We start from the raw sequence: 52935 nt of genomic DNA, 5'->3' as shown, positions 1-52935 counted from the left end.
AATGCATCAAAGAGCTTCTGCAGATCCACGTCTCTAGGTCCATAAACCCTGAGCATTATTCCCTTGGCCTTGGCGAATAACGCCAGAGTCGATAGGCCCATCACGTGATCACCATGCCTATGTGTTATGAGTATGAGGTCCAGGTTATCCACGTCGAAACCACAAGTCCTTAAGGCCCTGTAAGTACCTTCACCAGCGTCAATTAAAATCCTTGATTTACCGGTCTCCACCATCAGTGATACATTGCCGAGCAGCGGGTTTGATACCCAACCACCAATCCCCAGTGGAATTACTCTCACGGTATAGTAAAGCACCGAATATTATTTAAGGCGTTACCTTCAGGGCTAATTAAATCAGGAGTGCGAGTTCGATGACAGCAAACACGGCGCCTACTAACGTCCACCAAGTAAAGACCAGGTTCAGGGCGGCAACCACGATGCCCAGTGTCCTAGCCTCAGTGTCGCTTTGCCTAGCTATTAATAATATACCGGCGCCTATATTCATTATAGCCAGCGCAATGGTAATCAACGACAATGCCCAGAGTATGGTTACGCCTATGTTGGGTATTGGAATCACGATAATCGACATAAGGACCAGAAGCAGTGCTGGCACAAGTAAAAAAGCTCCGCTGATGAGCATCAATATACCTGCAACCCTGGGTTCACTCATCAAGATCACGCATTATTAAGCCATTAAATACTTACTATCCATAAACCCTCCTCAACCAATCAACCATCTCCCTAACACCAACACCAATGGCAGGCTCAACATCACCCAACACCCTCCTCGTACTTCCACAATCATACTGCACATTGACGTACTTAAGCAATGAACGAGCACCACTGGGTAAGAATAAACTAACGATACCAGGCGGCAGCGGTATTCTAATTCCATTAATATTCAGATACTCAGCCATTAGCCTAGCAAATTCACCCAGACTATACATGCTACATTCAGTTGCATAAAGAAACGTGTTTCTATACTCCTCACTAACTGCTAGTCTCTCAAGTTCCTTCACTAGGTAACCCACATAGATGGCATTGACAAGGCCGCTAATTTGCGGTATCAATCCAATCCTCACAAGCTTATAAAGACTGAGGAATTCATTGTGGTCGTTATAATACCCATAAACAAGTGCCGGCCTAACAATTACGTAATTAAGTCCCTCATTGCCCAACTCCTTAATGGTCCTCTCACCATCGCACTTAGACCTCTCATAATCCGTCCTCGGACTTACATACGAGAAGTCGCAATGCACAGACTCCTCACTTATGAACCTACCTATTCTCCCTGTTGCTGCTGATGCACTTATATGAACCAGCTTTATTGACCTATCAACATTGAGTATCGCCCTAGCGATATTGCGGGGAACCTCAACATGGGCGTTCCATAATTCAGTCCATGAGCCGTTCAATATACCGACCGTATTAAATACGTAATTTGGCTTAATATTGTTGATGAGCTTTACGGTATCGTCGTAATTACCGGGGTCCAATTTATACGGCTTAACATTCAATTCCAATAAGTCCTTCATCATAAGGGCCTTGCTACCGCGAACTGATCTATAGGTTATATATACATCGAAACCCCTATCAACTAGGTGCTTAGCTAAGTTCGTTGCAATGAATCCAAGCCCAATGATTAAAGCCTTCTCCACAATGTCTTATTTATGACAAAGTAATAATTAAGTCTTTCCCTAAATAGAGAAAATAGCCGATATCACTAACAAAGAAGGTTTTATAAATGCTAGGCTTCCGAATGCCATAATCGTATGCAAAGGGAACTGTGGGCTTCGATAAGTGAGGGTCAGAGAAGGGCCGTATTGATAAATGCGTTCCTTGGAGCACTGCTGGGGTCTATGAATGTATCGTCAGTCGTGATTGCGCTGCCCGCGATACTCAGGGGTATTGGGCTTAGTATTAATACGGCAATTGGCTTCATGATAATGGCGTGGATAATGTTCGCATACCCACTGGTGATGGCGATTACCGTAGCCCTCATTGGCAGGTTATCAGACATGTATGGTAGGGGTAGGGTATTTACCATTGGTGATATCGTATTCACAACGGCATCATTACTGCTAGGTTTAACGCCAGGCTACGGCGCAGTTGCCGGTATTCAAATGGTGACCTACAGATTCTTACAGGGGCTGGGGGGTGCGATGATGTTTGGCAATAGCGCCGCATTAATAACCGATGTTTATCCGCCGGAGCGTAGGGGCGTGGCGCAGGGTATCGTTGGCATATCATTTAGTGCAGGTAGTATATTGGGCCTGGTGATCGGGGGTTTATTGGCCACGATTAACTGGAGGTGGGTATTCCTGTACAACGTACCGATAGGCATTATCAGCATTGTATGGGCGTACAGGAGCGTCTATGGATTACCTGCGGGCTTTGCGAAGGCTAAGATTGATTGGATTGGTGCGTCATTACTAACCGTATCATTAGTACTACTACTCATGGGATTAATGCTGTCTATGACACCATATGGAAATTCATCACTAGGCTGGGGTAATCCAATGGTCTGGATACTGCTTGGTATTGGTGGTGCCCTATTTAGCTCATTATTCTTCATTGAGTCCAAGATCCAGAGCCGATGCTCAGGGTTAAACTGTTTAGGATTAGGCAGTTCACCTACGGTGTAGTGAGCAGTCTCTTCCTATTCCTCGCCCAGGGTGCCAATGTATTCGTCCTATCACTGCTTCTACAGGCGATTTACCTGCCACTTCATGGTGTCCCATACGCCGACACACCACTTTGGCTGGCATATACCTAATTCCAAGTAGCATAACTAATGCCATCTTCGCACCAATAGGTGGTAAGTTACTGAATAAGTTTGGTGCCAGGGTTGTATCCACATTGGGCGCAATACTCCTTGCAACTAGCTTTGAATTACTGACGCTACTGCCAATAGCGAACTTTAACTACGTATTGTTCGCAGCAATACTACTACTAATGGGTGCTGGCTCGGGCCTATTCCAATCACCGAATCTAGTATCAATACTCAGCGCCGTACCGCCGACTGAGAGGTCAGCCGCCTCTGGACTAAGGTCAGCAATGCAAAACATAGGCCTACTAATGAGCTTCGCGATATTCCTAACCTTAATCCTGACTGGGGCCTCAACGACACTATCACAATCAATATATAATGCATTATTGAACGCGGGGGTTCCTGCAAACGATGCCAACAGGCTAGTGTCAATTCCGCCAGTCTACGCATTATTCGCGGCGTTTCTCGGTTATGACCCAATAAGGACCCTAATTGAGCAGGCAGGTATATCATTACCAGCCAGTGTATTCAGTAATATCGATAAATTAACCTTCTTCCCAAGCGCAATAGCCCCTGCAATGGCCGTGGCTTCTACTACGCATACCATACGGCAGCCATACTTGCCGTGCTGGCTGCCGTATTCTCATACCTAAGGGGTAAGGAAACATTCCATCATCAACCACTTGAGACCATGCAAGTAAGCGCGAAAAATGCAGCAAAGGCGATTGAACAAGTAAACACACAGGATCCGATAAGTGGCAATAAGTCAGTTAATGTCAATAATAGCAATAGCGCTGACATTAAATCAGACCCAATACTACGAAAAACCTATGCCGCCTACCTATTAATGAACACCGAGCTAGGCGAAACCGTATTAAGCAGTATAACAAGTAGGGAGCTCATCTACGCCATAGCCACCACATCAGGGCTTCCCAATTGGTTCATTAATTTCGTAAATAGTATTAATAATTGCCAATTTAATGAATCAATGGTGGAATCATTAATGAAACACGTAAATGTGCCAGATTGGCTAGGTGAAGTCATTAATAATTGGTTAAAAACGAAGTCTCTAAATAAATGATAAAATTAATATATATACACTTTACTAATACATTATTTTCAATTTCTAAGCAATACTTCATAGATACAGTATGTACGCCTTACTACCGCTCCATAAAACCGCCCTGCCATCACTCAAATACTCAATAGCAGTGTATCCCCTATATATCCTTCTTTCCGTATTTACCTGGTTTTTACGTGATTTATCTCTATCTATGAACATTTTCTTATCACCGAACGAAGATGAAGCTTTTCCGTTAATAAATTTATATTGTGAACCGGGTTTAATCAATATATTAGCTCTTAATAACTATATAAGTTATAAATCACGCAGAATCTAGGATAAGTTTTTATTTCGTTGGCTAATCCATGCTTGAATGATTGAGAGTAGGAAGGATGACCATATTAGGATTGCTTCGGAGCGGAATGTTGAGGAAGGCAATAACCTATTTAACGAGGTGTATTTAATTCACATGGCACTGCCTGAGATTGATCTTGATGATGTAGATACAGCCATAACAATATTCAACAAGAGACTATCGTTCCCATTCATAATTGGCGCAATGACTGGCGGTACGGGGACTGCCGAGAAAATTAACACCACACTTGCTAAGTGCGCTGAGGAGTTTGGTATTGGCATGTACGTTGGCTCCCAGAGGGTTGCTATCGTTAAGCCTGAGACGCTAGGAGCTTTAGGGTCGTTGCGAGAATGCTCCGACAGCCCTCAAGATAGCCAACCTGGGTGCCCCGCAGGTCTCTAGGCTTGATGAGAAGGTGCTCAGTGATTGGGTCTCGCAGGCGATAGACATGATTAATGCCGACGCAATAGCCATACATCTAAACCCTGCCCAGGAGGTTTTCCAACCAGAGGGTGAGCCCTGGTTTAGGGGCGTCATTGATAAGCTTAGGTTCATTAAGAAGGTTGCTAATAGGCCTTTGATTGTTAAGGAGGTTGGTAATGGAATATCCATGGAGGTTGCTAGGATGCTTGCATCTAAGGTTAGTCCAGATGCGATTGATGTTGCAGGTACTGGAGGTACGTCATTCATAAGGATTGAGAGCATAAGAGCTGGTACGATGGATGAAGCCGACGTATTCAATGGCTGGGGAATACCGACGGCAATATCTATTTGCGAGGTTAGGAGTGTTTATGATGGCGTGGTAATTGCGTCGGGTGGTGTTAGGAGTGGACTTGATGGTGCCAAGGCGATAGCCATTGGGGCGAACGCCTTCTCAATGTCGAGACCGCTCCTCCTGGCTGCGCTTAAGGGGTATGATGAAACCAAGAGGTTCATTAGTAGGTTACTTAAGGAGTTTAGAATTGCTATGTTTCTTACGGGTTCAAAAAACATTAATGACCTTAGTAAGGTACCATTGTTTTTGGCCCGGCAATAATCTCCTGGCTCAGCCAAAGGGGCATACAGTGCAGGCACGTCAGGCATGGTAAGTAATATAATTGTCATAATTCCTAAGAGTTAGCATAAGCATTTTATAGATAAGACATTGACTCATAGGTAGGTTATGTCTATTCAGGGTATTTCATGCCCAAGGTGTGGCTCAAGAAGGATAGCCATCGTCGTCTCAGACGCATTAACATTTAAGTGCCTGGACTGCGGTTATACCTGGTCACCAAACCTACCTGCCCAGGGCCTTGTTCACACTAGATCCGGCGATGTTCACTGGACTGAGGTTAAGAAGATCATGGAGGATGCCATAAACTACGTCATAGGTCTGCTGAGTGGGGGCTTGATTAGCTGCAATGACGTTATTAATAAGGTTCAGGAGAAGTATGGGAATTACCTGTCATCACGTGAAATCCTTAGAGTCATAATTAATGGGACTAAGAAATATCTTGAGGAGATTAGGTATAAGGACGCTAATAAATACTCGGTATTAGCCACGGAATTAAGTAAATGCAAGGAATTAATAAGCAAGAGGGAGTAACCTTATTCTGACGGCATTGCGCTCGTCCTCTTGTTCTTAAGTCTCGTCTTCTTCGAATAACCAGACGCCCAAACCCTCTTACTCCTTGGCACAATCTGCGGACACCTCCTGCCAGTACACCTAGACGCTATGAAGCCGACCTTCTGGCCAGGCGGCGCAGTCCTAGGCACCGGAGTACCACCCTTCTGGTGACTACCGCCACCATGTGGGTGAGCATACGCATTCATTGCCTTACCCCTAACCGTTGGGTACTTCCAGGACTTAGCCAGCGACCTGTAGTACTTAGCGCCTGCCTTAAGCATTGGCTTCTCGATCCTACCGCCACCAGCCACTATACCCACCGTTGCCCTGGCCCTCGAGTCTACCTCCATAACCTTACCACTGGGTAATTGAACAACTGTAGTACTGTCCTTATGAATGAGGACGACAGCGTAGGTACCGCCTGACCTGACGAATTTGCCACCATCATTAATCCTCTTCTCGATGTTGTAAATCATGGAGCCTCGGGGATCTTGCCAAGCGGCAGTATGTTGCCTGGCATTGGCCTAGCCGCCGCGCCAATCTCAATAATCTGCCAACGTACATGCCCTCAGCCGCGTAATTAAGGAATTCCCTACCATCCTCAAGCGCTATCCTAGCCACAGGGGCATTGAGACCGGGCACGTGCATCAACTCCTTGACAACGCCCCTAATTACGCCATTAAGCTCGGCATCACTCATTGGTAAATACCTAACGGGACCCTCCCTAATCCAACTTGGGCTTCTGAATTGCGAACCGCCTCTTCCTCGTCTTTGCACCAGTATTTTCTTGCCCACGGTTAATCCCGTTAATGGTGATGGGTAGTGGGTTTTTAAATATTTACATTGATGGGTAATGCGGAATGAGGGATTCGAAGAATCAGGAGAAGGCAATAATCGTTAGGAAGACGGGTACTGATGAGTATAGCCTCATCAAGATTAATAATGGTGATGCTTACGAACTTGAGGAGAAGGGTATTGGCGATGAGAGGAGCGGGACAATGGTACTAAGGCCCATAGAGCTCGTGTACCTGTCCATAATTGGGTACAGGGTGATGATTGATGGCAATGAGGCTGGCGTGAATGAGTTGATAAGGGAGATTAAGAATCCACACGCCTTAACGGTGTACTTGGACATGAGGAAGAGGGGTTACTTCATAAAGCCCGTGGTTAATGGCCCCGTGGACTTCCTGGTGTGGGATAAGGGTAAGAGCCTGTGAATTCGAGCCCCCGGTACATGATTAAGATAGTCACTGAGGGACTTGGGATACAAGTAATGGAGTTATTAAATGTGCTGAAGTATAGCGAGAGCATGGGTGCGCAGTTGGTCCTTGCACTCGTTAGTTCTGAGGGGGTTATCACTTATTATAAGGCATTCACATTTAAACCAAGCAAAATATGAAGTAAAAACATTCATTCTTTAAGTTGAAAAATTAATTTCTTAATAATACTAATCCTCTTAATATTATTGATATGTTCCTAATGAGCTTTCCTTTATATGGATTGTTGTTACTTATTATTTCCATGGCTCTTTCCTTAACCCTCCTTGTCTGCGTACTCGTTGGTCTTATTGTTCTAAGGGTATCAATAGTGATATGCCTATCCGTATTGTCGAACTGCTCGATCAACCTATCAGCCTCGTCTGGGGGGAGTTCGTAGAACAACTCCCTAAGTGATGTACCACCCACCCTCACCTCATCTAGTCCGTAGAAGAATTTATTACCTATCAACTCCTCAATTATTGGTATCGCATTGTAGATTATTGACCTACCAAACACGTTAAGCGGCCCCAACCTACTATAGCCAGTGCTTTTTTTTGCGTTCTGAATTCAGGTATGTCGGAGACCGCCCTATAAATGACCCTGAGGCCTCAACGTATAAGTACTCGGGCCTTAGGTAAAGCCCCTGCTGAACCCTGGCCAATGTGCAATGCCAGCACCCGTACCTAGTATCCATGTTCCCATTGAATAGGTATAGGTTTATTAGGTCGGTTACGTCGAAGTCCATCTGAGCCCTTAAAAAGGCCCAAACCTCCTCGGTGCGCCAAAACCTTATTGGCGCTGCCTTCGGTATGTCGTTATTCATCGTGAAGTAGGCACCAATGCACGAGCCCGTACTCATGCAGGCACCAAACCTAGCCTCATGGACTTAACCCTGGCCGCGCTTTCCTCATCCCTAGAACCAACAATGAGTATGTAGTCCCTGTACCTAGCCAAGACCCTCCTGGTGGGGTTGAGCTTCAGCAGGTCCACGCACCACCTAAAGTTGAATGTTGGCGCAGGGTAACCCCTGACGAAGACCCTCCAATAGAAGGTGTCCGTGGGCTCTGGAGTCGCGACCTCCCTAACAACCTCAATACCAAGGCCCTCCATCCTAGCCGTGAACTCACTCATGAACTTCCTGGCCCAGGCCTCCATGGGTAGTATCTCGCTCATTGTGTCGTTGTGCAGGATCACGACCTCCAAATCCCTGGGCCTCCTCTCAAGGACCCACTTATACAGTAGTATTGCCGTTGCCGTCGAGTCCTTACCGCCTGAGTAGGCTAGTATGAACCTACGAGACCTGGTGTAGGCCTCATCAAACACCTTAAACGCATCAGCAATAATGCTGGTAAACACCATGGCAAATTCGCTTTTAATCCCAAACCTAATTAGAATTAAAAATTAATGTTTATAATTGTTGATGTAGGCATCAGTAACACTTTTATCCTGCCCTGCCCACACTAATCACACCAATAATGCCGGGCATGGAATTTAACAATGTCGTTAGTCTCACGGGGCTTGGTGACTACTTGGATTCCATGATTAGGGGCTTCTATGGGGCGTCAAGATTATTATTACTGCCCGCCATAACGGGCATTAACAAGGTAAATTGTGAGTTATTGAATAGTTTTTGTTGCAGTGATGGTTTGCTGACGGTTAATTACAGGGTTATTGGTAGGGTATCCATCGTTAGAGCTGTCCTCGGTAGTATTGTGAGGAATGAAGTGCCGTGCATGATTGACGTTAGGAGAATGCCGCCATTATCGAGGTTTGTAGAGGGCGGATTTGCGTCTATTAAGGGCAACTCACTAATCATTAATTACTGGGGCGATTACATGAAGATCCTGGAATCCTCCGAAGAGGCGTCGATAATCCTTGAATTATTAAGTGCGTTGAGGCGCTGTGGCGCCTACACAGTTAATTCACTGTCAAGGTGCATGGGGGTTGATGAGGATGACGTGCTTAGGGCTTTAATAATCCTTAGGATGCTCTACCCAGCGCTTATCGAGGTTGTTCTGCCCAATGGCTCGACTATGAACTCGAAACTCGGGGAGTTCGGTATTGGTAAACTACTGAGTGTTGATGAGTTATTCAATGCCTTGGTGGTGAATGATTCTGGTAATGCCGTGGTTGTACCAAGCCCCCTATTAAAGGTACTGAGCCACATTAGCCCTAGAACTAGGCCTAGATCGAGGATTCGCGAGCAATCCAAGTTGGTGGTTAATGGCGACATTGTGGTTGTTAGGTCTGGGTCTAGCAAGTATTCAATACCGTCAATCCTTACTTCGTTAATTTCGATAATGCCGTTGTCGCGGATATTGGCTGTGGGTTTGGCGTTAAGGGGACTTATGGGCTTAGGCGTGGTGCATCCTTCGTAATACTCATCGACGTTGATGAGCACGTCCTCCAGCTTAGGCGTAGTGGTTGGGCTGTGGATAGGGTTGTGGCTGACGCCAGGAGACTACCATTGAGGGATTCCTCAATAGACGTAGTTATTCTCTGGAACGTCATAAACTTCATCAGGGATAAGGAGGTGGCCATAAACGAGGTCAAGCGCGTGAGCAGGCGTGAGGTGGCATTCTCGGTGTATAATGCGATTAATGCCCACTGGAGTTATGACTATGAGGCCTTCATGATTGACGCCCTGAGGCTTGGCAGGCCAATCATTATTAGGAGGGTTAGTAATACGCAGTTCCAGGCGATTATGAGGGTTAACCATGATAAGGATTAGGATACTCAGGGAGGAGTACTGCAATCACTGCAACATTAGTAGGAGGAGTCCGAGGAGTACTGGGGTTAGGCTTCTCGAGACTGTGATCGATAGGGAGGGCTTTAGGCCGAGGCTCGTGATTGATTACGGCTGCAGCACCTGGAGGAACTCGAAGTACCTGGCTAATAAGTACGGTAGTTTCACCGTAAGGGTTGATGCAATAATGGACACTAGGCCTAATGTTGTTGCATACCCAACACGCCTACCCTTCAGGGATGGAGTAGCCGATGTCGTATTATTCACGCACATACTAATGTTCATGAATAGCAAGGATGAGTGGCAAGAGACAATAGGCGAATTAAAGAGGGTGAGTAAGAGGTATATAGTCCTGGAGACGTACCACGTAAAAAAACCCAAGGGCATTAAAGTACGATGCTCAGGAAATAATGAAAATAATAGAAGAAAATAAGCTAAATATAATTAAGAAAAATATAAAACAAAATATGGAAAATTTAATATTATATATCTAAATTGTTCAAACAGAGAACTGGCGTCTTGTGCTGCTTCTTTCCAGAAATAAGAATACTAATATGCTTATTACCGCATGCTTCAAAAGATAAAAGTGCTATTTTTTTTCAGACGTTACAGCGTCATAAATAGAATTATTAATATAATCATAATGAGGTATAGAATTACTAATATTATTACATTTATTATTACATTTTTCACTAAAACTTAAGAAAGAATTTAAATCTCTATTTATAAATTCCTTAACATAAATTTCAATATTACATGCACTGCATTTAGAAAGATCTTGGACACCATTAGTGTAAATAATTATATAACCAAGTTTATATATTTCATACATAGAGTTTTTACGAATACAGATCTTATTATTAATAAGTTTATTAAATATATTATCGAGATTTATTTCTAAATTATAAAATTTCTGCATATTAATAGTAGCTGTCATCAAATAAAGAGGTATAAGTCCTCCAGTCGCACAAAGATATTTTCTTAATTGTCTTTCAATGTGTTGACTCTTTTTTTAATACTGCATCATCAACCTTAACTTCAATAATTGAAAGTCCACTTATGGGAATACTATACCCTTCTTTTTTTAACCACTTTACTTAAATCTAAGCATTGACAGGTACGTGATGATATTACTATAGCGTCAGGTTTACCATTATCTTTTAAATGCTGCTCAACAAAAATAAAAGGTCTAAAATTTATAAAATTATGTAATAGTAATAAAAATACGTTCAATATGCCTGACTCTGTTGAAACATCAAATAAATAATTAATTATTCTGTTGAAATAATCTAAATTAATTATATTAAAAACATAACGAGGAAAATACTGAAATGTTAATTTGTACATAATTTGTTCAAATTTTAGCTGACCAGACATAATTATCCTGAAATAATCTGATTTAAAATAGGATCTAAAATATATTCACGTATTTTATCTAAGCTTAATTCAACATCCTCCTCTCCACGGCATTTATATATATTTTTTTGAACACTTATTATAAATAAGAAGCAGGGCTCCATAGGAGGTTTCGCTATTACGATCTATTATTAATGGTTCAAGAATATTAAAGGGGACTATAACTTCATACGTATCTAATGTTTCCTCTACAGTCTTAGGAAGTTCGGAGAAAGTAATAATTAAATAATAAAGATCTTTTACCGAGTATAGTTGTCCTTTATATTTTATTCCTTCAATTTGTTTCTCAGCAATTATTTTTAATGGTTCTTCTATTAACGGCTTTGTTGCTCGTGTCGTAACTTTTATAGCAATAAATTTTACAATATTTTCTATACGTATTATTAATAATAAATCAGCTAATTTATTAATTATATTCTTTTCATCTTCACTTAATTGAAGTTTTTCGCCAAAAAGTATTTCACTTAATTTAATTAGCAAGGCATCATTAACCATTGTAACTTTTTCATGTATAGAGAAAGAACTACCCATTAATTTAAATAATATGAAAGCAGTTTTTAACGCATCTATTAATTCCTCTTTTTCTGCCCTATATGATAAGTAATTATTCCATTCAATAATTGCCCTTAAACCTACATAATCCAATAATTCTTCATATCTAGGTTTATTAATGGTATATACCCTCTTAAGACTGCTTGCTCTAATATTTTACTCATAATATTGTACCATAGTCTTGGCTTAATACGTTCAATATTACCATAAAATGTGAAAATAGTATCAACCAATTGTTTAAGTATATCTATATTCTCAAAGGGATAATACGGATTTATATTCGTACATTCAGGCAGTTCCTCTTTTTTTAAATCTATAATGTTGCAATATTTCACGTGTAACGCCAATTATTTCGTCCTTAGTAAGTCCCTCAATTTCGTACGAAACTACATTACCTATGTATTTTTCAAAAGAACTTACTATCTCACGTGGAATGTAACCTCTAACCTGAGATAATATTAATATAAAACCTAAATTAGTACCTAGTTTGTTAAATAAGTCCCTTACTTCGCTATGTAAATTATATAACTTATCCTTTTCAATTCGTTCTAACTGATCAAGTGCTAAAGAGACTCCTTGAATTTCTTTCTCAATCAATATTTCAAATGGATCATTATTTGTGCTTTCCTTATTAATAATATTTAATTCTTCTTTTAATTCTTCTAAACAAATATTTAATAATTTTATTAAATATTCATTAAATGATGCGCTTTTTTTCGTATTCATCAGCATCTTCATCAGTAATTGCCTTATAAATTAATAAAATTTTATTTTTCGTAATACCACAATTTATATTTTCTATATTTTCCCTTTGAAGCATTTCATAAAATGCTCTTTTAATTATTGCAGTCTTTCCTGAGCCTACTTCTCCTGATAATATTATAATACTTTTTGTATACTTTGTCATATTATTTATATTATTTATAATATTATCTTTTATTGTAAAATAATGGGTACCAACTAAAATTATATCTTGTGGCGCCCTTGCATCTGCAATTGCAGGTTCAAATGGATTTCCTTTTAAACAAGCTATTTTATATTCGCTATTCATACTTATTATTATGTAATGCTTGCAAGGTATTTTTAAAATTTTACGTGTATCTCTATTTCCCAGCCCTTGTCTGGCTCGCGCAGGTATGCCGGGTGTATGTATAATCGGAATGTGTATGGATTTAACTCGCTGAGGAATCTCAGTTTCTCCGCAAATTCCGTGAGAGACATTACATTGCCGTAGAGCCTAACAAACTCATCGTACAAGTCCTTGACTGCAACCCCTATGTACCCGCCTGGCTTCAGGTATTTATCATACTTATTGCGCCTGACGTATGATGTGAATGCCTTATCACCATGTCGCGGAAATCGGAAGGCAAAACCTCCTGCCTCTCTAGTCTTTTCGAAATAATGTCCCAATGAAGCTCAACCTTTCCTTTTTGATGATTAATCCTTATCGCGCCTTCACTCAATGTCTCGAGGGGTTTCAGGAATTTTTCATGGAACCTGCGCAACTCGTTTTCGGTCAATCCCGCATTGACTCCATATCCATGCCTACTCAACGTAGCGATGAGCATGCTATAAATGTCTTTGATGTCCAGCTCCACATAATTCCTTAATGAATTAAATAATTCATTAACAATGGGATTACCATTAATGTAGGAGTAGAAGAGGAAGCCCAACGACTTCTCAAACCTTTGATGCTTATAAAACACTAAGTCCGCATTACCTAAACTTTCATATGGCCCTAGTGGTCTTGATCTTCCCTTTCTTTCTTCTTTATTTCCATCAAAAAGACCGAGCCTTCGGAGATCATTTATTGGTTTTGATAGCTCTTTTTTTCCCCTTCTGGTCATTTATATTTATATTTAGTCTATTGCTCCAAAATATTTTAAATTCCTGAATTCTTACTTGCGAATCGATTGGATAAATTTTAAAGTACTCCTCTAATATATTTAGCAACTGCTTAAATTTATTTAATGATATAAAATACTGAAGATAGATTAGGTTGTATAGATGCGCCCTTACACTGCCACGCAATATATTTTTATCGTTCATTACCATTATTGTAAAAATAGTACCTTAGTTTAAAAGGCTTTGCCGAGTTAAATTATGTATTAATGTAATAGTATAGAATAAAAGTTAGAATTTATTTCAATGTTTTGAATTTTATTTGGTATATTTCGTAGTTAATTATGACTTCAATATTATTAATGCTATTTATATCGTATACTTAATTTATCAATTCTATTTCATAACTTTCTTATGGTTATTGCTGATTATGGATGTTAGAAATTCGTTACACCAAGTTTGGTGTTATTTTATTAGGACTTAATGTAGGGCTGTATTTATAAATTGAGTGTGAGTGTATAACTAATAGGTGGTTAATGCGTGGTAACCATTAAGGACATAGAGCAGGTATTAACTATGGTTAGGAACAAGGGGCTTAAGGTCATCATTAGGCTGAGGAAGTCGAGGAACATGATCGCCCTTGAGAGGGAGATCAGGCCTTGAGTCCTGAGGGTAATTACGTGGCCTGGGCTTCGGCATTTCCAGCACCGCCTCATCAGATCATTGATGCGTATGGGATAGCCTCAATAGAGATTTACTGCAGGGGTGAATTGATTAAGCAGTTGAGTGATTGGAGGGAACTTGTTAAGGAGCTTCAGTCACTGAATGAGTGCCGTTAGCCACTCTCTACGTCGTATTCCTTACCACCAATCCTCAACTTAATGACAACGCCGCCCTCGCTCTTACTCTCCACGGTACCGTCATCAAGCACAACCTCATTCCCACCACCAATCCTCATATTAATCCTAAACAGCCTAGCGCCGATTTGGGCTAGGTCCTTATAGCGTGATGTACACACGTTAACGTTTATCCAGGACCACCTCCTCCTAATCTCACTGGCTATCTTAATGCCTGCGTCGAGACTACCAATGACACTACCATCGGGCCCCGGCTATAACCCATGCTTATCAGGTTATTTATGTTTGCAGGGCTTACATCGAGTTCGTCTAAATTCACGAAGCTTATCAACCCATTGGTGATTAGGACCTCAGCAACCTTAATGATCTCGCCCTCAAACCTGGGTAGGGCGGGAACCTCGAGACCAAGCTCAATACCCGCATCTTTAAGAACCCTAAGTAGGCTTAACTTACCGTTTAATTGGGCTGGGTTTATTGCGTGTATCCTAACCTCGTCAATACCACTGCCGGCCATTTTCTTAATGGCTTCCTCATTAATGTTTAGGGCGTGGGTATACATGTGTATGTGGAAGCCCTGCCCATAAATATCCTTAAGCAGTCTCACTAACTCGACGACCCTATCAACAACCATTATTGGATCGCCACCAGTGATGGCTAGGCCGTTGGATCCAGCCCTGTCCAGCTCATCGATTATGTCGCCTGGGAACTTATTGATTGGCCTGTCGTTGATGAACATAACGTCCCTGCCAAACCTATCCCTACTAACTGGGCAGTAGAAGCAGTTTAGTGGGCATACACCTGTTATGAATAGTACGCTCTTTATACCTAGTTGGCACTGCCTACATCCCCTTGCAAATTCGCCAAAAACTATGTTAAGCCTAATCATGTATTGAGGGATCAATTAATCCTTCCTTAATTAATCTTACATTTTTATTCTCCTAACTTAATCATATTATTAAGTTTTTGCAAATGTTTTAGTACTATGTTCTTTTATGCTTTTTAGATGCATTTGTGGGGTAATGTTTATAAAAACATTTAAAAATAAATCCCGTGAGCAAACAAGAAGAGATAAGGTCTGCTGGTACACTTGGTTTCATAGGCGGCATATTAACCTTCATACCGTATGCCAATGTTGTGGGCTTTATACTCGTGCTAATAGCTTTGTATCAATTATCAAAGGCCTACAATAACAATGAAATCTGGAGGGATGCAATAGTGGCGGTGATTATCTCAATAGTCGGCGTTGTTATTGCCATATTTTCATTCATAGGCATAATGGCTCTTTTATCGTCCATAAACGCTGGAACGTATACTAGCGTTGGAACTATAATTGCGTGGGTTCTTGGTCTATATGCAATTGCGGTGATAAGTGGGTACTTCTGGAGAAACGCCTATGCAGCTCTCGCATCCTCAAGCAATGTGAGTGAGTTCGCCAGTGCCTCTAGGTGGTACTGGTTGGGTTCGCTGTTGACCATAGTGATCGCTGGTGTTATATTATTGATAGTTGCTGATATATACGCGATACTTGGTTATTATAGGCTGTCACGATGATGTATTTAGCAAAGGTTAGGTATTTTAAATTAATCAATACGTAGGTACTGATGTATAGGTTTAAAAGTACGTTAATTGCCTTCTTATTATCAACAGCGTTCACCATACCCATATTCATAGCCATGAGTATTAACCAGGTAACCTATGAAATAATAGTAGCGCTGTTGGGTAGTACGTGGCCGCCAATAACCCCATGGGGCTTCATAACAGCCATATTCGCACACCCATCATATACCGACTACATATTTGACATGCTCACCCTATGGATGATTGGGCCATACTTCGAGACCATGTTTGGATCAAGAAACTTCTGGCTAACCTTCATGCTCAGCGGCATAGCTTCCGCGCTCTCACCAATACTTTACTACGCAATGGGGACGCCAGTCCTCGTTGGCGGTTCCTCAGGCGCGTTATTTGGGCTTATTGGCTTCATAATAGCCACGCCGCACAGGGGCGTGATACTGGCAAACCCAATAAACATAATAGCAATAATATTCCTACTATCACCACTGGCCTTCGCCTTCGGCATAGCCTACCTAGGCCACCTACTTGGCTTTATCGTGGGCATAATAATTGGTTACATATACATGAAGAGAGATAACAACGCTTTAATAATATAAAGTACTTTGGTTTTACTATTTAATGGTTATTACTTATGACAGGACAAGCCGATGTGAATAATTAATTCATACGGCGGTTCGCACGTGCTCATACTCAACAGGAATACCTAGCTACCTGGAGAAGTTCAGCGCATTGGCAATATAGCCGAACGCCACGGACTTAATCGGTTATTATCAATACGTAATACTAAGACTTATGAGAATAGGCAGTGGATAATTAGGTCAGGTAATTATACTTCAAAATTAAGATTCAAAGTTTAATATTTAAAAGGTACGGCAATACGCATTTAATGGAGAATGAGTAGGGTATTAGCAATTATGATCATGTTAATTGCGATAGCTGCATTGGTATTAATAGCGCTTATGCTTGATTATGGTATATCCACCAAGACATTACGGCTACTTCTTATTGCCTTATTACCAAAAATAGAACGAATATACGCACCTCCCACATGCCCCTATTATAATGGCTACTGGTTTACTAATAATTATGACATAGCCATGATATTGAGGACTGGGAATAACTCAATAATCGTTGATAAGAAATCAATTATATACATAAGCATGGATTACTCCTCTAAATATGTATACACATTCATAGTAAATAAACCTAAGGGAGTACTCATATTCACGCTCTTCCCTGGGATACCCTCGCCAATCATAATGCCCAACGCCAGTGGTACAATAAAAATAGTAATCAGTAACTCGACCCTATACCTAACAATAAACTCAGGTAAGACGATAAAGCTCGTCCCATATCCACCGTATAATTTGTCAAGTAATTACGTAAACATGCGCATTGACTCCTTAGCATGCGTAGCATCACGAAGTGTGTACGGCAATTATATTTACGTTTACGTAATCTTCATGATCCAACCGGCGGGTTGGAGACCAACCCTAAATATTTACCTAATGTCAAACTGTACGTTTTACGGGCTAAGTAATTGTAATTACCGTAGTGAGACCGTCTACATATACTTCAGGAAAAGCGATGGTTAGGATCATCACGCTGACCCCATCATCACCGGGTCAGTGGCGGCACAACCCAATCACTAAAGAGAAAATAAACACACTAGGTAATTAATCCTTAAGTCGTTACCCACTCATTAGTTCCCTGACTAGGTTCTCGATCTTATTAATGGCGTAGCCAACCTCGTCCGGTTCATAAACGCCCTCGTAAAATGCATCATCATGAAGAGTCCTCATTAAATCACTGTATAGGGCCCTCAAGTCCTCGCGACCAATCTCCCTGAGAATTCTCCTTCGCTCGCTGTTGTTCTTAGGGATTACCCCAGTATTCCCATATATGAATGCATTAATCGCTATGATTAATGCGAGGAATGCCTTATCCGCCGCATTCCTGTATAGAAGCATGTCCTTTAACTTAAGGGCTTTGTCAAGCTCCTCCTTGGCGTAGTTTAGAATCTCCAGGGCGCTCATGAACATGGCATTTAAGGCATTACTCGTCATCTCAAGGCAAATTACTCGTTGAGACTTAAATAATTATCAGCTCCAGGTGTTCATCACCGATCTGGTGTCCCGACAGCCATCATCACCCATTAATTCAGTGCGTGGTAGCTTTATAAGGCGTTAGTGATGATTACTCCGTGGTTAAGGTCTTTGTTGGCACGTCGGGTTGGCTTTATGATTGGAACCTGGACTCAACCTTCGATTGGTACGTGAGGAATTCCGGGCTTAATGCCGTTGAATTGAATGCATCCTTTTACAGGTTCCCGTTTAGGAACCAGGTGACTTCCTGGGCTAGGAAGGGCTCTGGCCTCAGGTGGGCTGTTAAGGTTCATAGATACATAACCCATGTCAAGAGACTTAGGGAGGATGCATTAGATACCTGGCGTAGGTTTAGAGACCTATTCCAACCACTTGACCCATACATCGACTTCTACCTCTTCCAAATGCCTCCATCCTTCACTTACAATGATGAGAATATGGAGAGAATAAGGACATTCACCAGGGAGACGGGACTTGGCCCTAGGCTTGCCATTGAGTTTCGTCACGAGAGCTGGTTTAACAGTGAGGATGCCATTAATGAACTGAGGGGCTTGGACATCACTGTGGTGTCCATTGACGAGCCCGGGATTACGTGGGTCAGGAGCACAAGCGGCATCATTTATTTGAGGCTTCACGGTAGGACTGATTGGTATATGTATGACTATAGTAAGGATGAGCTTAGGACCTAGCGATTAAGGCTGTTTCCCTCAATCCTGGTGCGATTTACGTATTCTTTAACAATGATCATTGGATGCTTGAAAATGCCAGGAAGATGCTGGAGATACTGAGGGAGTTAACGAAACGGTGAGGTTACTTCCTAGTTATCGTTAGCATTATTAAGCCCGTGACTGCCAACGCCACGCCGAATGCCATCACTATTACCATGCCGAGCTCATGGGCTTATCATACCAACAATCATCGGCGCCCAACCACCAATCAGTAAGCCCAATTATAGGAAACGCCCAACCCACTCGCCCTGTACTGAACATCAAACTTATCAATTAATACGTATGGTACAAGCCCCATGGCAAAGTTCTCGATAAATGCTAGCATCACCAGGTTTGTGAAGCTTGGGTATAGTATTAAGGCGATTGGTGCATAAACCAGTGATGCAATTAATGTGCCTATTATGAACCACCTATAGTTAATCGCCAGGGCTAATGGACCAGCGAGGAGAACTGCTATAACAGCGGCTATCGTCGAGACAAGCATGACGTTGGGTATCATATTTGCCATACCAATGACCTTTAGGAAGTCTGAATATATTAGGTATGTGGAGTAGTAAATTGTTAGTAATCCACCCGTGAATAATATGCCATACCCAAGCAGGGCACCTTTATACCTAAATAACAGTGTTAATGGGTTCGCCCTGGGTCTTGACCACAATGGCGATTCTACAAGCCTACTCCTAACAATGAAGGCTAGAAGGCTACCACGGCTCCAGTGCCCATGTAGATCCTCCAGCCGTAGGCATTGAAGGATGTTGGTCCCATGTACGTTATGAATAGCACGTTGACCATCGTGCTATGACAACGCCTATTGGGTAACCACTCTGCACAAACGCTGAGGTTACCTCCCTCCTCCATTTACTCCATTCCATGATCATCGACGTCCCTGGACCCCATTCTCCACCCAGGAATATTCCTTGGATAAACCTTAGCGTGAGTAGGGTTATTGGTGCGAGTGCGCCGATGACCATGTATGTCGGTAATAACGCAATACCGAGAGCTGATAGGCTATAACCAAGGACCGTCGTTATCAGCCCAATCCTCCTACCAAACCTGTCGCCAACGTAGCCCATGATCACGGAGCCAAGGGGCCTACCAATAAGTGTAGCCACAAGTGTCGATAGGCCACCAAGTAGGGAGTAGGGCCCAGGGAAGAATAATTCACCGAGTAATGGCATTATTGGCGTGACCAGGAGCGCGTCGTAGCCATCCATGACCCAGCCAAGGTAGGCACTAATAATGCTTTACGCCTAATGGACTCAAGGCTTCCTTGAATGCTCATACGTTGATCAGGTACGTACAGACTATTTAAGTTATTCCATAACCATAACACTATATTGAGAGGGGGTGGTATATTCGAGCAATTATCATTGAGGCGATGAAGATAATTAGGAGAATCAACCTGACACTGAAGGGGCCAGCCCATAAGTTCCTAAGCTCCCTCCACCTACTCCTGACTACACGCTCATCACCGCTGAGCAACGGGCCCGCCAGCTTCAGTGTGCGTGGAATGAGTAATAGCGATACTAATGAGGTGTATGGTAGGTAGTGCAGGAGGGTTGAGACTACTATTGCTAGGTACATGAGGCTATTGATACGTAGACCACGTATCTCGTATTCCTAATGCCCACCAGTAATACCAGGGTTATCTTACCCACTGCCCTGCATGCGTCGATCTCCAAGGCACCTGAACCAATGAGTATTAGTAGCGTGAATAATCCGTTTGGTATGCCGACGATCAATGGCGCTGGATTTGTGTAAATGCCTGTTTGGACGATGTATGAGCCCCAGGTAACGAGGGGCCCCATGGCGAGGGCCGCAAGTAACTCGCCGTAGCCCCTATAGTGGAATTTCAATGGTGGTATGCTGTAGCCAACGCCAATTATTAAGCCTGCCATGGCTAGTATTAACACGGGCCAGCCCACCAGGACGAATAGGTAAATCCCTGCCATGAAGCTATTGCCAGGAATGCGTAACCCACGGTAATCACATCCCTAGGCTTAACTTAAGGTCTATTATTGGGTGCGGCCTATGGGAAAAGCCGCTGGCCCTATATAGTATGTCTACGCCGCTCAGGTAATCGTAGTAGTCATGCACCAGGTTAACCCCTGCCTGAGCCAGTAATAGGGCTGCCAGTGTTATTACGTAGATTACTAGATTGAACTTATTATTTAAGTACCAGGCTAATGCGGTGCCTAGAGTCACGGATGAGAAGGCGCTCGTTAATGTTGTTGGACTGAATGAAATCAACCAGTTTTTAATGCTCATTATGTCATGATAACCACGAGTGCGTTTTAAGGATTTCCATGGAGGAAACCGTTATTTGCCTAATACGCATTGTTCTTTAGTGGCCATTAAGGATCTCAGAACCTTCATTAGGGCCTTGGAGGAGAGGAGGGACCTTATCAGGATAAGTGAACCACTTAGTGTTGACCTTGAGGTTGCCGCATTACTGAGGGAGTTAATGTATAGGGGTGGGCCTGCCGTAATAATTGAAAGGACCAGGGAAAACACACTGCCAATTGTCGGCAACCTCTTCGGTAAGTGGGATAGGGTTATGCTTGCCATGGAGGGTAGCGACCCGGAGACCATGGCTTCCAAATTAACGGACCTAGTAAATCTGAGGATTCCCCAGGGACTGTTCGACGCATTGAAATCCCTAAATGAGTTGAGGAGGTTTTCCCAGTACTTCCCAAGGAGTGTTGGTAATGGACCGGTTAGGGAATTGAGGTGGGACTCCATTGATTTGACGAGGATACCAGCCATTAGGCAGTGGGTTCACGAGCCTGGCAGATTCCTCACCTTTGGGATAACATTCGTTAAGTACGGTGATTACAGGAACTTTGGCTACTATAGGTTGCAGGTGATTGGTAGGGATAGGGTTGTGATGCATTGGCAGCCCTGGCGCAGGAGTGCCATGTATGGAGAACTCAGCGAGAGGGCTGAGGTGGCTGTCGTTTTTGGCCCTGACCCAGTGACAATGCTTATGGCGGGCGTTTCAATACCACACCCACTTGATAAGCTCCTAATCACCGGGGTGCTTAGGGGTGAGGGTGTTGAGTTGGTGAGGGGCTCGACTGTGGATGTCGAGTATCCGGCGAATGCTGAGTTGGTCATTGAGGGTGAGTTGACTAGTGAATACGTTAGGAGGGGCCGTTTGGTGATCACGTGGGTGTTTACTCAATAGCCAAGGAATACCCAGTGGTTAGGGTTAAGGCCATTTACTCAAGGAGGGACCCACTGATACCAGTGACGGTGACCGGAAAGCCCGTGCTCGAGGATGGGAACATAATTAGGTTTGGAACGAAGGTTGTGAAGCCCCTCCTAAAGCTAATACTTCCCGAGTTAGTGGATATTGAAATACCGCCTGAGGGCCTAGGCTACGTAATCATCACGTCAATTAGGAAGAGGTACCCTGGCATGCCAGGAGGATCATGACGGCGTTGTGGGGCTTGGTACCCGTCCTGGGTAAGATGGTGATCGTGGTGGATCACGACGTGGACGTGAGGAATTGGGGCCAGGTAATGTATGCAATCGCTGCCCATGTTAATCCGTCGAGGGACATTCTCGTGATTGATAATTACCCAGTGGAGGAGCTTGATCCATCAACGCCAATCCCAAACCTGGGCAGTAAGGTCGGCATTGATGCGACCAGGAAGCTTCCTGAGGAGTACGGCGGTAGGGAGTACCCGATGGATGTTACGACATCCAACGACGTCATTGACAGGGTTAGGAGGGTCGTGGATTCCATTATGGGCAGGTCAAGGAATTGACGATATGCATATTAGGGCCTAAGTCACTAACTGGGCAATGAGGGTATGCATAATTGGTTTGGGTAGGATGGGTAGGGGCATGGCCGTAAACCTTGTTAATAAGGGTCACGTGGTCTACGGGTATGACGTTAATAAATCCATATACGCGGCATTAAATAATGTTGGTGTAAAGACGGTAGATAGTGTAAGGCAGTGCGGTGATACTGATTATGTAGTGCTTGCATTACCCACGGGCAGGGAGTCAGCCCAGGTATTGAGTGAGTTGAGCACTAACGCCGTAGTGATAGACACAACCACGATGAGCATTACGGAGCTTACGCAGGTACTCTCCATAGTCCGCAATAAGGGGTTTAAGTACGTAACTGCCAGGCTCGAGGGTGGGCCGAAGCAGGCCGAGAGTGGATCCCTCGTGTTGTTCGTAGGCGGTGACGAGCAGTTATATAGCAATCCGAGGAATTCCTGCGCCAGTTAGGCACGCCAATCTACATAGGCACCCACGAGCAGGCAACACTACTCAAGTTAATCAGTACGTCAATAATCATAGCCAACACCATGATACTGGCCGAACTATCGCCATTAATGAAGGAGCTCGGTCTAGACACAAATACCCTGGTTAAGGCACTCAGCATGAGCGGGGCCGACTCAGCGCAGCTAAGGACTAGGTTACCCTGGATACTGAGCGGTAACTACCCAGAGTCCTTCTCAATAGACCTGGCTAAGTACGTGATTGATGAAACAATTAAGCACTCAATGAGTGGGGGTAAGTCATTACCGGTAATGTCTATAATCGGGAAATTACTCGAGATCGCAAGAAACGAAGGCAAGGGAAAGAGGGACTTCTCAGAGGTCGCCGAGATACTGAAATAGCGCAATTAAGATAACACACTGTAATTAACCATTGATAATGCAAGTATTACCCGCACCAAGTCTCTATGTAAAACCCATCACTGGTAAGATTTCCAGGGCCTAAACCATTACCATAGTAAATGTAAATAGGTAATCGCCCAGGCCTACCAAAGAAACTGGTCATATTAACCCAAACAAGCCAATCAAGATAATAGGAGACATACACATGCCTTGTAAATAAATCAAGAAAACCACAACGACCAGCGCCTAACTTAGCCAAGACACCAGCGGGTATTGTGTAGGCTGTGGGTTGTGGGTTATAGGCAGGGCCATGTATGCCGCGCCCCAGCTATCTGTGGCCAGCGTGTTTTGTTGGGTGTTTGCTGTTTGCATTGGTTTCATTATCCAGGTGTTGTTAATCGCAGCACCTAACTGCGTGACTGTGGTTGCAATACCTGCCGGGTTTAGTGTTATTGTATCTCCGGGGCATGCAATAGTCAAGGATGAGGGACCACTTGATGAATAACCTACGGTTAATCCAATGCTATAACTGGTGGTACACGTCTGCGACCCAGGGTCCTGACCTCCACTGTCCGTCCAGTACCCCGGGTTATAACCATTGCCGGTACCCGCTATGTACACCACATCACCAGGTAGTTGCGATAAGCCAATCTCGCCAGACTCATACTCATAGACCATGTAGGAGGCCACAGAGTCCTGGAAGGACTTTAGGTAATTAATCGAGGTCCCGGAGCCGGGTACATACGATATGAAGTTGTATAGCCTGGCCCAGCTAACGCTGCGCCATTAAGGTCCATATCGATTTTTGTGGACCAGGTGAGGCAGAAGTCGGCATATGCCGTGCCGAACGAGTCCGTGTAAATCTGCTTCCCATACACTATTGCGTAAGCCGTGGTACTAATCTGCGTAGGCGTATTAGACGGAATACTATACTCAAACGCTAGTACATAACATGGATCAGCAGGATCCGCCGGTGGTTCTTTCATTATTATTGGCGTCCATACGTTGTTTGCTATTTGTAGGGCTGCGGTTAATATGTGCGGCCCAATCACTAGTGCGTGGTTGTTACCGAATGCTATTACGTAGTTTAGGTCTCCTAGGTACTTGGGTATTGGTATTGCGGTTATGTTGGTGTTAAAGGCCCTGGACCAGGCTAGGGCTAGGGCGTACTCAATGATTGGCACTGTGCTTGAGTTGCCGTGGATGATCATGAAGTCACCACGCCTAATCAACCCCTCAATCAAGTTGAAGGCCGTTGAATTAGCATTAACAAAGACAACACCATTCCTATTGACCACGAGATTTGGGCCCACAACAGACCAATCAATAACCACGAGACTATTGCCTGGTAAGCTCGGCAACTCACTAATGGTTACCGGCCTAATCAGTGATTGATTCACACCAACACTGATCAATTTCTGAATAAGCGATTGAGGACCAACGACGTATACGGGAACATCAACAATTACTAATGCTGATTCACTAATGGGAGAACCAACACTATTCCTTAATTTAAATGGTCTATGAAGGATTAAATTAAGGCTTAGTACCATAACTACGGCAATAATGACCACAGGTATAACCACAAGCAAAAGCCTACCCAAACCCATTACCCACCCTTAACGCACGGAGATTTTTATTCACTTCTCTCATAAGAACGGATAATGAAATTGATAATTATTTACCTGGTGCCGGGGCCGGGATTTGAACCCGGGCCCCCTTGCGGGGACGGACTTTAGGGTTCCCTGCGGAATCTCCAGGCCCGCGCCTTGGACCTGGCTCGGCCACCCCGGCGGTCAATAGGCCATTAACTGCGATTTAAAGTTTTCTTATTACTCTTCCTCGAGTAGTGTTGTTAGTGTTACCTGGATTGTCTTTAACTTCTCATATTCCTCCTCCATCCCGTACTTGAGGCCTTCACCATGTACTTAACGGCCTTATTCCTTAGTCTCCTTATGTACTCGTTGCCCCTTGGGTTTATTACACCCTTCTTTACCTTGCTTATTACGTCCATGGACTCCTTAATTAATTCGTCAATCTCCATCTTTAGGCCTATCTGGCCATGTCCGTGTGTTCCTCAATCGCCTTTTTGTTTATGTTTACGTTTAGGAATATGGGCTGTGTAATTACTTTGGGCTCTGGCTTGATTAATTTGTACTTACCCATTATGTAACCAGCCACGAGATACCTAAGCAATTCTGAAACGCCATCAAGTCCCTCTTTCTCGGCTAATTTCGTTAGTAATTCCTTAACTGATTTGTGGACCCTGACCGAGACCACCGCGCCATCCTTTTCTGGCGCCCTGAATAGGTCCTCGTACCTCACCGGTACATCATCGATTATGAAGACCTCGCTCATCAATTGATTGTAATCTGCGATTTAAATTTAGGGATGACTTATTTTGCGACATATTATATGGCTTATTACAGCCCTTTCTTAACTAATCAATTCTTAAATCCTCAGCAGGTTTATGTAATTGATAAGGATCTCATCATTAACAACCTCCCTAATTGCCTTAATGGCGTTATCCAACATCTCATTTAGTAAATCCCTGGCTTTATCAACAGCGCCCTTAATATCTTCATTGTCTCTACTTATTATCCTCACAATATTTATCTCATTAAGGTCAACACCTGGGTTCTTACTATCCATATTTAGGTAATCAATTACGTCATCCCTAACCTGAAAGGCTGTGCCAACGAACCTACCAATGTCCCTAATCCTACTTATTACCTCACTATCCTTAACATTAACCGAGTAAGCACCAACAACCATCGAGGACTCAATGAGCGAGGCCGTCTTATAATAAATAAGCCTTAGGTAATCATCAATCGTGACATCAACCTTACCACTTAACTCCGACTCAAAGCTTTGACCAATTGCCAACTTAATGGATGAGTTTAGTAGTTCGAAAACGATGTCATTATCGCCGCTCCTTATTGCATACTCCACGGCCTTAGCAATTATCAGATCGCTGGCGAGCATCGCGGTGTGCGGGCCGTAGATGCTGTACGGAGTCTCCACACCCCTCCTAATCCTCTGCCTATCCATTATGTCGTCCTGAAGCAATGAAGCTGTGTGTATCAACTCAACGGACGCGGCTGGTAGTACCGCCTTTTCTAAGCCACTGCCATTGCCTAGGGCGTAAGCCATTAGTAGGACTAGGGTTGGCCTAATGAGCTTCCCCCTATTCCTTATGTAGTGATATGTGGCGTTTAGTAGGTTATTGGGCATCCATAGGCCAGTGAAGGACTCCTCGAGTACCTGAATGACCTTATTAATGGCTGACCTAACCTCGGTTGGCAGTAATTCCATGTACTTGCTCGGGTTCAATACGGCCATTTACTTCATAATCCCCTAAACTTATGCCTTAATAAATACTACATGCACGTTAAGCTAGGCTTGAGATTAACTTAATGAGTAAGTTACCAATTAGGAACTTGAGAAATGTGCTGGTCCTCATTGAGGATAGTGTGGCCTCATAGATGGAACCAGCCATGTACCCCCTCGAGACCCTTAGTGCCAGTTCCATGGCATCCCTACTCATCAGTAGTGGATCACCAATCCTCCTAAACATGACCATCCTATCCATCAACGGCCTAAACAGCCTGTTCATAAGCAATGCGTAATCATAGCCGCGAATCATCGACTCACCAAGTAAGTGAGCGGTTATCATGGCAGGGTTTATACCGGCGCCATTCGTTGGTATTACAGCGCCAACGGCATCACCGATTAGGTAGGCATTGCCAATGCCATACCTATTCAATAAACCACCAACTGGCAGGGTCTTCATGAGCACGGACCTTTGGATGCTCTCAAGACCATACCTACCAACAAAGAGCATATGGTAATTAATTGGGCTACCGCCCTTCCACGCTATGTTGTTCCTAACCCCAACACCAATGTTGTGCGTACCGTCACCCCTCGGGAATACCCAGGCAAAGCTCCCGGTGCTACCCCCGGTCCATCACGATCACCGCCTCATCATCCAAGTACTTCCCCCTAGCCCTCGTGCTCGTCGCTATTATTAAGTCCTCAGCCCTGAAACCCTTAGTTATGCCTAAGCTTAGGTCAACAATTGATGGGTAGGCATCAGCGCCAATTAATGCCCTGGCATTAATCACGTACTCACCGCCATCCTTATCATGAACGAGGCACTCATACCCATCACCCTTAACTGCGCACTTAATTGCCGTAGCGCCAAAATGAACCTTGGCGCCCCCGTTAATTACATCCTCAATAATATTTCTAATCATCGCCGCCTTATCAATTACGTAGGTCCTAAAGGGCATTCTAGCGATGTCACGGTTGTTAATCACAAGCCTTAACCACCTGATCTCATTAACAATAAATTCCCTGCGCAGGGTTTCCCGGAGTGTCGTGAGTAGGACATTGTATAAATCCCTATTAATCCAGGGCTTGAGGAGGTCCTCACTGGGTAATAACTCGCCGCATATTATTGGTGCGTATATCACTGACTTCTTGTCAATGAGCATCACATCGCCGTTGAACCCATTCCTTACTAGGTAACGGGCTAGGTAGGAGCCGGCCGGTCCACCGCCGATTATTAATACGTCGGTCTTAATAACCACGTTAAATCAAGCGAATAGGGATTAATTATTTTTCTTCTATAGAAATCCTTAAAAAAATCCCCTGCACCTGCAATGACGTGCCTAGGGAAGTATTCCTTGTGGAGTTATGGCGGAGGTACGCAGACGCTGCGGAGGAGATAAGGGTTAAGAGGTATCCTGATTATGTGAAGTTGAAGGCTAGGCTCAAGCACTACCTATATACGATTAGGGTACCGCCCGACGTGGCTGATCAATTAATTAGGGAGTATAAGTCGAAGAATAAGACCATTAATGAGTATTAATTCGGGCTCACCACTCATCAACGCTCAGTGCTCCAGACCTTAATCATTGGATCATACGATTACTCAATGCCATTACTAACTAATAAATCTTATTAAGGGGTTTGGGTTCGCTGTCTCGATGTCGACTGAGGAATTAACCAAGAGGGCTAAGGAATTAGTGATTAAGTTGAGGACTGCGGAGGAATTAATAAGGAGTGGAAAGCTCGATGAGGGCGTTAAACTATTCAAGGAGACCACGAAGGAGGCTAAGGAGACGAAGCTCTTTGATAATTACATAGCCATTATTAGGAAGGTCAGGAGACTAATTAATGAGGAGAGGGCTAGGCAGGCTAGGAAGACTGCTCAGCAGGAAGCCAAGGCTGAGGGTAAGGCATAATTTTTAAATTAACCCGCAATAATGCACTACGGCTTGGTGGTAATAATGTCAATAACCTGCTCAAGGTGGGAGAAACTGATTGAGAAGGCGGAGAGGGAGGGCAATAAGGAGAAGGCTCTGGAGTTTAGGGAGAGACTGGTGGAGTGCGTGATTTATACGGCCCAGGAGTTAATTGCGAGGGGTAGGTCTAGGGACTTAGACGAGGCTGAGGAGCTTCTTAAGTATGGTGAGGACGTTGGTAATAAGCTTGGCATTAATGAGCTTTTATTCCACGTGAACCTACTCAGGAAGAGGATTGAGGAGAAGCGTGAGAGGAGGAGACCGAAGGAGGCCGAGGCAAAGCAGTAATTTATAATCATTTCATTTGGTTTCTCATTATTTATAGGGAATGCCATCTCCATGCTGCTGTTCATAGTGGGTGGTATTTGGTTTATTTAGAATTGAAACTAAGTAGTTCCCTTAAAATAAATTAACCGAAGACCCTTTTATTGAGTGCGATAACCCTGTTAATTGCATGTCAATACTAAATATAGAATTCACAGTGAGAAGGAAAGTAAACCCAGGCGATCTGGAGAAGGTATGGCAGGTATTGAGCGATGTTAGGAACATGCCAAGGTATTGGAGGGGCCATAGGGAGGTGGAGGTACTGAGGAGGGATGGCAATACGTACTTCGTTAACATTAAGTTCGCATTCCAGGGACCGAATAATAGGGGTGTTGCCAAGATTGAGGTGAATGATGATGGGAGGTTCGTAGTTATAAACTATGTTAGGGGTCCGATAAGGGTTATGTGAAGAACTACATAGATGGGAATACCGTGGTTAGTCAATGGAAGGTTAGGATAACGCCACTCTTCCTGGTCTTCAAGCCCTGGATAAGGAGGCACTTCATGAATGGTGCCAGTAATGCATTGGCGCGGATAGTCAACAATGAGGCCAATGAACTGAAGCTATCTTAATAAATTGGTTTATTCACGAGTGATTAAGTGGATAGGAGCTTCGTTATTGCTTGGAGCGTGTCTTTCCTGCAGTTGGCTGTGAGGCTTGGTTGGGGAGTTGTTAGTGTGGCTGTGGCCGAGTTCCTGGGGCTTAACTCCGTGCAGATTGGGCTCGTCCTAACCCTGTTTTACATTGGTTATGTGGCTTCCTCAATACCCTGGGGAGTACTTATTGATAGGGTTGGACCAAGTAAGACAATACTTATATCGGGAACGCTCTCTAGCGTTGTGATACTAATGCTGCTTATGGTGAGTAGTTACGTTCAAATCCTCATACTCTACCTAGCGGCCGGCATATTAACTGCGGGTCTGTTTCCGTCAGCAATGAAGATAGTCAGTTATTCAGAGCGGGAGAGAGTTCACGGAAGAGTAGCGCTGCTGGAGAGCGCGGCCCCCATTGTCCTCATTGCATTGAGCGCCGCATCGCCATTAATAATAACCCACTGGAGGGTATTTTACCTGGCAATATTCATGGCATTACTTACGTCATCACTACTCGCCGTTACAATCAACATGGGCGGCAGTAAGGATGCTAGGCCTAGGAGTGTTTTGATGAACCTTAGGGTCGCCAAGGCCGTGGTACTAAGGGCTGGGGAGTTATGGGGCACGTGGGGTACATCAAGCTGGCTCCTGCCGTTCCTGGTACTCTATGATGCATTAGGGGAGTATTACCTGAGTTGCTCTTCTTCACTTACTCCCTGGGCCAGTTAATCTCCATATTCCTGGCATCGGTATTGCTAGGTCAATGGGTGAGAGGAGGGTCATTGAGGCGTCATTGATCGCCTTCATAATCTGCGACATACTAACTACAATACTTATCAAGAACACCCTACTGCTCTTCCCAATATTCCTAGCCTTCGGTGTGAGCTCATTCCTATACAGGCCACCGACGGATGTATTGATAATAAAGATTGTCGGTAATGAAAACGCTGGTACATCAATAGGCTATGCAAATGCTGTGTCCCAAGTGGGCTCCATGATAGCCCCACTCATGGTGGGCTTGGCAATAGGCATAAGTCCAATACTCGGTATTTTAAGCCTGGCACTCGGTCCCTTAGTATCATTAATAATTCTCTACACGATTTAATACTCAATACCGACAGCAATCCTAGGGCTGCTGACCCCTCCTCCTTCTCCACTCCTCGTAATCCCTGTAGGTCAATGTATATCCCCTGGGCGCTATTGGTTCGTAGAACCAGAACCTCGGTGGTGGGTACGTATATACTCTTAACGCCCTCTAATCCGCTTAGCACCTTATCAATGTGCTCCAGTGGTATTACAATGCTTATTTCATCCTCCCCAGTCCTACCCCACGCAATCTCACCCGAACCTGGTATCTTTATCTGGGGTTTCTTCGTTTTATAGGCCTTGGTGACCATGGAACACGATATCAAACCAAGTACATCAATCTCTGGGAATATTCCATGCCATATGAGGGCCTTGGCTATTGAATTTACCTGCGTGGGCGTGCCGTATACGTCGACAACATCCGGCACGAAATTAATACCCTCCAGCGGCGCCACCAAGACCGCCTTGACACTACCCTCCGGCAAGGCATTCTCAAAATACCTCGAGTTAATGCGTTTCTTAGCCTCATCACTTATTGTATGCCTACTAATCGGTGCCTGAAGGAAATCGGGGTACTCCGGCACCAACCCAAATAGGTACGCACCGGCAATGCAGAACATGTCCTCCAGGGTAAACGCCATAGCCCTCCCATGCCTAGCCGTATTTATGACCTGGCAAACAGTCATGTGCACCCCGAAATCCCTAGGTCTCCTAAAGCCGGTTAAGTCACAGTCATCATGCAGAACTTAATGCCCACCGGGTATGTACGCAACCCCAACTCTGCCCTTAACTCCCTGCCAACCCTCCTCAACTCCTCAATGGACTGCATATTACTGACCGACACATTATTGTTAATAAGTATATGTGGTAATTATTTTCAATATATTATTTAGGTTGTCGGAACATCCATGATAAGCATTTATTCTAAGTATAGCAATTCAATTTCATCCCTAATTATGGCAGTATCAATACCCAGCCAGTGCCAGGTTCATAGTTAATAACGGCATCCCTAACCTCGTAGTATTCCCTGGGCCTGCCTGATTATTATTGTCGACAGTTTCAACGGGTTATTCGGCTTCTCCAGGAGTAGGTAGTATCCGTGGGCCTCGTCTGCACGTACCAACTTAAGTCTCATTAGGCGCATTGTGGTTAAATCGATTAATAAGCACACCTTCTTTATAATAAGGGATTACTCAATGCTTATTATGGAATAGTTAATCATAATGATCGATATTAGTAATGTACTTGCTAAATTCCTGGACATAGCTGCTAACTCCAGGGGCGTACTACCTCCTCATAAGTATGGAACATCCCCAGCCCGACAATGAACTCACGGTGACCCCATTAAGAAATGCGAAGCTCGCCCAGGTGAGACTTAGCAGTTTGAGGATTGATATTGGTCGTGACTTCCTGGTTATTGACGGATCGAGTAGGGGCTTTGGTACACATAATTTCAAGCTTTTCATAACCGGCGCTGCGGCATACGGCGCCGGGAACCCTGTAATTACGTACCCAGAAACCACATTTGGTAAACCAATTCATGTTAACTGGGGATTTGCGGGATTGAAGGCACCAATGAATGTGCTTAGGGCTGTTGAGGAGAACAAAGTACTTAGTGATTATATTAGGGTTAGGAGCCTTGAGGGTGATTACTTCATCGAGTATGATGGGGTTGTGGTTGATGAGGTTAGGATGGGCCTCGAGACCATGTTCATAGACTCATTAGTGAGTAATAAGCTCCTTGGCAATAATCTCCTCATTATTGATGGACCATATACCTGGCAATGAAGGAGAGGAAGAAGCTGGCCGATATGAGAATTAACATAATAAGTAGACTTAGTAATGCTGGAATACCGACAGTTGGCGTTGTTAAAAGGGTGGAGGGCTCCGGAAAGCTGTGTAGAAACTCCGTGGTGGAGTTTGTAAATGATTACGTAAAGGGTTTCGGCATTGACATTAATAATTGTAATGATGCTGCGTTCATGTACAGATTGGGGCAGGCCATGGAGATAGGCATTGGTGAAGCATTAGTCCTAGGTCCATTAAGGATCAGTGCCGTTAGTGGTAGGTTAAGTGATTACTTTAGTGAGGATAGGGTGTTCTGGTACGTATACACCGGTCTTGGGCCAGGTGTCTTTAGGATTGAGACTATAGAGTCCATATATAGGGATCACCCTGAACTGATTGGTAAGCTTGTCCTTTGGTTGATTAGTAATATTGATAGTGCGGGTATGCCTTACGTAATAGATGTTGCTGACTACTACGCGAGGGCTGTAACGAGAACTTTATACCTAAGGTTCTACCAGCTTAGCCTAGTTAGAGGCCTTAAACCAACATATGACACACTGCAGGAGTTAAGTAAGGCCTTGGGTGAGGAGAGTGCTAAGCCCTGACGAGGTAGGTAATACAGCGGCTAGGTTCGGTGAGGTGATTGGTCATGTAACCATATCAGAAACTATAAGGGTTGGTTCGGAGGATTACGAGATACTCATTGAGATACCCCATGAGAATTACGTTAAATCACCAATCAGGGTTGGGGACTTCATAGGTATTGTCACATTAACGGGGTACGTAGTGCTTGGCAGGATCACGGAGATTAGGAGAAGCCACGCGGCGGGTGTCAGTGGTAGGACGCCCATATTCAACGTGCCAATGGATTACACGGGCCTTGAAACCCCAGCCGTAGTTCTCATAGAACCACTGACGGAATGCCCAATTAAGGATTACGAAGCAAATAATTGCGACCCATCGCCTGTGCACTCACCCATAGACCCATTAAGCGTCGCGTTTAGGCCAAGTGGCGATACCATAGCCAGGTTACTGGCATTGCCAAGTGATGGAATCATAGTCGGTCAGTTATACTCAGGTGGGAGGGCTATGGATGTTGATGTTAAGGTACCGGTACATACCCTGTACGAGCACGTACTAATAGTTGGAACAACAGGGAGCGGAAAAACAACGTTGCTCAAGAACCTAGCCCTGGCGTTGATTAACCAGGTAAGGGAATCCACGGTGATAGCCTTGGACCTACAGGGTGATTATCTACACCTTGTGTTGCCACCTGATAGGGATGTAAAACCGCGGTTATTTAACCCACTCAGTGAGGTAACAATCGTAGTGCCAATAACCAGGGCATACCTAGAGGAGTACAATGGTAGAATAAGGAGCTTCGCTGATGAGTATGTGAGGGTAAGAACTGGTGATGATGAAGCCACGTTAATGGACGTTAACAACCCAAACCTATTCGGCGAGGCAGTGGCATACGCATTACTTAGAGAATTCGTTGAGAGGAGTTATGGCGATGCCAGGGTCAGTGACGTGAAGCCTTGTTTCGAGGTTGATGGCAATAATGTGCGCGTAAGGAGTATCAATGCGGCAATCAGTGTCGATAATACCTCATTCAGGCTAAATCTAGTGCCTGGGCCCTGTCCTTCATTAACGTCTATAGGGAATTGCCGAGGTTATTCCAATATTTAGTTATAGGGTTAGCATGATATTTGGCAAGGTCATAAGCCTGGCTATGGACTGGTAAATAGAAAGAACCTAAACTGCGGCGATAGACTGAGTAGGAGGGGTAATGAGGAAAGGTGCGCGGGCGTGGTTGATGGGCAGAGGGTTGGGCGGACCGACATAACCGGCAATGAACGTAATACCCAGCAACCAGACTTTGATGCTTTAATGAGTAACACGGACTGTATTGAGTTGGCCGCGACATGCATGAGGATGGCGTGGCAACAGAGGGAGAACATAATCAGGGGATTGAATATGATAGGCGGCGTGGGCATAATGGACGTTAAGTGGCCACAGGGCCTTAAATTCAGGGCTGTATTTGACGAACCCAATTACCAAGAAATACTCAGAGGCTTCGTAGGCCTTGACCTAAGGCTATTCAGGGAAAACCCATTCGCGGCCTCGGTAATAGTGTACAGGGTACTAGATGGAGTGTTTACCATTAGGGACCTAGAGCTAAAGAAAGGCCTAGAGCCCAGGCCAACGTTCATACTTATAGACGAGGCCCACAACTACTTCCCGCAGGGGGACACTGAGGATGTGAATAGAGACACGGTGGAGGCCATGATAAATAGACTAACGAGGCTTGGCAGGATCAGGAGGATTGGTGTAATCTTCGCAACCCACACACCAGACGATCTAAACCCACTAATACTTCAGTTAACAAACACGAAGATAGCCCTGAGAAGCGAGGAATCAGTACTGGAGAGGGTGGGATTGAAGGAATACGCCGGTGAAATAACCTATGCGCAGGACGGAGTCGCCGTAATGAAAAGCTATGCGCTGAGGACACATACAATAACAATAAGGGCACTACCACCACAGGTGAAACACAGGAGTCATAAATAAACCACAAAACCACGGGCAAAAACTTAAAAACCATGGGCAAAACAAAAACAACGGCCCCGTAGCTCAGCAGGATAGAGCGGCGGCTCCTATCGCGAGGGAGTGAGCCGTAGGTCGTGGGTTCGAATCCCACCGGGGCCGCTAACGTAAATAAATCCTCCCACTTATCATAATAATATCTCCGGTTAAAGCCCAGCCGTAAGTCAATAACCATAAACAACAAATAATGATAAAAAGCAAATACGTGATAAGGCAGAATCACCGCATTTTACTTATTAAGGAACCCACTATGGCCTAGGGATGTGCCAGTAGCCTACTTTGATGGAGCTTGCGAGCCCAGGAATCCAGGTGGCGTTGGGACCTATGGCTTTGTGATCTACGGTAACGAAGGCAACGTAGTTCATGAGGATTACGGCATTGCCTGCGAACCAAGCCCAAACTGCACGAACAATGTTGCCGAGTACACGGGCCTAATAAGGGCGCTGGAGTGGTTGCTGGGCAATGGTTTCGGTGGTTCGAGAATTACTGTACGTGGTGACTCCCAACTCGTGATTAGGCAGTTAATGGGTGTGTATAGTGTACGTGCTGAACACCTAAGGCCCCTGCACGATAGGGCCCTTGAACTACTAAAAAAACTTCAGTGCCGAGCTCGAGTGGGTCCCTAGGGAGAGGAATGCGAGGGCTGATGAATTGAGTAAGAGGGCGTATATTGAGTACCTCGATAAGCACCCCGAGCTCGTTGAGGCCTTCAGCCGGTACTTCGCCACCGAGAAGCAGTTGGCATTATTAAGAGGACTCGGCATCGAGCCTTACAAGTACATAAGCAAGATGGAAGCTAACAGACTCATTAGGAAATTACTCAAGTCGTAAAGCCAACCTTGAACCAAGCTTTGTAAGTTATGCAAAAGTTTCTCCATACTGTGTACTTTAGTTTGATGTAATAATTAGACTTATTAAAGTCTAGCAACTCGTTATTCTCATGCTATCTTAAGAAGAGAAATTTAGATAGAATTAGGAAATACATGGAAGTCATTGACTCATGGAATATGGGCCTTAATCAGCAGGAAAAAGCCTATGATTATTTCATGAAAAAGTACAAGAAACTCTAATGGGAAGGCAAGGGACAATTTGAAGACAACTGAAGCATCAATAGATAATTCTTCCTCCATGCTAGTGAATATACTATGCAAATACGGCAAAGTTTATGCGCATTACCAATAGTTGACCGTGTACAACGATTTATAAGGATTGCAAATATTTACGAAGTAATCGAAGACATCAGTATAACATTTAAGTTACCATCATACGCTAATATAATATGCTTCGAGAGGCGTGTGAATAATTGTAGAATTGGTACCACCTGGCGAATACGCACTCGTTGAAGAGACCGTAATCGACTAGTATTATTTGTTCTAAATGCATAAAGCCTTGGTTTTTATTCTTCAATTCCTCCTTAAAATCATGATCAACCTGGATATTTTGTGCTCAGTGGTCGGTTTTCTCGTCACCCGATCCGTCCTGGAAGGAGTCAGCACCAAGGGGTTATTAAGCCCGGTCCCTATTAAGTGTTTAGTGATGATTAGTGACACGACCGAGCAGTGAGGAGCGAGGGCGTGACTGATCACGCACTCCTGGCAAGCTCGAAGACCTGCCCACCAATGAGTCTCCAGCGGTCGAAGTCGAACCTGGCATAGACCTTTTTACAGCTCAGGACCTTTGGTAACCACATCACGTCATCACTCCACATGTTATCATAAGGAACCTCATTAACGCCAAACCAAATGGGTTCAGCCTCATCAGACTCCCTAGGCACCCCATCAAAGTCCCTGGCAAGGAAAACATGTACAAAGTGCACAGACTCCACCCTACCATCCTCGTAATTCCAAAACTCGAGCAACCCCATCCACTCCAGGTTCTTCGGTGTGATACCGACCTCCTCCCTACACTCTCTAACCGCGGCCGAGACCACGTCCTCGCCCTCCTCCACCTTACCGCCAATGCCATTGTAATAACCAGCGCCGAGCCCGCGCTTCTTCCTTATCAGTAGGACCTTGTTGTCCTTAACTACGTAGACCAGGGTCTCGATAAATATCATTACCTAGCTCATGATATGCCTAAGGAATTAAGGATTAACCCGAAGTGGTATTATTCGTTAATTATCTTTTGGTTGTCCTTTCTATTTCCTCAAGATCCCTCCTGGCAGTCTCTATGCCTATGAGTAGCGCGGTCACTGCCATTAGCAATACGAAGGCCCCAATCCAGCCGAGGTATTGCATTATTGAGCCTAAGTGGAGGTAGATTGGTGTTAATGCCCCAAACACGAAATTCGCAATCCTATTTAGGGAGAAGGCTACGCCATCGGCGAAGGACTTAACCTCCACCGGAAAGACCTCTGTCTGAACTGTGTACGCACCACTAACCACTAGGAATGTCAGGAACATAGCCAAAGACAGCGAGTACTCAAGCTCTGGAGCCCTATACGTAACTGCGACGCACCAAAATGCAAGTCCTAAACCAACCAGAGAAGCCATTAGTAGGACCCTCCTACCAACCCTATCAAGCATTAGTGAACCAAGCATGGCGCCCAACGTAGCAAAGACCCAAAGAGCCAGTACCGTATTTAGCATATTGCCGTAGCCGCCGCCCCTGAGAGCCACGAGCATTGGCGTGAATATTGTGAATATTGACGTCGTACCTGCACCAACCCAGGCAGCCGATGAGTAAATGAACATCCTCCAGTAACCCTTCCACACCTCCTTGAATGATATTCTTCTACGCCCTGGGGCACCCCTGAGTAACCACCTTGATGACTCCGGCAACCTACTCCTGAGTAGTATTACTATGGCCGCGGGCACGGCACCAGCGCCAAGGATGATCCTCCAGAGGACACTTGGTGGTAAACCCACGGCAAAAAAGTAGGTAGGCCAGCAAGGCACTGATTAAACCGCCAAGCGGCATCATTATTAATGAAAGCCCCAGTAGGAAGCCCCTCCTCGACGCTGGTGACTCCTCAGACAGTAGGGCTGGCCCAGACACTATATCGGCGCCAATGCCAAAACCAACCAGGAACCTAAGCACCAAAAGCTGCCCTGGGGATGCGACAAATGCGGAAATGAGGGAGCTAATTAGGAAGAAGATAATGTCACTCAGTAGCGCAACCCTCCTGCCCCTAAGGTCACTGAATACGCCAAAGACCAGGGCACCGAATACACCGCCTATGTACGTGAACGTACCAAGCAACCCCTGCATCTCCGGGCCCAGGTGCATTAAACGAGCTAGGAAGGGTAATACAACGCTAATATTGAGTAGATCATAGCCATCTAGGAAAGTACCCAAACCAATTAGAACTGATAGCGAAACGCCACCCCTATATCCAGTACCTAGACCCATTAACCAGGTAAATCAACGATGCGCCTATTAAAAATAACCAAAGTAATTAAGCATGAGCAACCCTAATAATGCCAGGCCCGCCCTCCCTACCGCTAACCTCGAACCTCATACCGAGCACTTTCTCGACTATGTATATATTCGTTAACGCATGCAGGGTTATTCTCGAGATCCCTACCACACCACCGCCAGCGAGAGCCATGTAGGGTATCACCATGTCACCCATGTGCTCATCAAGCGCCATACCACTCCCCAAGTTCTCGAGTAAATTCCTGGCCGCCTCCTCACCAACCACCTCCGCAGGCTTACCCCTCTCACCAAGCGCATCCGCGCCCTTCACCAAGCCCTTGCTCGACACGGCCCACAGGACAATGCCACTGCCAGGGCCTAGGTGCGGGTCCCTACCCTGCTCGTAGGCCTCCACAGCAATGTCAACTGGGACCTTAATCCCAGCCTTAACCAAGTACTCCCTAGCCGAGTTGGCCTGCCTATGAGCCACGTGGGCCGGCAACCTAACCGCGTGCGAGATCCCCCTGACCTCCCTCAAATCACCAAACTCAATAACCTCAACAGGCCTTAGCCTACTCGGCTCCACCGTAAGCACAACCTCACCACCACCCCTCGGATAATGGCCTCGCCTGACCAACCTCACCTCAGCCTTGACACCGAATAAGCCGAGCATTGGAAGCATGACGAACTTCACGTAGTCAATTGGTGGTGACCAGGCACGTCGGTTCCGCCGGTTATCGTAACCGTACTCCTACACGGAGCAAACACAAGTATTGGCAGTATGGTTTGAATAACAAGCGTAACTGCGCCAGCCGTGCCAATGTCAAACCTAAACTCACCACAGCCAATCCTCCCCGGCCTAAACACAAGCTCTGTGGAGCCTTCACGGCACCCGTCACCTGGGCATTGGATATCCTGGCCGCGGCCAGAACACCGGTCAAGTGCTGCTGCTGAAGCCCTGGGTTACTCCTCTTGGCCCTAATGTTGTATATCCTAACCGGCTACCCGTAATCGCCGATAGCGCCAGCGCGGTCCTAAGTATTTGCCCACCACCCTCAAGCACAGAGCCATCAATCTCCACAAGGCTCATCACGCAAACAACCAACAAGGACTTTAATACTTAACGCAATCACCATTAAGCCTCCTAAGCACATCAACAACATCACCACCAACCACCCTAACATCAACATAATCAACAAATACGGAGAAGACGCAGCAAAGGAGCCTAATGACCGTCGCAACGCCGTCCCTACCCACAGAGGCCCTATCACCAGGCTCAACAGTCTCCCTCGTAAGGTGAAGTACATACTTATTAACATCCCTAATGATCCTCTGGGCATCCTCATATCCAGGGCACTCCTTGACCCTGCGCCTAAACTCCCTGGCACTCCCGCGTTTTAGGTATGGCAGGTAGTAGATTACGTCCTTATACCTCCTACCCCTAACAATCTTGAAGAACTGAATCAAACTACGGGAATGAGCAAGTATGGACTCAATAAGCGCCGCCTCGATAATGCCCACGTACTCACTCGAATCACACGCAGTGCCTAGGTTCATCAATACCCTATACATGCTCAGTACCCTCTCATACTCACAGGCAACCTCCATCAAGTAGCCCCTAAGCGAACTCATGTGATTAAGTACCTGGGACCAGTTATATTAATTTAATTCAAACCAAACATAGAAAAGCCTAATCGCAGTGTTGACTTGATGGTCAACGAGGGCGAGGAGGCTCCCGACTTCGAACTACAAAGCCACGATGGAGAGACAATAAGGCTATCGAACTACAGGGGCAGGTGGGTAGTGCTCTACTTCTTCCCAAAGGCCTTCACCAGCGGCTGCACGAAGGAAACCCAGGAATTCACCAGGCTCTGGGATGAATTCGAGAAGCTGGGCGTCGTAGTCCTAGGCATAAGCACAGACTCCGTAAGCACCCAGAGGAAGTTTGCGGAAAAGTACGGCGTGAAATTCAAACTACTAAGCGACAGCGAGAAACGCGTATCGCAGGCATACGGAGTGCTAAGGCCCACGGGGACCGCGGAGAGGGTCACATTCATAATAAACCCGGAGGCAAGGTGGCCAAGGTGATTAGGAGGGTCAAGCCGGAGGAACACCCTGCCAAGGCCCTGGATTTCCTGAGACAAAGTATGTAAAATAATGCGATAACAATAATACTTATTCAATGAGTTAAACCTGTCCAAGGTAATACTTTTAAGGGATGACCATTACTAGTCAGCTAATGACCAGGAACAAACTAATACCCATACTCACAACACTCACATTAATAGCTGTCACATCAATAATCACAGCCCACATACTTGCGGCAACACCCACGATGCACCCAATGATTAGGCATGGCACTGACTACGTATCAACAGTCTACAGCCTAAACTGGGCTGGCTACGTAATACCCGCACGGGAGGGCACTGTGACCAGTGTCGCGGGCTCATTCATCGTACCATCGTGACCTGCACCAAACAAACAACCTACGTAGCGCTCTGGGCAGGACTAGACGGATACAACGACAGCACAGTGGAGCAGGCAGGAATAGCCGTAGAATGCAGCGGTGGTAAGCCCATGTATTGGTCGTGGTACGAATTTTACCCATCACCCTCCGTCGAGATAAGCGGATTCACGGTCAAGCCCGGCGACGTGATATACGTAAACGTGACATACGTAGGGGGCAACTCATTCCAAATAACCATTAAGGACCTGACAAGGAACGAAGCATACACGGTGACGGGCAGCGTAAGTGGGGCACTACTCTCATCGGCCGAGTGCATACTGGAGAGGCCCACCGTTAATGGGCAATTAACGGCACTGGCAAACTTCGGAACTGCGTACTTCGGGCAGGACTACACGAATGTAATGGGCACGTGTTACGCAACCGTGGGCGGTAGCACTGCTGCCTTCGGAAATTACCCATCAACCGTAGAAATAGTGATGACTGCGTACAACGGGAAGGTCCTGGCACAACCAAGCACATTAACGCCTGACGGATCAAGCTTCACAGTAACATACGTAAGCAGCGATAAGTAATGATCGTCGTATTCGCTTACTTACGGCATTAAAATATATTATGAGATTAATATTGGAATATAAGAATTAATTCAAATTGCAAAATCTTATCATTTATCTTAATTAGTACTTTGCACCACTTTGCATCTAACCCTTTAAACTTTGATATTGAACAGTTAGCAAAATCAAGCGTCTCTAATAAGTTAACTAAGTTAGAATCCTTAGTTAATAATGATACATTATTTTTATAAGCATGAATTATATTAATGACATCTCTACCAAGCTTTCTTAATTCTCTCTTACGTGAATCTTTACTACGGGATTTTGTATTTATTTTTCATTTACTATACGAGACACTTCGTATGCGTCGTTCAATACCTCGCCATTAGTATTGACTACTGATATACCTAGATTATTGATTAGCCTCTTCACAAGTTCGTCAGCGAACTCCACTAAATTTCTATTACCCAATTCTTTAGGCGGTGGTGTTAACGATTCCACAAACTTGTCAATAAGCTTAAGCATAAACTCACCCATACTTAAGTCACTCATTAATAATCTTTCGGCGCTAACCAATAGGTCTCTTAATGATTTACAATACTTGGCTTGCTTTATACTATCTTCAACGCTATTACGGTAACTAATCATGTGAAAGCACTGATAATAATCAATAAGGATATTCGTATCCACTAAATACATCGTACCTCCCTACGGGTAATCACTTTTCCGTAAACCTGATACCAAGCTCATACAATGTAGCAAATGAAGCGCAGGAATTTAGAAATCTATCTAATTGCTCATAACCATAACCAGCCTTAACCAACACATTTTCTGCCTCACCCTCCTTACCATAAAATACGAGAAACGAGGAAGCTAATAAATACATGGCCCTCTCGACATCACCAAGCAATGCCTCATCCATTGCCATGCCGAGTAGGAGTAATGCCTTATCAAGTATGTAATTACCAACTCTAGATACGCCTCTATAGCGCGCCATGCAAGCTGCGTGCGTGAGTATCCTACCTGTGTTTATAAATAATATTTGAATTCTATTTAAATCCGTAATAATCTCACCACCTTCAATCACGACCTTCTTAAGAAACTCCTTATACTCAGTATTAAGCAGGCCAAACCTAGCCAGGTACTGAAAGACCTCATACATAGCCCTCGCGAAATCAACAACAAACGTCAATTGACCCCTCCTAACCTCACTCACTAAGTATTGAGCATCAGCCCTTAGATTATTAATCTCTTCATTTACTAAATCAACGCACTCATTACCCCGGCAATCCCTAATCGTGTTAATCAAATTCGTGACATGCTGGAATAACGTACTAATAGCTTTACGGAACATATTATCCAATTCCACAACATCTGCCTTACTCATCCCTAATGACTGAGCAGACAGCATGAGAACCAACTACCTTAATACTATGGTTAAAATAAATATTTAAACATTGTCTTTATAATTAAAATAGATTGAAATTAACAATACCATAAATGTAATAAAACGTTGTTTTTAATAGAAAATACCAAGGCACCGACTAAATACTATGGGCTTGCTGTCACTGCGAATGGGTACGTCTGCCCATTTACTGTTGTTAGGTATCCGTCGTATACCACGCCTACTTGAACCATTTGCTGTCCAGTGCATATTGCCTGCATTGATTGCCCATTATAAGTTACAGAAACGCCAGACGCGTTGAGGTAACCATTTGATATGGGTAACGTTATCATTATTTGAACATCTGAAGCACCGGCAGGTATTTGTATTGGGCTTGAGAACACGCATGATAGATCACCTAACGTGAAGCCGTTGATGCCGATGCTAGCGTTTGATGGATTATTCATAAGAAATGTTAATTGCGCCTGACCGCTATTAACGCCGGTCAATGATATCAACTGAAATTGTAATGTGGACGTGGTGGATGCTTCTGATGAGGATGAACTAACTATGTATGGGCTCGTTAATAGGCCCTGGAACGCCGCATTGTCAAACGACATTTCATAATTCAATAGGTTGGCATTGATATTAAAGTCCATTTCCCCAAAGGACGCGCTTGAGACAATGGTTATGTTTATTGAACCCTGAAATAATGTAGTTAATCCATTATTCAGCACGCACATCCTATTTATGTAAAGTTCCATGTTCATTGAGGCACCAGGTGATAAGGATGATGCTAACGACTCATTCAACGGAATACTTACGGGCATTTTTGTGGCGAAACAATAAGCATTCTGCCCATTCCAGGTTTCGGTACCCACGTAGGTCAGGTTATTATAGATATCGTTTACAAAATTCGTGACGGGACTTGTAGTATTAACAACACCCCCCTGCTGCGTCACTGGGCTACAGGAAACCACCGATGTATAGTTCGACGGCATTACCGCAGAACCACCAGAGAGGGAACTAATGGAATTAATTAATTGCTGACCAAGTATCATACACACCGTAGTCGCATTATACGTAATAGCAACAACCAGCGGCAACTTAAACGTAATGCTGGCACTGGAGTACGACGGAGACGTAATATTCACGGAGACGGGCCCAGCAATATAGAGCTCATATGAACCACTATTATTCAGGTAGGAAATCTCAATATTCGGCGTAGTAACCGCAATTGAAACATTGGTGCCAGAACCATACTCCTGATAATACATAAGCATATTAACACTTGCTGAATAATTAACGGTATATTGACCAACACCCAACTCCCTCATACTAGCAAGCGCGGTCTCCGGCTTTACCGTAGTCGTAGAACCAGGCGAAGACGAAACACCCATTAAACCTGGTTTATACACCATAAGTGCCACCACAGCCGCAACAACTACTACAACCACAACAACCAAGGCTATAACCAGGGACCTACTGAGCATATGTAAAGAGCACCATTTTAATGATTAATTCACGGATTTAAAAGCATTATCCTCAAAAATAATAAGAACTGATGAAAACCCTAAACAACAAACCAAAACCTAATATTTAACACAATTCACGAGACACCAATCGAATTCAACATTGGCCTCAGCCCACCCCTAAGACAATCCTCAAGCCTTTTCCTAACCCTATTCCTAACCCTCCTATTACCTTGCTTCTCATCACTTAGCCCCTTGCACGTGACCACGTATATCCTTAAACTACTGATTTCCTCTCTCAGAATTTCCTTAACGAATTCCTCCCTACCCGCGGCATCAAGCCTAATCCATTCACCACTATTGGCGCAGACCTCATCGAGGTAATGCATTAGGAACCTAACAACACCCTCGGAATTACCTATATTGGCTCGGCAATGCTCCTGTAGTAACCTACGGGCCACATCATCAGCCTCACCCACGTAATAAACCCCGGAGTCATCGAAGAAGATGTAAGCGCCAGCCCCATGAACATTAATGCTCCTACAATCATAAACACCAAACTCACAATTACTAGCGGAGACACCGATACTACCCAAGCAATCCCTAACGACCAATTCAATATCACCAACCCGAACCATTAATAATCCTTGGTATTTGCCATCTTTACTTATTTAGATTGACTGACTTAAGTATGGGCTGAGGGCTCGATCATGAGTATTCCCTGCCGAGAACCAACACTATGCCCAACTCACTGGCCCTACGCCTTAGGTACTCCGCGACCTGCTCAGGCGCGGTCTCCACAGCAAGTACTAGGGCGTAAACCCTCCTATTGAAGAATTTCTCCGCGGCCCTGGCGTTCTCAAGGAGCTTCCCTACCTCCCTCTCAGCCTCATCAATGGAGAAAACCTTAATGGTTGCCTCGCCAATAACCAATGGATCATAACAAATGGCATCTATTTCCCTGGAACCATCCACCGGGATCGTCACGTTTACCCTAACATCACAGTTAATGCCCCTAACCTCAAGCCACCTCTCGATCCAATGAGCCGTGTAATACTCATAGGCACCACCAAGCGAATCCCTAATCTCAACCAAGGCACTCAACATCCACCTATTGAACCTCCCCTGCTCCTCCCTAAACGCCCTAAACTCCTGCCAAAGCCTCTCCTGGTTTTCGGATAGTCTCCTAATCTCCTGCCATATTTTGCTGTTTTCCTGCCATAGCCTCTCTATGTTCTCATCAATCCTCCTAACCTCCTGCCAAATCTTGTTATTCTCCTCCCATAACTTATTAACGTCAGTCCTGAGGGCCTCATAACCCTCACGCAACGCCTTCACTTCCTGCCACAGTTTGTTGTTCTCCTCCCATAGCCTGTTTATGTCCGTTCTCATGGCATCCTGGCTCTCCCTTAATGCCTTGATTTCCTGCCAAATCTTGTTGTTTTCTTGCCATAGCTTGTTTTGATCCTCACGGAGTGCCCTAACCTCTTGCCAAAGCCTATCCTGACCTTCGGCGAGCCTTTGGACAGTCTTCGTCAACTCACCAACCGCACTAACCAACTGCCTAATCGAAGACTGAACATCAGTAATACCGAGTAAGCCCATCACAGCAAACCTAAACTCCTCATCCTCCCTCAACAAACGCAAAAAAATCACCACGAAAAGACATCCAAATAATGAACCCACAACCAAAAATAAAAACCTATTGACAAGACAATGAAAACACAACCACACCAACGCACAAACTACACCTAACCATCAACAATCAACAACTCTAATGCCCCCGCTGGGATTTCATAATTCCAGGTGCGTTAATGTGTCAACTAGTAATGGCGGTTTAGAATCATTAGTAACTTCGGTATTGGTTTATTTCTATTTCTCAATTAATTAATATGTATTTCACAATTAAGAATAAAATACGTAAATAAGTTTGAGCAAGCATATGGTACTGCCCAGGTGGGTTTGGGACTACATTAAAAACACGATGGAGAACGGATACTACGCAGAAATAAGAGGCTGGGTTAGAGACGTGGTCGCACCGAGACACTCAGTTAGGCCAACGGTGTCTGAAGTCTCATCACCATGCCCAACAAAACGCGACGCATACCTAAGACGCGTCGCTAAGATACCCATGGAAGACAGTGAGAGCCTAAGGCTTGGCAGGTTAATTCACGAGGTCTTCCTGGCACCATTTAGAGAGTCAATACCATTCTCGCAACTCGATACTAAATTCGAAGGCATAATCAATGAGTACGGCGATCTAGCTCTAAATATAGGCTCAGTTATACGAGGTCTATACAAAGGCCGTGACCATGGCCCTCAACGCCCGTGAGGAGGGAATACCAATCAGTGTCGAACCAGCAATACCAGGAGCCCCAATTGGGCTCTCCGACATTATTAAGCCGGATATACTCGTGGGCTTCATACCGGTGGAGTTAGTAACTTCGTCACCAACGGAGGAATTAATTAATAGGAAGGACATAGCCATTACGGCATACGCACTGGCCATAGAGCTTGGATAGGCCACCCAGTGGACATTGGCGTAGTACTCCATATAAGCATCAACGGTAAGCCAAGACTTAACTGGAGGGTTGTTAAGATAGACGATGCTTTAAGGAGGGCATTCCTGGACATGAGGGATACCGTGGCAAGAATAATTGAGAATGGCGATGACCCAGGGCCAGCGAGTTCCTGTCCAAGGACATGCCCATTCTACGGTGTCTGCCATGGCCAATGAAATATACATAACAGAGCCAGGGACGAGAATTATCGCCAGGAAGGGCTCTATAATAATCATGGGCAGGAACGGCAATAAGCAAGTATTACCGCCAAACACGGAGGAGGTGATAATCGCGACATCGAGAGCCTCAATAACCACAAAGGCAATTAGGATACTAGCATGAAGGGCATAAACCTAGTAATCCTAAACCCACTCGGGGACAGTGGCCATCATAACACCCCCAGTGATTAATAAAACCGTAATAACCAGGGTCAAGCAATACGAACTATTCCTAAACAATGAGGCAAGACTCAAACTAGCACGCAAAATAATTGCATGCAAGATCGAGAACCAGGCAAGACTAATTAGATACTTCGCCAAGAGCCGCAGAGAACCATCACTAAACGACATTGCCTACTCAATATCATCAATGGCAACACAATTAATGTCCATAGAAACCAACAGGTTAAACCCCGAGCTCATTGAAAGCATCGAGCCCAGGCAGCCAATAAATACTGGGACGCCATAACATCACTACTCCCCAATTGGCTCGGGTTCCACGGCAGAGACCCAGAGGCACAGACCTCATGAACCTGGCCCTGAACTACGGCTACGGAATACTCTACTCAACAATGGAGAGATACCTAATAATGGCCGGGCTAGACCCATACCTAGGCATACTCCATACAATAAAGAGCGGAAAGCCGTCACTCGTCTTCGACATAGTCGAAATATTTAGGACCGTGGCGGTGGATAAGCCATTAATAACGGAGATAAGCAATACCAAGCTAAGCACAATAAACGGCTTCCTAGACTACGACTCAAGGAGGACCGTGGCCAGGATAATACTAAATAACCTAAACAGGGACTACGTAAACCCAAGGACAGGAAGGAAGTCGCCATTAACCGAGATAATGAAGCACGAGACCTGGCACCTAGCCTCAATAATTAGGGAAGGCAACGTCAAGAATTACGAATGCTTCACCTGGGTGTTCTAAATGTACGTGATCGTCTCATACGACATAAGCAGCGATAGGAGGAGACTCGAAATAATGAACAAATTAAAGGCAATGGGTTACATAAGGGTACAAAGAAGCTTATACATAGCCAGGGGCGGCAGCGCCCTAGCCAAGGACACGGCAAGGGCATTAACGAGACTCATGGACAGGGAGGACTCCGTGATAATACTAATAATTGACGGACAAACACTAAACAACGCAATAAAACTGGGAACCGCAAACCTAGCAATACCAAATGGACCCATGGTGATATGATGGACTACATACCAATAAGCATGGTGAAGGAATACGTCTACTGCCCAAGGCAGGCATACCTAAAACTAATGATCATGAGGGAACCACCCACGGAATCCATGAAGTATGCAAAGTATGTACTAAATACGGAGAAAATAATTAGGATCATAAGAGAACAGGGAATACAGGGAGAGATCAAGCTAGAGGTACCTGTGAAATCCACAAAACTCGGTATAGTAGGCAGGGTGGATGCCGTGGTAATAAACGGAAGTAAGGCAGTAGTAATAGAGACGAAGTTAAACATAGGAAGTAGGAAGAAGCTATACATGAAGTATAACCATATACTGGCACAGGCAACGGCATACGCAATGGCTATTGAAGAAACCATGAAAGTTACTGTGGATAAAATAGTAATCATAAACCAGGAAAGAGAAGTAACGATCACAATAAGACCAACACCAAGCCTAAGAATATGGATAGAAAGAGCGATACAAGACATGAGAAAACACATACAAAACCAAGAACTACCACCAAAAACAACAAACAAGGCAAAATGCAAAGTCTGCTACTTCAAAGACATATGCCCACCATAAAATACCTCATCAAAACAATAACATTTAATTCAACATCACTTCACCAAAGAAAATAACCCTCCATTCTCTTTAGAAAACATCGTGATATGCCAAACTATCCCTCCAAAGTCTATGTACGTAGCTCTTATTCCTTCTATTCTCTTTAGAGAATATCAAGAATTGGCTCAACCAGACTGGTGGGAATGCTCCACCGCCGAACCTCCTTCTATTCTCTTTAGAGAATATCCTTGATTCAAGCATTTATAGCACGGGTTACTCGGTGGGTAACTCACGAACCTTCTATTCTCTTTAGAGAATATCGGGGAGTAACCTCAACAACCCCAGGCATTACCGGTGTTGTACTATGTTGCCTTCTATTCTCTTTAGAGAATATCAAACAACCAGCGCCAGCCAACCCAACCACACTCAAAAAAACCCCTTCTATTCTCTTTAGAGAATATCCTGTGTCGATACCGATGGCGTATGGATGTTGAATGCCCTCTACCACGTCCTTCTATTCTCTTTAGAGAATATCAGAAGTAAGTTACTAACGTCGTAAAGATCGATAAGCCAATCCCTCCTTCTATTCTCTTTAGAGAATATCTTGCTCCCTTAGTAACTTCCCGAATTCACCAACGACCTTGACAACATTCCTTCTATTCTCTTTAGAGAATATCGTAATCACCTCCCTAGTCCTCATCTACCTCCTCCTCTCCCTCGAATCCTTCTATTCTCTTTAGAGAATATCCCGGCAGTGGTATTTCCTCTGTCTCCAAGTTCATGACGTAGTCAATCCCCCTTCTATTCTCTTTAGAGAATATCACGGTTGTCCTTGCGGGCATCATCAATCAGTGGAACAAACCTCATCCTTCTATTCTCTTTAGAGAATATCGGAATATGCCGGCCTCTACAAGCTTATCAAGCATCTTCAACGTTGTCCTTCTATTCTCTTTAGAGAATATCTTCGTGCTCGGTATAATAAGCCAGCCGTACAACAGCAATTGGCTGCTCCTTCTATTCTCTTTAGAGAATATCTTTCGAGTGGTTTGCATGTTGGGCATAGCGGCCGATATAGTGTCCTTCTATTCTCTTTAGAGAATATCAGCTATATAGGCCTGTACGTGTTGTTGATTTTTACGAATTACTACCTTCTATTCTCTTTAGAGAATATCATACCTGCATCATTCGCAATGAAGTCCCTAATGATCTCTCCCAATTCACCTTCTATTCTCTTTAGAGAATATCAACCCATCATGAATCTCATTGCCAGGAAGTACGGGAACCATCCTCCTTCTATTCTCTTTAGAGAATATCGGCAGAGTGAGGCCTTGCAAAAGAGGAAGGAACCGGAATTAAGCGTCCTTCTATTCTCTTTAGAGAATATCCGAGACATTACTATATAAACTTACTTATAAGCCTTTCTTCACACAGCCTTTTCCAGCCATTAGAACAGGTATGCCCATGATCATTCACGGTACGGGTTTGTTCCCACGATATGCTTAGTGGGCTAATCATTGTTCTGATGCTTGCATTCAATTTTACATGAACGTACCTGTTCCCACGATAGTGGCGTCGTGGTTTAATAATGAATTAACTTGGTTTAGTACTTACATTCAATTCCTAGATAACACTAATGCTCCAATGGTTTCATTAATGACTAGGTCTGCAACATATCACTGGGCCTTCAGCTTGCCCACAAGCATTAGGCTAGGGGCGTTAACTCATAATAATGTGCCCTGCCTCTCTTTTCATAACCTATCAGCCCCTTCTTGATGAGTTTCACGAGTGTTCTCTGGACGGTGGCCATGGATATGCAGCCTCCCGGCTTCTTACAATCCCTATTGAGTTCACCATGTATGTCCTTAGCCCTGTGCCTGCCAAGGCCTATTAACTTGAGGACCCTATACTCATCATACGTTAAACTGGCCAGCCTAGGCACCACGGGCCAGGGGACAACCCTCTCCTCAACACTCCTAAACAAGGCCCTAACCGACGGACTCTCCTCCTCAAGCATCGCAAATACACTATCCACCACAACACCCACGTAGGGGCCCACGGAGGCCAGGGCAAGAGCCAGAAACATCAACGCCGCGCTAAGCCACCTAAACCCACCAGCCATACTAATGATGACCCTACACGGTACATAAGTCTCAATTAAAGACCTAAGCCTAGCCACACTGGTTGCAATGCCGTCCTTAGGATCAAGCCAAACATCCACAACATTAACTTCACTGTCTAACTCATTAATGAATTTATGAAGTGCCTCCATGGCTTGAATGGGCTGTTCCCTACGGCCCCTAAGAATGCCCTCAGGCACAATCCTGGGTTCACTATTCACTAGAAAAACCACATCACCGCCCACAGGCCCAGCCCTAGCCAATGCATGCTTCGCATTACCTGGATAAAGCCCAACACTAACCACCACACACTTCCTAACACTCAACTTCTCCATATATTGAGAAGCATAGCAAGAGAAGATATATAAAACTGAACCCAGAGACATTAATAATGAGCCAACAAGCCTCACAGGATCCTATAAAGGATGCTGCAGACGCCATAAGAATAGTAATACACCGCGAACAGGCATATGACATACTTGACGAGTTATCGAGTAACCCTAAGCTTGAAACCTTAGTTAATGCGTTATCTAAAATATCAAGATTAGCAACCAAGACCCTAAATGACCTTAAAGGCCTTAAAGATGAATTAAGTAATGATAAAGAGTGCGAAGATAGGATTAATAAGATAATACAGTATAAATTACAGTGGTGGTCTAAAAAGCAGGACGAGTTTTATAATTACATTAAGAATGTCAATGATGTACGTACGGAGATAAAACGCTTTGCAGCCTACGCATTGGCTCCAGATCCTGATGTAGTTGAAATTGAGGAGTGTGAGGATAAAGCTAAACGCGGCAGTACGAGGTGATAGCATAATGCCGTATCCTCCATATGTTAAGGTCTCGGGTAGATTTACGGTAGAGGTTTCAGCCTTGACTGGATCTGGTAATATCGGTAATTATAACCAAGTGGCCACGGCTAAGGTGGTTGTTCCCGATGGTAATACGTATAGGGTTTACGATAATGTACCAATAATCACCGGCAATGCCCTCAAGCATTGGCATGCTGTATATCTGGCTCAGGAGTACGTAAAACTAGGGGGTTCACTATTAAATATCTTATGTAAACATGGCGTGGGGTTAAGAGGATATAAATATGATGTAAATGACATGAACACAGAATCTCTTAACTATGTCGATAAAGAACAGGAGGCTATAATTGATCTTTGTAATGACCTACATGGCTTCTTAATACCCGATAAGCAACTAAAGAGAGATACGCTTGTGGAGATTAGCCACGCAATACCTTTATTGACGGTAGATAATATTGAGAGTACTGTAAAGTTTGCTATACAGCATAATAGAGTTGTTCCTAAGCAAGTTACTAAGGGCGAAGGCGAGGGTATGATGGTGTTTAAGCAGGAATATGCATCAGGGCCATTATACGGTTTTGCAATAAGTATGGATCTTGGGTGGATACTAAGACCTAGATATGAGGGTGATGGCAGCATTATTAGCTTACCTAGTAATATTAATATTGATGAAGAGAGGAAAAGAAGGGCTAGGGCAGCATTATTGGCTGTCCTTAATATGTTAATGGGTAGTGGTTCCAAGCAGGCGCGTTCATTGCCAATAACAAGCATTAAGGAGTTGATGATTGTGGTTTCGGATGCGCCAATACCCAACCTGGTGCATGGTGCTTACCCTGACTATGTTAAGCAATCAATCGCCATATTAGAGGCCTATGCGTCTATCGTGAGTGAAGCTCATGTGTACGTTCATTGCTATGGAATAGGCGAGTGTGGGTCTTCTACCACGCTCAAGAATATATCCGTGAAGGGTCATGTTAATCTTAGGGATTTATTCGATGAGGTTATTAA

Annotated in this window: 82 protein-coding genes, 2 tRNA genes, 7 pseudogenes and 1 CRISPR repeat array (2 of these 92 cut by a window edge); of the genes and pseudogenes, 47 read left to right on the top strand and 44 right to left on the bottom strand. The window is 44.4% G+C overall.

Translation table 11 applies throughout. The features are described from left to right. The 3 genes in view from JCM16159_RS02740 to JCM16159_RS02730 are tightly spaced (at most 49 nt apart) and all read right to left on the bottom strand, a layout consistent with a single transcriptional unit that may run on beyond the window. On the bottom strand, nt 1–299 hold the start of the coding sequence (locus JCM16159_RS02740; RefSeq protein ID WP_054856906.1) for an MBL fold metallo-hydrolase. It extends 451 nt beyond the left edge of the window; 299 of the gene's 750 nt are visible here — the first part of the coding sequence; the start codon lies at nt 297–299; its stop codon lies off the left edge, out of view. Between the two features lie 49 nt (nt 300–348). After that, nucleotides 349–669 (bottom strand): hypothetical protein, encoded by a 321-nt coding sequence (locus JCM16159_RS02735; RefSeq protein WP_054856879.1) that lies wholly within the window; start codon nt 667–669, stop codon nt 349–351. A gap of 34 nt (nt 670–703) precedes the next feature. Beyond that, entirely contained in the window at nt 704–1657 is a 954-nt protein-coding gene (locus JCM16159_RS02730; protein WP_054856878.1) for an NAD(P)-dependent oxidoreductase, read from the bottom strand. A 114-nt stretch (nt 1658–1771) separates the two neighbouring features. Between JCM16159_RS02730 and JCM16159_RS13915 the strand changes: the two genes are divergently transcribed. The 4 genes from JCM16159_RS13915 to JCM16159_RS13905 are packed head-to-tail and all read left to right on the top strand — an operon-like array spanning nt 1772 to nt 3850. Further along, entirely contained in the window at nt 1772–2644 is an 873-nt protein-coding gene (locus tag JCM16159_RS13915; RefSeq protein WP_243665677.1) for an MFS transporter, read from the top strand. Then, the gene (locus tag JCM16159_RS18340) at nt 2644–2775 is read left to right on the top strand and encodes a hypothetical protein (protein WP_367834220.1); all 132 of its coding nucleotides are present in this window, start codon (nt 2644–2646) and stop codon (nt 2773–2775) included. Before JCM16159_RS13915 ends, JCM16159_RS18340 begins: the two co-directional genes overlap by 1 nt. Then, the gene (locus tag JCM16159_RS13910; RefSeq protein ID WP_243665676.1) at nt 2757–3422 is read left to right on the top strand and encodes an MFS transporter; all 666 of its coding nucleotides are present in this window, start codon (nt 2757–2759) and stop codon (nt 3420–3422) included. Before JCM16159_RS18340 ends, JCM16159_RS13910 begins: the two co-directional genes overlap by 19 nt. Then, on the top strand, nt 3395–3850 hold the full coding sequence (locus tag JCM16159_RS13905) for a hypothetical protein (RefSeq protein WP_243665675.1): 456 nt from the start codon (nt 3395–3397) through the stop codon (nt 3848–3850). The genes JCM16159_RS13910 and JCM16159_RS13905 overlap by 28 nt, the downstream gene beginning before the upstream one ends. Before the next feature lie 57 nt (nt 3851–3907). Here the strand turns inward: JCM16159_RS13905 and JCM16159_RS02720 are convergent, their stop codons facing one another. Further along, the gene (locus JCM16159_RS02720; protein ID WP_243665674.1) at nt 3908–4051 is read right to left on the bottom strand and encodes a hypothetical protein; all 144 of its coding nucleotides are present in this window, start codon (nt 4049–4051) and stop codon (nt 3908–3910) included. A gap of 154 nt (nt 4052–4205) precedes the next feature. Between JCM16159_RS02720 and fni the strand changes: the two are divergent. After that, nucleotides 4206–5279: pseudogene (fni, locus tag JCM16159_RS02715) on the top strand (type 2 isopentenyl-diphosphate Delta-isomerase). 70 nt (nt 5280–5349) lie between these two features. After that, nucleotides 5350–5772, top strand: a complete 423-nt coding sequence (locus JCM16159_RS02710) for a hypothetical protein (RefSeq protein ID WP_054856876.1) — start codon at nt 5350–5352, stop codon at nt 5770–5772. Between the two features lie 2 nt (nt 5773–5774). On the opposite strand, the pseudogene JCM16159_RS02705 reads toward JCM16159_RS02710, so the two are convergent. After that, nucleotides 5775–6588: pseudogene (locus JCM16159_RS02705) on the bottom strand (50S ribosomal protein L2). A 65-nt stretch (nt 6589–6653) separates the two neighbouring features. On the opposite strand from JCM16159_RS02705, the gene JCM16159_RS02700 reads away from it, so the two are divergent. Further along, nucleotides 6654–7010, top strand: coding sequence for a hypothetical protein (locus JCM16159_RS02700; protein WP_243665673.1), 357 nt, complete (start codon nt 6654–6656; stop codon nt 7008–7010). Next, nucleotides 7007–7192, top strand: coding sequence for a hypothetical protein (locus tag JCM16159_RS13900; protein ID WP_243665672.1), 186 nt, complete (start codon nt 7007–7009; stop codon nt 7190–7192). Before JCM16159_RS02700 ends, JCM16159_RS13900 begins: the two co-directional genes overlap by 4 nt. 31 nt (nt 7193–7223) lie before the next feature. Here JCM16159_RS13900 and JCM16159_RS02695 read toward each other — a convergent pair whose 3' ends face one another. The 3 genes from JCM16159_RS02695 to JCM16159_RS02685 are packed head-to-tail and all read right to left on the bottom strand — an operon-like array spanning nt 7224 to nt 8411. Continuing rightward, a complete protein-coding gene (locus tag JCM16159_RS02695) occupies nt 7224–7568 on the bottom strand; it encodes a hypothetical protein (RefSeq protein ID WP_054856875.1) in 345 nt (114 codons plus the stop codon). A 19-nt stretch (nt 7569–7587) separates the two neighbouring features. Further along, nucleotides 7588–7911 carry a hypothetical protein gene (locus tag JCM16159_RS02690; protein WP_054856874.1) on the bottom strand — a complete coding sequence of 108 codons (324 nt, stop codon included), beginning with the start codon at nt 7909–7911 and terminating at the stop codon, nt 7588–7590. Continuing rightward, nucleotides 7908–8411: a phosphoadenosine phosphosulfate reductase family protein gene (locus JCM16159_RS02685; RefSeq protein WP_054856873.1), complete on the bottom strand. Its 504-nt coding sequence runs from the start codon at nt 8409–8411 to the stop codon at nt 7908–7910. The genes JCM16159_RS02690 and JCM16159_RS02685 overlap by 4 nt, the downstream gene beginning before the upstream one ends. Before the next feature lie 125 nt (nt 8412–8536). Between JCM16159_RS02685 and JCM16159_RS02680 the strand changes: the two genes are divergently transcribed. The 3 genes from JCM16159_RS02680 to JCM16159_RS02670 are packed head-to-tail and all read left to right on the top strand — an operon-like array spanning nt 8537 to nt 10231. Next, nucleotides 8537–9430 (top strand): hypothetical protein, encoded by an 894-nt coding sequence (locus JCM16159_RS02680; protein ID WP_243665671.1) that lies wholly within the window; start codon nt 8537–8539, stop codon nt 9428–9430. Next, nucleotides 9370–9783, top strand: coding sequence for a class I SAM-dependent methyltransferase (locus JCM16159_RS02675; RefSeq protein WP_243665697.1), 414 nt, complete (start codon nt 9370–9372; stop codon nt 9781–9783). The genes JCM16159_RS02680 and JCM16159_RS02675 overlap by 61 nt, the downstream gene beginning before the upstream one ends. Further along, on the top strand, nt 9770–10231 hold the full coding sequence (locus tag JCM16159_RS02670; RefSeq protein WP_054856870.1) for a class I SAM-dependent methyltransferase: 462 nt from the start codon (nt 9770–9772) through the stop codon (nt 10229–10231). Before JCM16159_RS02675 ends, JCM16159_RS02670 begins: the two co-directional genes overlap by 14 nt. Nucleotides 10232–11268: 1037 nt before the next feature. Here the strand turns inward: JCM16159_RS02670 and JCM16159_RS02655 are convergent. The 6 genes from JCM16159_RS02655 to JCM16159_RS02635 form a co-directional block, all read right to left on the bottom strand. Further along, the gene (locus tag JCM16159_RS02655) at nt 11269–11859 is read right to left on the bottom strand and encodes a hypothetical protein (protein WP_054856867.1); all 591 of its coding nucleotides are present in this window, start codon (nt 11857–11859) and stop codon (nt 11269–11271) included. 195 nt (nt 11860–12054) lie between these two features. Then, nucleotides 12055–12504, bottom strand: a complete 450-nt coding sequence (locus JCM16159_RS02650) for a hypothetical protein (RefSeq protein WP_243665670.1) — start codon at nt 12502–12504, stop codon at nt 12055–12057. Next, entirely contained in the window at nt 12464–12817 is a 354-nt protein-coding gene (locus JCM16159_RS02645) for a P-loop NTPase fold protein (protein WP_054856865.1), read from the bottom strand. The genes JCM16159_RS02650 and JCM16159_RS02645 overlap by 41 nt, the downstream gene beginning before the upstream one ends. Before the next feature lie 32 nt (nt 12818–12849). Then, the gene (locus JCM16159_RS13895) at nt 12850–13023 is read right to left on the bottom strand and encodes a hypothetical protein (protein ID WP_243665669.1); all 174 of its coding nucleotides are present in this window, start codon (nt 13021–13023) and stop codon (nt 12850–12852) included. 35 nt (nt 13024–13058) lie between these two features. Continuing rightward, the gene (locus JCM16159_RS02640; protein WP_243665668.1) at nt 13059–13472 is read right to left on the bottom strand and encodes a hypothetical protein; all 414 of its coding nucleotides are present in this window, start codon (nt 13470–13472) and stop codon (nt 13059–13061) included. A 97-nt stretch (nt 13473–13569) separates the two neighbouring features. Further along, entirely contained in the window at nt 13570–13821 is a 252-nt protein-coding gene (locus tag JCM16159_RS02635) for a hypothetical protein (protein WP_054856863.1), read from the bottom strand. 327 nt (nt 13822–14148) lie between these two features. Between JCM16159_RS02635 and JCM16159_RS18335 the strand changes: the two genes are divergently transcribed. Together JCM16159_RS18335 and JCM16159_RS13890 are read left to right on the top strand one after the other, a co-directional pair. Beyond that, nucleotides 14149–14271: a hypothetical protein gene (locus JCM16159_RS18335; RefSeq protein ID WP_367834219.1), complete on the top strand. Its 123-nt coding sequence runs from the start codon at nt 14149–14151 to the stop codon at nt 14269–14271. Further along, complete coding sequence (locus JCM16159_RS13890; protein ID WP_243665667.1) at nt 14268–14447, top strand: hypothetical protein; 180 nt, start codon at nt 14268–14270, stop codon at nt 14445–14447. Before JCM16159_RS18335 ends, JCM16159_RS13890 begins: the two co-directional genes overlap by 4 nt. On the opposite strand, the gene JCM16159_RS13885 is transcribed toward JCM16159_RS13890, so the two are convergent. Both JCM16159_RS13885 and JCM16159_RS02625 read right to left on the bottom strand, forming a co-directional pair. Then, on the bottom strand, nt 14444–14626 hold the full coding sequence (locus tag JCM16159_RS13885) for a hypothetical protein (RefSeq protein ID WP_243665666.1): 183 nt from the start codon (nt 14624–14626) through the stop codon (nt 14444–14446). The two genes, JCM16159_RS13890 and JCM16159_RS13885, sit on opposite strands and share 4 nt — an antisense overlap. A 41-nt stretch (nt 14627–14667) precedes the next feature. Beyond that, nucleotides 14668–15351 carry a radical SAM protein gene (locus JCM16159_RS02625; RefSeq protein ID WP_243665665.1) on the bottom strand — a complete coding sequence of 228 codons (684 nt, stop codon included), beginning with the start codon at nt 15349–15351 and terminating at the stop codon, nt 14668–14670. Between the two features lie 164 nt (nt 15352–15515). Between JCM16159_RS02625 and JCM16159_RS02620 the strand changes: the two genes are divergently transcribed. From JCM16159_RS02620 to JCM16159_RS02610, 3 genes are all read left to right on the top strand, one after another. Further along, nucleotides 15516–16016 carry a DUF996 domain-containing protein gene (locus tag JCM16159_RS02620; protein ID WP_054856862.1) on the top strand — a complete coding sequence of 167 codons (501 nt, stop codon included), beginning with the start codon at nt 15516–15518 and terminating at the stop codon, nt 16014–16016. A gap of 50 nt (nt 16017–16066) precedes the next feature. Beyond that, the gene (locus JCM16159_RS02615) at nt 16067–16636 is read left to right on the top strand and encodes a rhomboid family intramembrane serine protease (RefSeq protein ID WP_054856861.1); all 570 of its coding nucleotides are present in this window, start codon (nt 16067–16069) and stop codon (nt 16634–16636) included. A 297-nt stretch (nt 16637–16933) separates the two neighbouring features. Further along, a complete protein-coding gene (locus JCM16159_RS02610) occupies nt 16934–17635 on the top strand; it encodes a hypothetical protein (protein ID WP_054856860.1) in 702 nt (233 codons plus the stop codon). Between the two features lie 96 nt (nt 17636–17731). On the opposite strand, the gene JCM16159_RS02605 is transcribed toward JCM16159_RS02610, so the two are convergent. Further along, nucleotides 17732–18106 (bottom strand): PaREP1 family protein, encoded by a 375-nt coding sequence (locus JCM16159_RS02605; RefSeq protein WP_054856859.1) that lies wholly within the window; start codon nt 18104–18106, stop codon nt 17732–17734. A 137-nt stretch (nt 18107–18243) separates the two neighbouring features. On the opposite strand from JCM16159_RS02605, the pseudogene JCM16159_RS02600 reads away from it, so the two are divergent. After that, a pseudogene (locus JCM16159_RS02600) lies at nt 18244–18953 on the top strand (DUF72 domain-containing protein). A gap of 128 nt (nt 18954–19081) precedes the next feature. Here JCM16159_RS02600 and JCM16159_RS13880 read toward each other — a convergent pair. From JCM16159_RS13880 to JCM16159_RS13860, 5 genes are all read right to left on the bottom strand, one after another. After that, nucleotides 19082–19531, bottom strand: coding sequence for a hypothetical protein (locus JCM16159_RS13880; RefSeq protein ID WP_243665664.1), 450 nt, complete (start codon nt 19529–19531; stop codon nt 19082–19084). A 112-nt stretch (nt 19532–19643) separates the two neighbouring features. Continuing rightward, complete coding sequence (locus JCM16159_RS13875) at nt 19644–20087, bottom strand: MFS transporter (protein WP_243665663.1); 444 nt, start codon at nt 20085–20087, stop codon at nt 19644–19646. A 118-nt stretch (nt 20088–20205) separates the two neighbouring features. After that, on the bottom strand, nt 20206–20457 hold the full coding sequence (locus JCM16159_RS13870) for a hypothetical protein (protein ID WP_243665662.1): 252 nt from the start codon (nt 20455–20457) through the stop codon (nt 20206–20208). Further along, nucleotides 20448–20825, bottom strand: a complete 378-nt coding sequence (locus JCM16159_RS13865) for a prenyltransferase (protein WP_243665661.1) — start codon at nt 20823–20825, stop codon at nt 20448–20450. The genes JCM16159_RS13870 and JCM16159_RS13865 overlap by 10 nt, the downstream gene beginning before the upstream one ends. 34 nt (nt 20826–20859) lie before the next feature. Continuing rightward, complete coding sequence (locus tag JCM16159_RS13860) at nt 20860–21141, bottom strand: hypothetical protein (RefSeq protein ID WP_243665660.1); 282 nt, start codon at nt 21139–21141, stop codon at nt 20860–20862. Nucleotides 21142–21220: 79 nt separating this feature from the next. Here JCM16159_RS13860 and JCM16159_RS02585 point away from each other — a divergent pair, with 79 nt between their 5' ends. The 4 genes and pseudogenes from JCM16159_RS02585 to JCM16159_RS13845 all read left to right on the top strand — a co-directional run bounded on the left by JCM16159_RS02585 (nt 21221) and on the right by JCM16159_RS13845 (nt 23513). Beyond that, nucleotides 21221–22060 carry a UbiD family decarboxylase domain-containing protein gene (locus JCM16159_RS02585; RefSeq protein ID WP_367834218.1) on the top strand — a complete coding sequence of 280 codons (840 nt, stop codon included), beginning with the start codon at nt 21221–21223 and terminating at the stop codon, nt 22058–22060. Then, a pseudogene (locus tag JCM16159_RS18330) lies at nt 22042–22646 on the top strand (hypothetical protein). Before JCM16159_RS02585 ends, JCM16159_RS18330 begins: the two are co-directional and overlap by 19 nt. A 37-nt stretch (nt 22647–22683) precedes the next feature. After that, on the top strand, nt 22684–23118 hold the full coding sequence (locus tag JCM16159_RS13850; RefSeq protein WP_243665658.1) for an NAD(P)-binding domain-containing protein: 435 nt from the start codon (nt 22684–22686) through the stop codon (nt 23116–23118). A gap of 80 nt (nt 23119–23198) precedes the next feature. After that, nucleotides 23199–23513: an NAD-binding protein gene (locus tag JCM16159_RS13845; RefSeq protein WP_243665657.1), complete on the top strand. Its 315-nt coding sequence runs from the start codon at nt 23199–23201 to the stop codon at nt 23511–23513. A 46-nt stretch (nt 23514–23559) separates the two neighbouring features. Here the strand turns inward: JCM16159_RS13845 and JCM16159_RS13840 are convergent, their stop codons facing one another. The 9 genes from JCM16159_RS13840 to JCM16159_RS13825 all read right to left on the bottom strand — a co-directional run bounded on the left by JCM16159_RS13840 (nt 23560) and on the right by JCM16159_RS13825 (nt 28105). Further along, nucleotides 23560–23772: a hypothetical protein gene (locus JCM16159_RS13840; protein WP_243665656.1), complete on the bottom strand. Its 213-nt coding sequence runs from the start codon at nt 23770–23772 to the stop codon at nt 23560–23562. Next, complete coding sequence (locus JCM16159_RS02575) at nt 23760–24203, bottom strand: hypothetical protein (protein WP_054856858.1); 444 nt, start codon at nt 24201–24203, stop codon at nt 23760–23762. The genes JCM16159_RS13840 and JCM16159_RS02575 overlap by 13 nt, the downstream gene beginning before the upstream one ends. Nucleotides 24204–24220: 17 nt before the next feature. Continuing rightward, entirely contained in the window at nt 24221–25123 is a 903-nt protein-coding gene (locus tag JCM16159_RS02570) for a hypothetical protein (protein WP_054856857.1), read from the bottom strand. Nucleotides 25124–25199: 76 nt separating this feature from the next. Further along, a tRNA-Ser gene (locus JCM16159_RS02565) sits at nt 25200–25307 on the bottom strand. Nucleotides 25308–25389: 82 nt separating this feature from the next. Continuing rightward, complete coding sequence (locus tag JCM16159_RS13835; protein WP_243665655.1) at nt 25390–25557, bottom strand: hypothetical protein; 168 nt, start codon at nt 25555–25557, stop codon at nt 25390–25392. 8 nt (nt 25558–25565) lie between these two features. Beyond that, complete coding sequence (locus JCM16159_RS02560; protein WP_054856856.1) at nt 25566–25871, bottom strand: ribbon-helix-helix protein, CopG family; 306 nt, start codon at nt 25869–25871, stop codon at nt 25566–25568. A gap of 93 nt (nt 25872–25964) precedes the next feature. Next, a complete protein-coding gene (locus JCM16159_RS02555; protein ID WP_054856855.1) occupies nt 25965–26855 on the bottom strand; it encodes a polyprenyl synthetase family protein in 891 nt (296 codons plus the stop codon). Between the two features lie 49 nt (nt 26856–26904). Further along, nucleotides 26905–27357 carry an NAD(P)/FAD-dependent oxidoreductase gene (locus JCM16159_RS13830; RefSeq protein WP_243665654.1) on the bottom strand — a complete coding sequence of 151 codons (453 nt, stop codon included), beginning with the start codon at nt 27355–27357 and terminating at the stop codon, nt 26905–26907. 109 nt (nt 27358–27466) lie between these two features. Further along, nucleotides 27467–28105 (bottom strand): FAD-dependent monooxygenase, encoded by a 639-nt coding sequence (locus JCM16159_RS13825; protein ID WP_243665653.1) that lies wholly within the window; start codon nt 28103–28105, stop codon nt 27467–27469. A gap of 77 nt (nt 28106–28182) precedes the next feature. On the opposite strand from JCM16159_RS13825, the gene JCM16159_RS02545 reads away from it, so the two are divergent. The 7 genes from JCM16159_RS02545 (at nt 28183) to JCM16159_RS13810 (ending at nt 30845) form a co-directional block, all read left to right on the top strand. Continuing rightward, complete coding sequence (locus JCM16159_RS02545; RefSeq protein WP_054853258.1) at nt 28183–28386, top strand: 50S ribosomal protein L38e; 204 nt, start codon at nt 28183–28185, stop codon at nt 28384–28386. 118 nt (nt 28387–28504) lie between these two features. Next, the gene (locus JCM16159_RS02540; RefSeq protein ID WP_054856854.1) at nt 28505–28762 is read left to right on the top strand and encodes a hypothetical protein; all 258 of its coding nucleotides are present in this window, start codon (nt 28505–28507) and stop codon (nt 28760–28762) included. 45 nt (nt 28763–28807) lie between these two features. Next, nucleotides 28808–29110: a hypothetical protein gene (locus tag JCM16159_RS02535; protein WP_054856905.1), complete on the top strand. Its 303-nt coding sequence runs from the start codon at nt 28808–28810 to the stop codon at nt 29108–29110. A 166-nt stretch (nt 29111–29276) separates the two neighbouring features. Further along, nucleotides 29277–29555 carry an SRPBCC family protein gene (locus tag JCM16159_RS13820; RefSeq protein ID WP_243665652.1) on the top strand — a complete coding sequence of 93 codons (279 nt, stop codon included), beginning with the start codon at nt 29277–29279 and terminating at the stop codon, nt 29553–29555. Then, nucleotides 29552–29719, top strand: coding sequence for a hypothetical protein (locus JCM16159_RS13815; protein WP_243665651.1), 168 nt, complete (start codon nt 29552–29554; stop codon nt 29717–29719). The genes JCM16159_RS13820 and JCM16159_RS13815 overlap by 4 nt, the downstream gene beginning before the upstream one ends. A 27-nt stretch (nt 29720–29746) precedes the next feature. Next, complete coding sequence (locus JCM16159_RS02525; protein ID WP_243665650.1) at nt 29747–30469, top strand: MFS transporter; 723 nt, start codon at nt 29747–29749, stop codon at nt 30467–30469. A 34-nt stretch (nt 30470–30503) separates the two neighbouring features. Further along, entirely contained in the window at nt 30504–30845 is a 342-nt protein-coding gene (locus JCM16159_RS13810) for a hypothetical protein (RefSeq protein WP_243665649.1), read from the top strand. Here the strand turns inward: JCM16159_RS13810 and JCM16159_RS02520 are convergent. Then, complete coding sequence (locus JCM16159_RS02520; RefSeq protein ID WP_054856853.1) at nt 30748–31512, bottom strand: DUF169 domain-containing protein; 765 nt, start codon at nt 31510–31512, stop codon at nt 30748–30750. The two genes, JCM16159_RS13810 and JCM16159_RS02520, sit on opposite strands and share 98 nt — an antisense overlap. A 323-nt stretch (nt 31513–31835) precedes the next feature. Further along, nucleotides 31836–31961: a hypothetical protein gene (locus JCM16159_RS18325; protein ID WP_367834217.1), complete on the bottom strand. Its 126-nt coding sequence runs from the start codon at nt 31959–31961 to the stop codon at nt 31836–31838. Between the two features lie 167 nt (nt 31962–32128). Here JCM16159_RS18325 and JCM16159_RS02515 point away from each other — a divergent pair, with 167 nt between their 5' ends. The 7 genes from JCM16159_RS02515 to JCM16159_RS13800 all read left to right on the top strand — a co-directional run bounded on the left by JCM16159_RS02515 (nt 32129) and on the right by JCM16159_RS13800 (nt 36052). Further along, entirely contained in the window at nt 32129–32614 is a 486-nt protein-coding gene (locus JCM16159_RS02515; protein ID WP_243665648.1) for a hypothetical protein, read from the top strand. Next, the gene (locus tag JCM16159_RS02510; protein ID WP_054856851.1) at nt 32611–33219 is read left to right on the top strand and encodes a DNA double-strand break repair nuclease NurA; all 609 of its coding nucleotides are present in this window, start codon (nt 32611–32613) and stop codon (nt 33217–33219) included. Before JCM16159_RS02515 ends, JCM16159_RS02510 begins: the two co-directional genes overlap by 4 nt. Next, complete coding sequence (locus tag JCM16159_RS02505; RefSeq protein WP_243665647.1) at nt 33197–34303, top strand: DUF87 domain-containing protein; 1107 nt, start codon at nt 33197–33199, stop codon at nt 34301–34303. The genes JCM16159_RS02510 and JCM16159_RS02505 overlap by 23 nt, the downstream gene beginning before the upstream one ends. 120 nt (nt 34304–34423) lie before the next feature. Continuing rightward, on the top strand, nt 34424–35185 hold the full coding sequence (locus JCM16159_RS02500) for an ATP-binding protein (protein ID WP_054856849.1): 762 nt from the start codon (nt 34424–34426) through the stop codon (nt 35183–35185). Between the two features lie 52 nt (nt 35186–35237). After that, nucleotides 35238–35323: transfer RNA gene (locus JCM16159_RS02495), tRNA-OTHER, on the top strand. Nucleotides 35324–35484: 161 nt separating this feature from the next. Then, a complete protein-coding gene (gene rnhA, locus JCM16159_RS13805) occupies nt 35485–35847 on the top strand; it encodes a ribonuclease HI (protein ID WP_243665646.1) in 363 nt (120 codons plus the stop codon). A 25-nt stretch (nt 35848–35872) separates the two neighbouring features. Next, on the top strand, nt 35873–36052 hold the full coding sequence (locus tag JCM16159_RS13800) for a hypothetical protein (protein WP_243665645.1): 180 nt from the start codon (nt 35873–35875) through the stop codon (nt 36050–36052). 751 nt (nt 36053–36803) lie between these two features. On the opposite strand, the gene JCM16159_RS02480 is transcribed toward JCM16159_RS13800, so the two are convergent. From JCM16159_RS02480 to JCM16159_RS02465, 5 genes and pseudogenes are all read right to left on the bottom strand, one after another. Then, the gene (locus JCM16159_RS02480) at nt 36804–37277 is read right to left on the bottom strand and encodes an 8-oxo-dGTP diphosphatase (RefSeq protein ID WP_054856847.1); all 474 of its coding nucleotides are present in this window, start codon (nt 37275–37277) and stop codon (nt 36804–36806) included. 61 nt (nt 37278–37338) lie between these two features. After that, nucleotides 37339–38037 (bottom strand): MFS transporter, encoded by a 699-nt coding sequence (locus tag JCM16159_RS13795; RefSeq protein ID WP_243665644.1) that lies wholly within the window; start codon nt 38035–38037, stop codon nt 37339–37341. Then, nucleotides 38003–38572 carry an MFS transporter gene (locus JCM16159_RS13790; protein ID WP_243665643.1) on the bottom strand — a complete coding sequence of 190 codons (570 nt, stop codon included), beginning with the start codon at nt 38570–38572 and terminating at the stop codon, nt 38003–38005. Before JCM16159_RS13790 ends, JCM16159_RS13795 begins: the two co-directional genes overlap by 35 nt. 46 nt (nt 38573–38618) lie before the next feature. Then, nucleotides 38619–39668, bottom strand: a pseudogene (rtcA, locus tag JCM16159_RS02470) (RNA 3'-terminal phosphate cyclase). Between the two features lie 23 nt (nt 39669–39691). Then, the gene (locus JCM16159_RS02465; protein ID WP_054856846.1) at nt 39692–40210 is read right to left on the bottom strand and encodes a hypothetical protein; all 519 of its coding nucleotides are present in this window, start codon (nt 40208–40210) and stop codon (nt 39692–39694) included. A 78-nt stretch (nt 40211–40288) separates the two neighbouring features. Between JCM16159_RS02465 and JCM16159_RS02460 the strand changes: the two are divergent. The 3 genes and pseudogenes from JCM16159_RS02460 to JCM16159_RS02455 all read left to right on the top strand — a co-directional run bounded on the left by JCM16159_RS02460 (nt 40289) and on the right by JCM16159_RS02455 (nt 41617). After that, nucleotides 40289–40731 (top strand): annotated as a pseudogene (locus tag JCM16159_RS02460) (peroxiredoxin). A gap of 86 nt (nt 40732–40817) precedes the next feature. Next, on the top strand, nt 40818–41045 hold the full coding sequence (locus JCM16159_RS13785; RefSeq protein WP_243665642.1) for a hypothetical protein: 228 nt from the start codon (nt 40818–40820) through the stop codon (nt 41043–41045). Continuing rightward, a complete protein-coding gene (locus tag JCM16159_RS02455; RefSeq protein ID WP_243665641.1) occupies nt 41042–41617 on the top strand; it encodes a G1 family glutamic endopeptidase in 576 nt (191 codons plus the stop codon). The genes JCM16159_RS13785 and JCM16159_RS02455 overlap by 4 nt, the downstream gene beginning before the upstream one ends. A gap of 309 nt (nt 41618–41926) precedes the next feature. Here JCM16159_RS02455 and JCM16159_RS02450 read toward each other — a convergent pair whose 3' ends face one another. The 5 genes from JCM16159_RS02450 to JCM16159_RS02430 form a co-directional block, all read right to left on the bottom strand. Continuing rightward, nucleotides 41927–42244, bottom strand: coding sequence for a hypothetical protein (locus JCM16159_RS02450; protein WP_054856845.1), 318 nt, complete (start codon nt 42242–42244; stop codon nt 41927–41929). A gap of 70 nt (nt 42245–42314) precedes the next feature. Then, entirely contained in the window at nt 42315–42983 is a 669-nt protein-coding gene (locus JCM16159_RS02445; RefSeq protein ID WP_243665640.1) for a hypothetical protein, read from the bottom strand. 164 nt (nt 42984–43147) lie between these two features. Then, nucleotides 43148–44473, bottom strand: a complete 1326-nt coding sequence (locus JCM16159_RS02440) for a hypothetical protein (protein ID WP_054856843.1) — start codon at nt 44471–44473, stop codon at nt 43148–43150. Between the two features lie 116 nt (nt 44474–44589). Continuing rightward, nucleotides 44590–45090, bottom strand: a complete 501-nt coding sequence (locus JCM16159_RS02435) for a hypothetical protein (RefSeq protein ID WP_054856842.1) — start codon at nt 45088–45090, stop codon at nt 44590–44592. 70 nt (nt 45091–45160) lie between these two features. Then, nucleotides 45161–46093, bottom strand: coding sequence for a hypothetical protein (locus JCM16159_RS02430; protein WP_243665639.1), 933 nt, complete (start codon nt 46091–46093; stop codon nt 45161–45163). 301 nt (nt 46094–46394) lie between these two features. Here JCM16159_RS02430 and cas4 (JCM16159_RS13780) point away from each other — a divergent pair, with 301 nt between their 5' ends. The 7 genes and pseudogenes from cas4 (JCM16159_RS13780) (at nt 46395) to cas4 (JCM16159_RS02405) (ending at nt 49017) form a co-directional block, all read left to right on the top strand. After that, nucleotides 46395–46784 carry a CRISPR-associated protein Cas4 gene (cas4, locus tag JCM16159_RS13780; protein WP_243665638.1) on the top strand — a complete coding sequence of 130 codons (390 nt, stop codon included), beginning with the start codon at nt 46395–46397 and terminating at the stop codon, nt 46782–46784. Beyond that, nucleotides 46765–47189, top strand: a pseudogene (cas4a, locus tag JCM16159_RS13775) (type I-A CRISPR-associated protein Cas4/Csa1). The gene cas4 (JCM16159_RS13780) and the pseudogene cas4a overlap by 20 nt, the downstream one beginning before the upstream one ends. Beyond that, the gene (locus tag JCM16159_RS13770) at nt 47179–47355 is read left to right on the top strand and encodes a hypothetical protein (protein WP_243665637.1); all 177 of its coding nucleotides are present in this window, start codon (nt 47179–47181) and stop codon (nt 47353–47355) included. Before cas4a ends, JCM16159_RS13770 begins: the two are co-directional and overlap by 11 nt. A 39-nt stretch (nt 47356–47394) precedes the next feature. Next, on the top strand, nt 47395–47700 hold the full coding sequence (locus JCM16159_RS18320; RefSeq protein ID WP_054856840.1) for a CRISPR-associated endonuclease Cas1: 306 nt from the start codon (nt 47395–47397) through the stop codon (nt 47698–47700). Nucleotides 47701–47716: 16 nt separating this feature from the next. Continuing rightward, complete coding sequence (cas1, locus tag JCM16159_RS18315) at nt 47717–48169, top strand: CRISPR-associated endonuclease Cas1 (protein ID WP_367834216.1); 453 nt, start codon at nt 47717–47719, stop codon at nt 48167–48169. Beyond that, nucleotides 48170–48445, top strand: a complete 276-nt coding sequence (cas2, locus tag JCM16159_RS02410; RefSeq protein ID WP_054856838.1) for a CRISPR-associated endonuclease Cas2 — start codon at nt 48170–48172, stop codon at nt 48443–48445. Next, nucleotides 48442–49017 carry a CRISPR-associated protein Cas4 gene (cas4, locus tag JCM16159_RS02405; protein WP_243665636.1) on the top strand — a complete coding sequence of 192 codons (576 nt, stop codon included), beginning with the start codon at nt 48442–48444 and terminating at the stop codon, nt 49015–49017. The genes cas2 and cas4 (JCM16159_RS02405) overlap by 4 nt, the downstream gene beginning before the upstream one ends. A 56-nt stretch (nt 49018–49073) precedes the next feature. After that, nucleotides 49074–50381: direct repeats of the CRISPR family, unit length 25 nt; unit sequence CCTTCTATTCTCTTTAGAGAATATC. A 317-nt stretch (nt 50382–50698) separates the two neighbouring features. On the opposite strand, the gene JCM16159_RS02400 is transcribed toward cas4 (JCM16159_RS02405), so the two are convergent. After that, entirely contained in the window at nt 50699–51448 is a 750-nt protein-coding gene (locus JCM16159_RS02400) for a hypothetical protein (protein WP_054856837.1), read from the bottom strand. Nucleotides 51449–51504: 56 nt separating this feature from the next. Between JCM16159_RS02400 and JCM16159_RS02395 the strand changes: the two genes are divergently transcribed. Both JCM16159_RS02395 and cas7a read left to right on the top strand, forming a co-directional pair. Next, entirely contained in the window at nt 51505–51924 is a 420-nt protein-coding gene (locus JCM16159_RS02395) for a hypothetical protein (RefSeq protein WP_054856836.1), read from the top strand. A 7-nt stretch (nt 51925–51931) separates the two neighbouring features. Further along, nucleotides 51932–52935 carry the 5' portion of a type I-A CRISPR-associated protein Cas7/Csa2 gene (gene cas7a / locus JCM16159_RS02390; RefSeq protein WP_054856835.1) on the top strand. It continues 34 nt past the right edge of the window, so the window shows 1004 of its 1038 coding nt (coding positions 1–1004); its start codon is at nt 51932–51934; the stop codon falls past the right edge of the window.

The organism is Vulcanisaeta sp. JCM 16159, assembly GCF_001316265.1.
In the GTDB taxonomy this organism is placed as follows: Archaea; Thermoproteota; Thermoprotei; order Thermoproteales; family Thermocladiaceae; genus Vulcanisaeta.
The sequence above is the reverse complement of the archived record's forward strand: the minus strand, read 5'-3'. Positions and strand labels throughout refer to the sequence as shown.

Coding starts and splice junctions, on each gene's coding strand:
- JCM16159_RS02735 (WP_054856879.1), bottom strand. CDS start 669: ATGAGTGAACCCAGGGTTGCAGGTATATTGATGCTCATCAGCGGAGCT.
- JCM16159_RS13915 (WP_243665677.1), top strand. CDS start 1,772: ATGCAAAGGGAACTGTGGGCTTCGATAAGTGAGGGTCAGAGAAGGGCC.
- JCM16159_RS02720 (WP_243665674.1), bottom strand. CDS start 4,051: ATGTTCATAGATAGAGATAAATCACGTAAAAACCAGGTAAATACGGAA.
- JCM16159_RS02710 (WP_054856876.1), top strand. CDS start 5,350: ATGTCTATTCAGGGTATTTCATGCCCAAGGTGTGGCTCAAGAAGGATA.
- JCM16159_RS02700 (WP_243665673.1), top strand. CDS start 6,654: ATGAGGGATTCGAAGAATCAGGAGAAGGCAATAATCGTTAGGAAGACG.
- JCM16159_RS02690 (WP_054856874.1), bottom strand. CDS start 7,911: ATGAGTACGGGCTCGTGCATTGGTGCCTACTTCACGATGAATAACGAC.
- JCM16159_RS02685 (WP_054856873.1), bottom strand. CDS start 8,411: ATGGTGTTTACCAGCATTATTGCTGATGCGTTTAAGGTGTTTGATGAG.
- JCM16159_RS02680 (WP_243665671.1), top strand. CDS start 8,537: ATGGAATTTAACAATGTCGTTAGTCTCACGGGGCTTGGTGACTACTTG.
- JCM16159_RS02670 (WP_054856870.1), top strand. CDS start 9,770: ATGATAAGGATTAGGATACTCAGGGAGGAGTACTGCAATCACTGCAAC.
- JCM16159_RS02650 (WP_243665670.1), bottom strand. CDS start 12,504: ATGAAGATGCTGATGAATACGAAAAAAAGCGCATCATTTAATGAATAT.
- JCM16159_RS02645 (WP_054856865.1), bottom strand. CDS start 12,817: ATGAATAGCGAATATAAAATAGCTTGTTTAAAAGGAAATCCATTTGAA.
- JCM16159_RS02635 (WP_054856863.1), bottom strand. CDS start 13,821: ATGGTAATGAACGATAAAAATATATTGCGTGGCAGTGTAAGGGCGCAT.
- JCM16159_RS02625 (WP_243665665.1), bottom strand. CDS start 15,351: ATGATTAGGCTTAACATAGTTTTTGGCGAATTTGCAAGGGGATGTAGG.
- JCM16159_RS02615 (WP_054856861.1), top strand. CDS start 16,067: ATGTATAGGTTTAAAAGTACGTTAATTGCCTTCTTATTATCAACAGCG.
- JCM16159_RS02610 (WP_054856860.1), top strand. CDS start 16,934: ATGAGTAGGGTATTAGCAATTATGATCATGTTAATTGCGATAGCTGCA.
- JCM16159_RS02605 (WP_054856859.1), bottom strand. CDS start 18,106: ATGACGAGTAATGCCTTAAATGCCATGTTCATGAGCGCCCTGGAGATT.
- JCM16159_RS13875 (WP_243665663.1), bottom strand. CDS start 20,087: ATGGATGGCTACGACGCGCTCCTGGTCACGCCAATAATGCCATTACTC.
- JCM16159_RS13870 (WP_243665662.1), bottom strand. CDS start 20,457: ATGTACCTAGCAATAGTAGTCTCAACCCTCCTGCACTACCTACCATAC.
- JCM16159_RS13865 (WP_243665661.1), bottom strand. CDS start 20,825: ATGGCAGGGATTTACCTATTCGTCCTGGTGGGCTGGCCCGTGTTAATA.
- JCM16159_RS13860 (WP_243665660.1), bottom strand. CDS start 21,141: ATGAGCATTAAAAACTGGTTGATTTCATTCAGTCCAACAACATTAACG.
- JCM16159_RS13850 (WP_243665658.1), top strand. CDS start 22,684: ATGAGGGTATGCATAATTGGTTTGGGTAGGATGGGTAGGGGCATGGCC.
- JCM16159_RS13845 (WP_243665657.1), top strand. CDS start 23,199: ATGATACTGGCCGAACTATCGCCATTAATGAAGGAGCTCGGTCTAGAC.
- JCM16159_RS02570 (WP_054856857.1), bottom strand. CDS start 25,123: ATGGGTTTGGGTAGGCTTTTGCTTGTGGTTATACCTGTGGTCATTATT.
- JCM16159_RS13835 (WP_243665655.1), bottom strand. CDS start 25,557: ATGGAGATTGACGAATTAATTAAGGAGTCCATGGACGTAATAAGCAAG.
- JCM16159_RS02560 (WP_054856856.1), bottom strand. CDS start 25,871: ATGAGCGAGGTCTTCATAATCGATGATGTACCGGTGAGGTACGAGGAC.
- JCM16159_RS02555 (WP_054856855.1), bottom strand. CDS start 26,855: ATGGCCGTATTGAACCCGAGCAAGTACATGGAATTACTGCCAACCGAG.
- JCM16159_RS13830 (WP_243665654.1), bottom strand. CDS start 27,357: ATGCTCTTTGTTGGTAGGTATGGTCTTGAGAGCATCCAAAGGTCCGTG.
- JCM16159_RS02540 (WP_054856854.1), top strand. CDS start 28,505: ATGTCGACTGAGGAATTAACCAAGAGGGCTAAGGAATTAGTGATTAAG.
- JCM16159_RS02535 (WP_054856905.1), top strand. CDS start 28,808: ATGTCAATAACCTGCTCAAGGTGGGAGAAACTGATTGAGAAGGCGGAG.
- JCM16159_RS13820 (WP_243665652.1), top strand. CDS start 29,277: ATGTCAATACTAAATATAGAATTCACAGTGAGAAGGAAAGTAAACCCA.
- JCM16159_RS13810 (WP_243665649.1), top strand. CDS start 30,504: ATGGGTGAGAGGAGGGTCATTGAGGCGTCATTGATCGCCTTCATAATC.
- JCM16159_RS02520 (WP_054856853.1), bottom strand. CDS start 31,512: ATGACTGTTTGCCAGGTCATAAATACGGCTAGGCATGGGAGGGCTATG.
- JCM16159_RS18325 (WP_367834217.1), bottom strand. CDS start 31,961: ATGAGACTTAAGTTGGTACGTGCAGACGAGGCCCACGGATACTACCTA.
- JCM16159_RS02515 (WP_243665648.1), top strand. CDS start 32,129: ATGGAACATCCCCAGCCCGACAATGAACTCACGGTGACCCCATTAAGA.
- JCM16159_RS02510 (WP_054856851.1), top strand. CDS start 32,611: ATGAAGGAGAGGAAGAAGCTGGCCGATATGAGAATTAACATAATAAGT.
- JCM16159_RS02480 (WP_054856847.1), bottom strand. CDS start 37,277: ATGATATTTATCGAGACCCTGGTCTACGTAGTTAAGGACAACAAGGTC.
- JCM16159_RS13790 (WP_243665643.1), bottom strand. CDS start 38,572: ATGGGTCTAGGTACTGGATATAGGGGTGGCGTTTCGCTATCAGTTCTA.
- JCM16159_RS02465 (WP_054856846.1), bottom strand. CDS start 40,210: ATGAGTTCGCTTAGGGGCTACTTGATGGAGGTTGCCTGTGAGTATGAG.
- JCM16159_RS13785 (WP_243665642.1), top strand. CDS start 40,818: ATGACCAGGAACAAACTAATACCCATACTCACAACACTCACATTAATA.
- JCM16159_RS02450 (WP_054856845.1), bottom strand. CDS start 42,244: ATGATTAGTTACCGTAATAGCGTTGAAGATAGTATAAAGCAAGCCAAG.
- JCM16159_RS02445 (WP_243665640.1), bottom strand. CDS start 42,983: ATGAGTAAGGCAGATGTTGTGGAATTGGATAATATGTTCCGTAAAGCT.
- JCM16159_RS02440 (WP_054856843.1), bottom strand. CDS start 44,473: ATGCTCAGTAGGTCCCTGGTTATAGCCTTGGTTGTTGTGGTTGTAGTA.
- JCM16159_RS02435 (WP_054856842.1), bottom strand. CDS start 45,090: ATGGTTCGGGTTGGTGATATTGAATTGGTCGTTAGGGATTGCTTGGGT.
- cas4 (WP_243665638.1), top strand. CDS start 46,395: ATGGTACTGCCCAGGTGGGTTTGGGACTACATTAAAAACACGATGGAG.
- JCM16159_RS13770 (WP_243665637.1), top strand. CDS start 47,179: ATGGCCAATGAAATATACATAACAGAGCCAGGGACGAGAATTATCGCC.
- cas2 (WP_054856838.1), top strand. CDS start 48,170: ATGTACGTGATCGTCTCATACGACATAAGCAGCGATAGGAGGAGACTC.
- cas4 (WP_243665636.1), top strand. CDS start 48,442: ATGATGGACTACATACCAATAAGCATGGTGAAGGAATACGTCTACTGC.
- JCM16159_RS02400 (WP_054856837.1), bottom strand. CDS start 51,448: ATGGAGAAGTTGAGTGTTAGGAAGTGTGTGGTGGTTAGTGTTGGGCTT.
- JCM16159_RS02395 (WP_054856836.1), top strand. CDS start 51,505: ATGAGCCAACAAGCCTCACAGGATCCTATAAAGGATGCTGCAGACGCC.